The organism is Methylobacterium sp. GXF4 (assembly GCF_000272495.1).
GTDB classification, from domain to species: domain Bacteria; phylum Pseudomonadota; class Alphaproteobacteria; order Rhizobiales; family Beijerinckiaceae; genus Methylobacterium; species Methylobacterium brachiatum.
Map to the genome: position 1 here is coordinate 1 of NZ_AKFK01000022.1, position 53,884 is coordinate 53,884.

Genomic DNA, 53,884 nt, shown 5'->3' on the forward strand with positions numbered 1-53,884 from the left:
CAACAACCCTTTTGCCGGCATTGCGAAGACGGCTCCGGCTTGCACCGGGCGGCTGGCTCGCGATTCGGCTCGAGGAGATCGCCGACCTGCCATGCGCAGCGTCGGCAACGATCGCAGAGGTGGTGTCGGTCCTCCGGTTCCGCAAGGCCCAAACCAGGGAACCTGCCCATTATGGACGCGAGGGCGGCCGCCCTGCCCTTCCCGGAGGCGCCGATACATGAGCGCCCGCTCCGGCCGAGGCAACGCGAAGGCCGGTCGCGTCGTTGGTATCCCGATGTGAGGGCGCCCATGGCCACGATTGCGATCCTGATCGGCACGCAGGCGGGGGCGCGGCTCCTGGCCGCCACCTCGGAACGGGAGGCGGCCCTCTCGGCCGAAGCCTTCCTGCAGCGCCTGCCCGTGCGGGCATTGCCGGCGCCGCTCTGGGTCCAATGCGCCGATCCCGGCGTCACCGGTCGCCTGACCGGCTATCTCAGCGAGCTGCAGGCCGAGCGGGTGCGCGAGCGCGACGCCCGGGTCTGACCCGAGATCTAGTCGGGTCCACCGGATTCCCTTGTCCCGCATCCTGCTCTAACCCGGCGGCCATGAGTGACGCACCCGATTCAAGTCGGTCCGAGCCTCTGGCCGCCGGCGAGCCGGCCTCCCTGCGCAGGCTCCTGCGCCTGATGGCCGATCTGCGCGATCCCGAGCGCGGCTGCGCCTGGGACGTCCGGCAGACCTTCGCGACCATCGTGCCCTACACGATCGAGGAGGCCTACGAGGTCGCGGACGCGGTGGCGCGGGGCGACCGGGACGATCTGCGCGACGAGCTCGGCGACCTGCTCCTCCAGGTGGTGTTCCACGCCCGCATGGCCGAAGAGGAGGGCGCCTTCGGGTTCGACGACGTCGCCCGGGCGATCGGCGACAAGCTGGTCCGCCGCCACCCGCACGTGTTCGAGCCGGACGGGACCCCCCTCCCCGCGGGCTCGACCCTGCGCGACCCGGCGCAGGTCGAGGCGCAATGGGCGGCGATTAAGGCGCAGGAGCGGGCGGCCCGGGATCCCGGTGCCGCCGAACCGGATCCGCTGGGCGGCGTCGCCCGCGCCCTGCCGGCTCTGGCCCGGGCGGAGAAGATCTCCCGCCGGGCGGCGGCCTACGGGTTCGACTGGGGGAACGCCGCCCAGGTGATCGACAAGGTCCGGGAGGAGACCGACGAGGTCGCCGAGGCCCTGGCGGCCGGCGACCCGCAGGCCCTGTCGGAAGAGATCGGCGACCTGCTGTTCTCGGTGGCCAACCTCGCCCGGCATGCCGGGATCGATCCCGAGACCGCCCTGCGCGACGGCACCGCCAAGTTCGAGCGCCGCTTCGCCGCCATGGCGGCGCATCTGAAGGCCGCGGGCGGGGAACTCGGGCGCTCGGATCTCGCCGCCATGGAGGCGGCCTGGCAGGCGGCGAAGCGGGACGAGACGGCGTAGCGGGCGCGGCTTTCGCCCGCATGGCACGCCCGGACGTGAGGGGTCGACAGGTGGCGCGTCGCGCTTATCCTTCGGCCATGCGCATCCTCCTGCCCGCCCTCGCCGTCCTCGCCGCGACCCTCGCCCTCCCCGTCCGAGCCGAGACGATCGTCAAGGAACGGTTCGGCTGCCACACCCAGGAGGTCACCGACCGCCTGTTTAAGCTGGTCATGGCCGGCGATGAATCGGGCTTCGGCCAGCTCCTGAACGGCAGCTTGGCCAGCGGCGAGTGCCGGACGTGGAAGCCCGGCGAGCAGGTCCGGCTCGAGACCCGGACGATGACCTACGGGTGCCTCGCCCTGACGAGCGGGCAGGATCGCTGTTACTGGACGCCGCTCAGCGCCATCGAGGCGGCGAAGTAGGATCTCGGGGCTCCGCCCCGGACCCCGCCAAAGGGCTGCGCCCTCTGGGATCCCGGATCTCCGAGAGGGCGGAGGAGCGGGGCCCCTCCTCCGCCGCAGCCGTGCTCAGGCCGCCTTCTTGGGGCCCTTGGCCTTCGGGGCCTCGGCGTCGTCGTCCGCCGGGGTGCCCTCGGCGTTGATCGTCTCGGCGATCTTGGACAGCAGCGCGTCGGTCTTCTTCTCCTCCTGAAGGGTCTCGTCGAGGAGCTTGGCGGCCTCCTCGTGGCCGAGCTGGCGGGCCCAGGTCTTCAGGGTGCCGTAGCGGGCGATCTCGTAATGCTCCACCGCCTGGGCGCAGGCGGCCAGCACCGCGTCGGCGGCCGGGCTGTCGGCGAAATCCTCCAGATCCTCCTCCATCTCCGAGGTGATGCCCTGCATCGCCTCGCAGGTCTTGGCACGGGCGGGCTTGCCGATGATCTCGAACACCTGGGTCAGGCGCTCGACCTGTTGGGCGCTCTCCTCGGCATGGGTCTCGAAGGCCTGGCGCAGCTCCGGGTGCTCGGCCGCCTTGGCGGACTTCTTGAGCGCCTTCACGGATTGCTTCTCGGCATAATAGACGTCCTTCAGGGTCTCGTAGAAGGCGTCGTGCAGCGTCTTCGGCTTGGCCATGGCGGTCTATCTCCGATACGGGCCGCATTCGGGAACGCGGCTTCCGGACGGGGAACGCCGGTCGGGCCCGACGGGTCCGGGCGAAATCTTCGCCCTGTGGAGGAACCTTTCGGGCCGGCCGGGGCCGCTCAGTCGCCCTTCCGGCCCGGGCCCGATCCCCGCGGGCCCTCGGCCTTCGGTGCCCGCGATGCGGGCGCACCCGCCGGCTTGGGCCGCAGGCGGTCGAGGACGGCCTCGATGGCGCGCTCGACCTCGGCCTGCTCCGGCAGCGTGTCGGCGATCGGGGTCGTGCGGCCGGCCGCGCGGCGCTTCGTCATGTCCATCGCCCGTATCGGGGCCGGGCGACGCGTTGTTCCAGCGCGTGCGGCGGCCGCGCCACAGTCTATCCGCGGCGATCCCAGGATCAAAGCCTGCCGTGAGCCAGAGATCCCGGGATCCTGTGATCACGGTTTCTCAGGCATTGCTGGCCGGCGCGGCCGCCGTCCCGTCCGGGGCCGCGCGAATGCCGGATCGTCTGCGCGCTCGACCGACTGTCGCCTCAGCGGCGGCGGACCGGCCAGTCGATCACGCCGCCGGCCCAGAGCGCCGCCCAGACGAAGACCGGCTGAAACGCCAGCCTTGGGCCGTGGTACCACCAGGAATCCGGGATGCCGTCGACATGGACGGCGTCGAAGGCGTGCTTGAGGTTGGCCGGGTAGACGCAGACCGCGTAGAGGGCGAGCCCGATCGCGGCCGCCCGGCGCAGCGACCGGGTCAGGAGCCCGATCGCCCCGGCGATCTCGCACAGGCCGGTGGCCAGGATCACCAGGCGCGGCGCCGGCACCCAATCCGGCATCAGCGGCAGCATCGCGTCCGCGGCCACGAGGTGGACGATCCCGATGCCGGCATAGATGAGGGCCAGGGCGTAGCGCAGCCGGCGGCGCCAGGTCTCGGATGTCGGCCCGGTCATCCGACCCGGTCTTCCGCGACCCCGCAGGCGCGGGCGATTGCGCTTCGCAGCGCCGCACTCAGCCGGGCCACGGCCGGGTGGTTCGGGCTGGCGAAGGCGGTGGCGCCGATCGCCGTCACGGGGGCGAGGAGCCGCAGGGAGTTCGTGAGGAACACCGCCTCCGCGCCGAGGAACTCGGGCAGGGACAGGGACTCTTCCTCCGCGCGCAAGCCGCACGCCCCGGCGAGCCCCAGCACCTCCGCGCGCACGATCCCGGCGAGCACGCCGTCGGCGAGCGGCGGCGTGACCAGCCGGTCGCCGAACAGCGCGAAGACATTGCCGGTGCCCGCGCAGGCGACGCGGCCTCTCGTGTTGCAGAACAGGGATTCGTCGAAGCCCGACGCGGCGGCCTCCCCGGCGGCCAGCACCGCGTCGAGATAGCCGAGCGTCTTCAGCCGGACGGCGGGCGAGGTGTCGTTGCGGGCGATCCCGGTCGGCCACAGCCGCAGGGGCGCGAAGGCCGCGCCCTTGGCGCTCGGCGCCGCGGTGGCGAACAGGGTCGGCTGCGGATCCGCCGGGGGCTTCAGCCCGCGCGGACCGGAGCCCCGGGTGAGGGTGGTGCGGATCGCCAACCGGTCCGCCTCCCCCCTGCCCTGTCCAGCGAGCGCCCGCATGGCCGCACGGATTCTGTCCGCCTCGGCGGGGATCCCGAGGGTCTCCGCCCCGGCGACGAGCCGGGCGATATGGGCCTCCTCGAAGGCCACCCGGCCGCCCAGCGCCAGCGCCGTGTCGAACAGGCCGTCGCCCAGGGTCAGGCCGCGATCGGTGTGGTCCAGGGGCGCCCGTGTTCCCGGGACGATCGTCCCGTCACGCCACAGCATCGTCGCGCCCGTCCTGATGGCCGTGCTCGTCGCGCCAGGCGCGGGCGAGGCTCAAAAAGTTGGCGAACAGGGCGTGGCCGCCCTCGGTCAGCACCGATTCCGGGTGGAACTGGATGCCGTAGGTCGGGTGGGTCCGGTGCGAGAGCGCCATCACCTCGCCCTCCTGCGAGACCGCGTCGACCGAGAGATGCTTGTCCATGTCGGGGCCGGGGGTGACCACCAGGGAGTGGTAGCGGCCCACGGGCATCGGCGCCGGAAGTCCGGAGAACAGCCGCTCGCCCCGGTGCTCGATCGGGGTCGCCTGACCGTGCAGGGGGCGCTGCGCCCGCGCGACCGTGCCGCCGAAGGCCGCGCCGATCGCCTGGTGGCCGAGGCAGACGCCGAGGATCGGCACCTCGCCGGACAGGTCGCGGATCGCCGGCAGGGAGATGCCGGCCTCCGCGGGGGTGCAGGGGCCCGGCGACACCACCAGGGCGTCGGGGGCGAGCGCCCGGATGCCGGCGACGTCGAGCGCGTCGCTGCGCACGACCCGGACCGTCTCGCCCAGCTCCTCCAGGTAGCGGACGACGTTGAAGACGAAGGAATCGTAATTGTCGAGGACGAGGATCATGCGAAGGCCTCGAACACCCGGGCGGCCTTGGCCAGGGTCTCGTCGTATTCCGGGCCGGGCTCCGACAGCAGGGTCACGCCGCCGCCCGCCTGCAGGACGGCCTGGCTGTCGTCCATGAACACGGTGCGGATCGCGATCGAGGTGTCGAGCGCGCCGTCGAAGCCGATCCGCCCGATGGCGCCGCAATAGAGTTCCCGGGCATCGCCCTCGATCTCGGTGATGATGTCCATGGCGCGGATCTTCGGGGCCCCGGTGATCGAGCCCCCCGGGAAGGTGCCCTCCAGGAGGTCGAGGGCGTCGAGCCCGTCGCGCAGCGTCCCGGTCACCACCGAGACGAGGTGGTGGACGTTGGCGTAGGTCTCGAGGCCGCACAGGGTGGGCACGGCGACGCTGCCCGGCGCGCAGACCCGGGACAGGTCGTTGCGCAAGAGGTCGACGATCATGACGTTCTCGGCCCGCTCCTTGACCGAGGCCAGGAGCGCCTCGGCCGCCGCCCGGTCGGCTTCCGGATCGTCGAGCCGGCGGGCTGTGCCCTTGATCGGCCGGGTCTCGACGTGCCGGCCATCGAGCCGGATGAAACGCTCCGGCGAGGACGACGCGACGGTCAGCCCTTCGAGTTCCAGATAGGCCCCGAAGGTCGCTGGATTGGTGGCGCGCAGGCGTCGGTAGAGCGCGAACGGGTCGAAACCCGCCGGCAGGTCGGCGCTGAAGCGCTGGGCGATGTTGGCCTGGTAGATGTCGCCGGCCCGGATATAGGCGCGGACCTTTTCGACAGCCCGTTCATAGGTTTGCCGGTCGAAGTTCGAGCGCCACACGAGGTCTTTTGCGGCCCGGGGCGGGGCTTCTTCCGGCGGGATCTCGGTGCCGAGCCGGTCGGCGAAGGCGGCGAGCCGCGCCTCGGCCCGCGCCTGCCGGGCCGCCGGCTCGGTCTCGGGGAAGCCGGTGGCGACGAGCCGGCAGGTGCCGGCGGCGTGGTCGATCACCAGCACCGTGTCGTAGAGATTGACGGCGATGTCGTCGGTGAGCCCCGCCCGCCGGGCAGGGGCCGCGACCCGCTCGAGCTGCGCCCCGAGATCGTAGGCGAGATAGCCGATGGCGCCACCCGGGAACGGGTTTTTTGGATCGGGCTCGACCCGGTAGGGCGCCAGGCAGGCCCGCAAAGCCGCGAACGGCCCGCCCTCGACCGGGCGCCCGTCCAAGGTCGCGCGCCCGTCGCGAAACCGGAAGCGCGCGAACGGGTCGGCGGCCACGATCGAGTGCCGGCCGAGCGCGTCGTGCCGCATGGCGCTGTCGAGGAAGGCGAGATCCGGCAGGGACCGCAACTGGGCGGCCGCCGCGACGGGATCGATGACGGGGATCTCTCGGGTCCAGATCTCTTGGGTCCAGATCGCTTGGGTCCACATGACCGGGTTCGGGCTCATGTCCTGAGGGCACGCGCCCCGCGCGCTGCCGTTGCACAGGCGATGCCGCGGGGAAAGCGGCAGTTCCGCGCAAGGCCGCGCCCGTCGAGGGCGGTCGGGACCCGTCCCGGGCGTGGGAGAAGGCCGGCAGGACCTGATGTGGGATCTCAGGAGCCGCCGGCAAAGCCCTGCAAACAGCCAAGTTTCGATCGTGGCGCCAGCCTCCCGCACCGGGCCGGGCACCCCTGCGGCGGCCGGTCTCGCGCGAGCGCGTTAGAACCGCTATAGGGCGCGATCCCGAACGCCCATCCGCGCGCTCCGTGCGACCCGATCCACCGGCTGCACGCGAGGGTGGCGTCCGCCCCGTCTTCCGAATGCGACCATGACCGCAACCGCCACGCCCGCACCTCAGGGAGCTACCCCCGGGGCCGCCCCCAAAATCTCGTTCGTGTCGCTGGGCTGCCCCAAGGCGCTGGTCGATTCCGAGCGGATCCTCACGCATCTGCGCGCCGAGGGCTACGAGCTGGCCCGCCGCCACGACGGGGCGGATGTGGTGATCGTCAACACCTGCGGGTTCCTGGATTCGGCCAAGGCGGAATCGCTCTCGGCGATCGGCGAGGCCATGGCCGAGAACGGCCGGGTGATCGTCACCGGCTGCATGGGCGCGCAGCCCGAGGAGATCCGCGAAAAGTATCCCGATTTGCTCGCGGTCACCGGGCCGCAGGCCTACGAATCCGTGCTGGCGGCGGTCCACGAGGCGGTGCCCCCGGCCCACGACCCGTTCCTCGATCTGGTGCCGCCGCAGGGGATCAAGCTCACCCCGCGCCACTACGCCTACCTGAAGATCTCGGAAGGGTGCAGCAACCGCTGCAGCTTCTGCATCATCCCGTCCCTGCGCGGGAACCTCGTCAGCCGCCCGGCCGGCGACGTGCTGCGCGAGGCGGAAAAACTGGTCAAAGCCGGCGTCAAGGAGCTCCTGGTCGTCTCGCAGGACACCAGCGCCTACGGCGTCGATGTCCGCTACAGTGAGAGCCCGTGGCGCGACCGGAGCGTGCGGGCGAAGTTCTACGACCTGACCAAGGAGCTTGGCGAACTCGGGGCCTGGGTGCGGCTGCACTACGTCTATCCCTACCCGCACGTGGACGAGGTCATCCCGCTGATGGCCGAGGGCAAGGTCCTTCCCTATCTCGACATGCCGCTCCAGCACGCCAGCCCCTCCGTGCTCAAGCGGATGCGCCGGCCCGGCAACCAGGAGCGCCAGCTCGACCGGATCCGCAGCTGGCGGCAGACCTGCCCGGACCTCGCCATCCGCTCGACCTTCATCGTCGGCTTCCCCGGCGAGACCGAGGCCGAGTTCGAGGAACTGCTGTCCTGGCTGCAGGAGGCCAAGCTCGATCGCGTCGGCTGCTTCGAATACGAGCCGGTGGCCGGCGCCACCGCCAACGCGCTGGGCGACCTCGTGCCGCCGGAGCTGAAGGCCGAGCGCAAGCGCCGGTTCATGGAGACGCAGAACGCGATCTCGCTCCGGCTTCAGCGGGCCAAGGTCGGCAAGCGGCTGGCCATGATCGTCGATTCCGTCGAGGGCGGGATCGCCAAGGGCCGGTCGAAGGCCGACGCCCCCGAGATCGACGGCACCGTCCACGCCGCCTTCCGGCGCCCGGTGCGCCCCGGCGACATCGTCACGGTGAAGATCGACCGGGCCGACGCCTACGACCTCTACGGCAGCGTGACCTGAGGCGGCCCGCCGCCCGCGCGGGATCGGACGAGCCTCCGACCCACTCCCTCATCCTGAGGTGCCGCAGCGCAGCGGAGGCCTCGAAGGAGGCTCCAGCCGGCCGCGCGATCCCTGGAAGCCTCCTTCGAGGCCGCCGACGCGGCACCTCAGGATGAGGGGGGTGAGGCGGATATCCCTGTTGAGGTGCGCGCGACCCGCCTTGACCCCGCCGCCCCGCCGCGCTCTTTCGGAACAGACCAAGAACTCGAGCCGGACCCCGAGGCGGCGATGGATCCGGAGGTCGCCCTCCGCAAGATCATCCATATCGACATGGACGCGTTCTACGCCTCCGTGGAGCAGCGCGACGATCCCGCCCTGCGCGGGCTGCCGCTCGCCGTGGGCGGCTCCCGGGAGCGGGGCGTGGTGATGGCCGCGAGCTACGAGGCGCGCCGGTTCGGCGTGCGCTCGGCCATGCCGTCGGCCACCGCCCGGCGGCTCTGCCCGGACCTGCTGTTCGTGAAGCCGCGCTTCGAGGTCTACCGGGCGGTCTCGGAAGAGATCCGGGCGGTGTTCGCCCGGCACACGCCGGTGATCGAGCCCGTGGCCCTGGACGAGGCCTATCTCGACGTCACCGAGAATCTCCTGGGCCTTCCCACGGCGACGGCCGTCGCCAAGGCGATCCGGGCCGAGATCCTGGAGCGCACCGGCCTCGTCGCCTCCGCCGGGGTCTCGTACAACAAGTTCCTGGCCAAGGTCGCCTCCGACTACCGCAAGCCCGACGCCTTGTTCGTGATCACGCCGGCCATGGGGCCGGATTTCGTCGCCGCCCTGCCGATCGGCCGGTTCCACGGGGTCGGGCCGGTCACCGAGGCGAAGATGAAGCGGCTCGGCATCGAGACCGGGGCGGATCTGCGCGCCTGGGATCCGGACCGGCTGCGCGAGGCCTTCGGGTCGGCCGGGGCCTATTACCACGCGGTCGCCCGCGGGCTCGACATGCGGCCGGTGCGCGCACACCGGGTGCGCAAGTCGATCGGGGCGGAGACCACCTTCTCGGAGGATACGGCCGCCTTCGAAATCCTGGCGGCGCGGCTCGCGCCCCTGTTCGACAAGGTCTGGGCCGGGGCGGATGCCAAGGGGATGCGGGCCCGGACCGTGACCCTGAAGCTCAAATTCTCGGATTTCGCGCAGGTCACCCGGGCGAAGTCGCTCTCCGTCCCGGTGGCCGACCGGGCCGCCCTCGAGCGGATCGGCCTGGACCTGCTCGCCGGCCTGTTTCCCCTCAGGCGCAGCGCCCGGCTGATCGGGATCGCGCTCTCGGGCTTCGAGCAGGGGGAGAAAGAAGAGCCGCTGCAGCTCGGGCTGGGGCTCTAGGCGCGCGTCCGGGCGGCCGGGACCGGACCGATGCGCCGGGTTCCCGGTGTCGCATCCTCCTTTTTCCCGAGGGCCGGACACCACCTTTCGGAATGATGCTCCGATCCGTCGCAGGCGCACCATGGTGCGCTGCCGCGTCCATTGTGCGGTGCCACACGTCGGCTGCGGCTCGGCAACCACAGATGGGGGTCATCCCGTGCTGTCGAGGATCGCCCGAACCGCGCCCACATCAAAGGATCCGCCCCATGTCGAAGCCCTTCTCCCTGGCCCTGGCGGCCGCTCTGCTGCTGGGCGTGCCGGCGGGCGCCGCCCGCGCCGACAACACCGCGTCGTTCGGGGCCGCCAACGCCGCCCTCCTGCGGGGCTACACCGCGAGCCCTCCGCAGCTCTACGTTTCATCGGGCAGCCCGGGCTACGGCTTCCTCAGCGACGGGACCGCCCCCACCGATGCGATCACCGCGCCGCAGCGGTCGAGGGCGCCGGCCCGCGCCCGCTGACACGAAGCGGCCCGGGCCAAGCAGGCCCGGGCTTCCTGGATCAGGCGTTCTTGCGCGGGCGATGGTTCGGGTCGATGCCGCCGTCCGGCTTGGTCTCGTTCTCGACGTCGCCCTCGAAGGTCGAATCCGCCTCCAGGTCTTCCGGGTCGGCGCCGCTCATGCCCTTGGACGTGCCGATGCCGGGATTGCCCTTGAGGTCGGCGTCGGTCGGGGTCTCGGTCTTCGGGTGCTTGGATGACATCGCCTGACTCCTGTCGGGTTCCGGAGCCGGGCCAACGCGTCGGGCTCCGGGCGGTCGCCCGCCGCGCATGCGGCGGTTCGCCTCCCGCGGGCGTTCAGGCGATCGCGTCGGAGCCGATCCGGCGCACGCCGGCCGCCGTCATCCGGGCCCAGGCCGCTTCGACCGACCCGTCGAGGTCGATCCCGCGCACCGCATCCGCCACCACCCAGACGTCGAAACCCGCCGCGCGGGCATCGAGCGCGCTCCAGAGCACGCAGAAATCGGTGGCGAGGCCGCACAGGACGACGCGGGAGATGCCGCGCTCGGTGAGCGCGCCGGCCAGCCCGGTGTGGGTGGTGCGGTCGGCTTCGAGAAACGCCGAGTAGCTGTCGACGCGCGGGTCCAGGCCCTTGCGGACCACCAGGCTCGCCCGGTCGGTGGCCAGCCCCGGCGCGAAGCCCGCGCCCGGGCTGCCCTGGACGCAGTGCCGGGGCCACAGAACCTGCGGGCCGTAGGGCAGCGCCACCGTCTCGAACGGGGCCCGCCCGGGATGGGTGTCCGCGAAGGAGACGTGGTTGGCCGGATGCCAGTCCTGCATCAGCGCCACGTGCCGGAAACGGTGCTGGAGCGCGTTGACCGGCCCGATCACCGCGTCCCCGTCCGGGACGGGGAGGGCCCCGCCCGGCAGGAAATCGACCTGCACGTCGATGACGAGGAGCAGGTCGGCAGCGCCGGGTGTCACGGCAGCATCACGATCGAGCCGGTGGTCTCCCGGCCGGCCAGGTCCCGGTGCACCTGCTGCGCCTCGGCGAGCGGGTAGGTCGCGTTGACGGCGATCTTCACGGCGCCGTCGCCGACCACCTTGAACAGGCGGGCGGCCGCCTCCTCCAGGGTGGCGCGGTTGGACGAGAAGGTCGCCAGCGTCGGCCGGGTCACGTAGAGCGAGCCGCGCGGGGCGAGCAGGCCGAGATCGAGCCCGGTGATCGGCCCGGAGGCCGAGCCGAAGCTCGCCAGCAGGCCGAGCGGCGCAAGGCTGTCGAGCGAGCCCATCAGGGTCGCCTGGCCGACGCCGTCATAGACCACGGGCACGCCCTTGCCGTCGGTCAGCTCGCGCACCCGCTTGGCGACGTCCTCCTGGCGGTACAGGATGACGTGGTCGCAGCCGTTCTGCTTGGCCAGCTCCGCCTTCTCGGGGCTGCCGGCGGTGCCGATCACCGTGGCGCCGAGATGCTTGGCCCATTGGCAGGCGATCAGGCCGACGCCGCCGGCGGCGGCGTGCCACAGGATCGTGTCGCCGGGCTTCACCGCGTAGGTCCGGTGCAGCAGGTACTCGGCGGTCAGGCCCTTGAGCATCATCGCGGCGGCGGTCTTCTCGTCGACGCCGTCGGGGATCGGCACCGCGGCGGCGGCCGGGATCACCGCCTCCTCGGCGTAGCAGCCATCCGGCACCGAGCCGTAGGCCACCCGGTCGCCGGGCTTGATGTTCGAGACCCCCTCGCCCACCGCCGAGACGGTGCCGGCGCCCTCCTTGCCGGGGGTGTAGGGCATGTGCGGCGACTTGTAGGCGCCGGTGCGGAAGTAGATGTCGATGAAGTTGACGCCGATCGCGGCTTGGCGGACCCGGATCTGCCCGGGGCCGGGCTCGGCCAGGGGCACGTCCTCGAACTTCATCACCTCGGGGCCGCCGTACTCGTAGACCCGGATCGCCTTCGGCATCGTCGTACTCCGCTCGAGCCCCGTTGCGCCGGGACGTCGCGGACTCGAGATAACGGAGCACCCGCCGGAGGCAATTGCTTTTTGCCGTTCGCCCTGCGGTTGCGGCCCGATCTGAAACCCGAATCCTGGATCCGGCGGCCCGCGCCGCCTATCTTGGTCCCGCCTATCCTCCGACCGGAAGTCGCGAACCAATGTCCGGCACCACCCGCACCAGCGCCGACCTCGATCCGCGCCGCCGCCGCCTCCTGTACCGGTCCTGGCACCGGGGCATCCGGGAGATGGACCTGATCATGGGCCGCTTCGCCGATGCCGAGATCGGGACCCTGTCGGAGGCGGAGCTCGACCAGTTCGAGGCGCTGATCGAGGTGCCCGACCGCGACCTGTTCAAGTGGCTCACCGGCGAGGCCGAGACGCCGTCGAACTACGACACGTCGGTCTGGCGCCGCGTGCGCGCGTTCCACCGGCACGACGCGCCGATTCATTCCTGAGAGCGAAAGCCCGCGATGGACGAACCCAAGCCGACCTACGACCATCCCGCCCGCTCGATCGCCACCGAGCTCGTGGTCCGCATCATGCTGGAGATGATGGAGCGCAGCGACCCGGCGCTGCGCGCCGAGATCCTGCGCCAGGCCACCGGCCGCGCCGCCGCGATGACCGAGGGCATGCCCAATGCCGACTTCTTTCGCGGCCGGGTCGAGGCCGCGCTGGCGGAGATCGTCGGGCCCGACGCGTAGGGGCGGGGCTCAGTGCCCCTTCCCGGCCGCCTGCAACGGATTCTGTCCAATCAGGTTTTCGCCTTTGAACAGGCCAGGATGTGACTCCTTGCGGGCGCGGGGGCGCGTCGCAGTCTGCAAGAGCGACAGTGCCTCAAACCTGTGTCGCTTGCTCCCAGAAGGCAACGTCGAGGCTGGCGGCCGGAACGCGCCATCGCGATGACGTTGCAGCAGCGTTCCATCCGCCAGGCGCGTGAACAAGATCGCGTCGTCCTGCGCCATGGCGGATTCCCCTGTGATCGTCCGGCGCGGTGAAAGTGCCGCGCCCCGGCAGGCGCGCGCCTCCCCGAATCGCACCGGGACACACGTTCCCCGCTGGAGCGCCGCCGCCATATAGGACATCGTCAGCCACCCCAACGCCGCCGCCGGGATGCTTTATCACGACGGCTCAATGGGCTAACGCCGGCCCGCGTCAGCCCTCCCTGTGCCCGGCGGGACTCCCCGCGAAAGACCCGATGGCCAAGCCCCAGCCGAAATCCGCCCCGAAGCCCCCTGCCCCGGCTGCAAAGCCCCAGGTCGCGCGCTTCGCGCTGCCGAAGTCGTCGGCGCTCGCGCAGGCGCTCGAGGCCCTGAAGCGCGGCGACAGCCCGGTCCTGGCGAACGCTCCGGAGGGATTCGATGCCCTGGCGGTGGCCGACCTCGCCCGGGCCCTGGCGCCCACCGTCGATGCCCCCGCGGTGCTGGTGCATGTGGCGCGCGATTCCGGGCGCTCGGCGGCGTTCCAGTCGGCGCTCGGCTTCGTCGCGCCCGAGATGGACGTGATGAACCTGCCGGCCTGGGACTGCCAGCCCTACGACCGGGTCTCGCCGACCACGGCCACGGCCGCCGCCCGGATGACCGCCTTGGCCCGCCTGGCCCGGACCCGCTCCGCCGAGGACCGCCCGCGCATCCTGTGCACCACGGTCAACGCCCTGGTGCAGCGGGTGCCGCCCCGGGGCCACATCGCCAAGGAGGCGTTCTCGGCCGCGATCGGCAACGTCGTGGCGATGGACGACGTGGTCGCCTGGGTCGAGGCCAACGGCTTCATGCGCACGGGCACGGTGCGAGATACGGGCGAGTACGCGGTGCGCGGCGGCATCCTCGACCTGTCGCCCCCCGGCCTGCCGGCGCCGATCCGCCTCGACTTCTTCGGCGACACCCTCGAATCGATCCGCGCCTTCGACCCGGAGACCCAGCGCACCACCGGGCAGCTGCGCTCCCTCGACCTGATGCCGATGAGCGAGGTCCAGCTCACCACCGAGACGATCCGGCGCTTCCGCCAGGGCTACATTCAGAGCTTCGGCGCCGCGACCCGGGACGACCGGCTCTACGAGACCGTGAGCGAGGGCCGCCGCTATGCCGGCCTCGAGCACTGGATGCCGCTGTTCTACGATCGCCTCGACACGCTGTTCGACTATCTCGGCGGCGTGCCGCTGGTGTTCGACCCGCAGGTCGAGGATGCCGCCGCCGAGCGGATCAGCCTCGTGCAGGATTACTACCAGGCCCGCGAGGGGGCGATGAAGACGCCGCAGGCCGGCGTCGCCCCCTACAAGCCGCTGCCGCCCCGCGCCCTCTACCTGACCCCGAACGAGCTGAAGGAGCGGATCGCCGCCGCCACCGTGGCGCGGCTGACCCCGTTCGCCCAGCCGGATTCGCCCGAGCGTGCCGTCATCGATTGCGGCGCCAAGGCCGGGCGCAGCTTCGCCCCGGAGCGGGCGAACGAGAGCGCCAGCGTGTTCGACGCGGCGGTGGCCCATATCCGCGACCTCCAGGGATCCGGGCATCACGTGATCCTGGGATCCTGGTCCGACGGCTCCCGCGACCGGCTCTGCGGCGTGCTAACCGACCACGGCCTGAAGAAGCCCGTGGCGATCACCCGCCTGTCGGATGTCTACGCGCTCAAGCGCGGCTCGGACGCCGCCGTGGCGGTCTGGGGCCTGGAAGCCGGCTTCACGGTGGGCGAGCTCGCCGTCGTCTCCGAGGGCGACATCCTGGGCGACCGGCTGGTGCGCCAGAAGCGCAAGGCCAAGCGGCCCCAGGACGTGATCCTGGAGGTGCAGGCGCTCCAGCCCGGCGACCTCGTGGTCCATGCCGACCACGGCATCGGCCGGTTCTCCGGCCTGAAGACGATCCACGCCGCCGGCGCCCCGCACGATTGCCTGGAGCTGAGCTACACCGGCGGCCTGCTGCTGCTGCCGGTGGAGAATATTGAGCTCCTGACCCGCTACGGCTCGGAGGATTCCGAGGTCGCCCTCGACCGGCTCGGCGGCGGCGCCTGGCAGGCCCGCAAGGCCAAGATGAAGCGCCGCATCCTCGAGATGGCGGGCGAATTGATCAAGGTCGCGGCCCAGCGCTTCGTCCGGAAGGCCCCGGTGCTCAAGGCGCCCGAGGGGCTCTACGGCGAGTTCGCCGCCCGCTTCCCGTTCGAGGAGACCGAGGACCAGGCCAACGCCATCGACGCGGTGCTGGACGACCTCAATGCCGGCCGGCCGATGGACCGGCTGGTCTGCGGCGATGTCGGCTTCGGCAAGACCGAGGTGGCTCTGCGCGCCGCCTTCGCGGCGGCCATCGCCGGCAAGCAGGTGGCGGTGATCGTGCCGACCACCCTGCTCGCCCGCCAGCATTTCCGCACCTTCGCGGAGCGCTTCAAGGGGCTGCCGGTCCAGGTCGCCCAGCTCTCCCGGTTCGTGTCGGCCGCCGACATGAAGCAGGCCCGGGCCGGGCTCGCCGACGGCACCGTCGACATCGTGGTCGGCACCCATGCGCTGCTCGCCAAGAACATCGCGTTCAAGGATCTCGGCCTGATCATCGTCGACGAGGAGCAGCATTTCGGCGTCGCCCACAAGGAGCGGCTGAAGGCACTCCAGGCGGATGTCCACGTGCTGACGCTCTCGGCGACCCCGATCCCGCGCACGCTCCAGCTCGCCATGACCGGCGTGCGCGAGCTCTCGATCATCGCCACGCCCCCGGTGGACCGGCTGGTGGTGCGCACCTTCGTGACGCCGTTCGACCCGCTGACCATCCGGGAGGCGCTGCTGCGCGAGCGCTACCGCGGCGGCCAGTCCTTCTACGTCGTGCCGCGCATCGAGGACCTGGCGGAGGTCAAGAAATTCCTCGACGCCGAGATGCCGGAGATCAAGGTCGCGATCGCCCACGGCCAGATGGCGGCGGGCCAGCTCGAGGACGTGATGACCGCCTTCTACGAGGGCAAGTTCGACGTGCTGCTCTCGACCACCATCGTGGAATCGGGCCTCGACATCCCCACCGCCAACACGCTGATCGTGCACCGGGCCGACATGTTCGGCCTGGCCCAGCTCTACCAGCTGCGCGGCCGGGTCGGCCGCTCGAAGGCGCGCGCCTACGCGCTGTTCACGACCCCGGCCAACCGCCAGCTCACCACCCAGGCCGAGCAGCGGCTCAAGGTGCTGCAGAGCCTCGACACATTGGGCGCGGGCTTCCAGCTCGCCAGCCACGACCTCGACATCCGCGGCGCCGGCAACCTTCTGGGCGACGCCCAGTCCGGCCACATCAAGGAGGTCGGCTACGAGCTCTACCAGCAGATGCTGGAGGACGCGGTCACGGCGCTCAAGGCCGGCATCGAGGACGTGCCCGAGGAGGCGTGGTCGCCGACCATCGCGCTCGGCGCCCCTGTGACCATCCCGGAGACCTACGTGGAGGATCTCGGCGCGCGGCTGGCCCTCTACCGGCGGCTCGCAACCCTCCAGGACGATGCCGAGATGGAGAGCTTCGGGGCCGAGATGATCGACCGGTTCGGGCCGCTGCCGCCGGAGGTGGAGCAGCTCCTCAAGATCGGCACGATCAAGATCCTGTGCCTCAAGGCCAATGTCGAGAAGGTCGAGGCCGGCCCGAAGGGCGTGGTCGTCCACTTCCGCGACAAGTCCTACGCCAACCCGCAGGGGCTGGTGGCGTTCGTGGCCGAGCAGGCCTCCTTCGCCAAGGTGCGGCCCGACATGAGCGTCGTGTTCGTGCGCGAGCTGACCACGATCCCGGCCCGGCTCAAGACCGCCACGGAGGTGCTGCGCAGCCTGGTGAAGATCGCCGAGCGGGTGAAGAAGGCGGCGTAAAGAACCCTCGAGAGCTCAGCCGGATCGTGAGCGCCAGGGCGTGCTTACACCGGCTTGAGCAACTCGATCGCGTCTTCAGTGAACTCGATTTGCCCGTTCCAGTAGCTGATGAGCACGTCGCGATTCAGGTCCACCCAGGCCTGCAAGCGGGCCTCGTCGGCGGGATCGAGGCGAGGGCCGTCCGTATGCCGGAAGGGCCGCACTTGATACGATCCCATCTGATCGGGCTGGACGCGCGGTCCGTCCGATACTTTCACGCGTGCGTCGTGCCGAGCGCCGGCCTTCTGCGAGATGAACACGACGAACGGTAACCCGGTGGTCTTCGAGCGCAGGTTCGCCATGCCATACGTGGCCTGTCCTTGGACCTCGGTGGCCGTGAGGAGTGTGGGGGCGTCCATGTCGACCTCCGTCGCCATCCTCTCATTGAGCCGATCATACAGCGCCTCACGCGCTCTGTCGTAAAGGGCGATCGCGGGGCGCGACCGTTGCACACGCGGCCGATCTCTGCTCCTTCCCCCAGCAGCCCAGGAGACGCGCAGATGGCAGACCCGGCGCAGGCCACCGGTGCGTCAGACGCGGCAGGATCCGAGAAAAACGCCTTCCTGACGCCCCTGTTCACCGACCGCCGGGTCGTGGCGGTGCTGGGCTTAGGCTTCGCGCAGGGCATCCCGTTCCTGCTCGTCTACGCGACGCAATCGGCTTGGCTGGTCCAGGCCAAGGTGCCGCTGGCGACGATCGGGCTGATGAGCGAGCTGACCATCGCGTACAAGCTCAAGTTCCTCTGGGCGCCGTTCCTCGACCGGCACGACGCGCCCCTGCTCGGGCGCTGGCTCGGGCGGCGGCGGGGCTGGATCGTCGCCGCGCAGATCCTGGTGGCGCTGGCGCTGGCCGGGGTGGCCTTCGGCGACCCGGCGCATTGGCTCGCCTGGACGGTGGCGTTCTCGCTGGCGCTCGGGGTGGCGGGGGCGACCCAGGACGTGGTGATCGACGGCTGGCGCATCACCGTCGCGCCGCCCGAGCGGCAGGCGCTGATGTCGTCCTGGGCCGAGATCGGCTACCGGGTCGGCAACCTCGCGGCCGGGGCCGGCGCCCTCTACCTGTCGGACGCCTATGGCTGGCGCGCCGCCTATCTGTGCATGGCTCTGCTGCTCGCCCCCGGCACGATCGCCGCGCTGCTGGCGCCGGAGCCCCCGGCCGCGCCGCTGCCGCCCGGCGGCTTCGTCGAGACGGTCTGGGCGCCGATCCGCGACCTGCTCGCCCGGCTCGGCCCCCTGGCGGTGCCGGTGCTCGCGCTGGTCGCGGGCTTCCGGATGCCCGGCTACGTGTCGAGCACCATGGCGATCCCGCTGTTCAAGACGCTGGGCTACACCAACACCGACATCGCCACGGTGACCAAGCTGTTCGGCTTCTGGATCGCGCTCGGCGGCACCTTCCTGGCGAGCGCCATCATCCCGCGGATCGGCATGATGGCGAGCCTCCTGATCGGCACCGTGGCGGCCTCGGCCTCGCATCTGGCGCTCGCCTATCTCGCCTGGCACGGCGGCCATGGCGGGGCGGCGTTCTGGACCTTCGCGGTCACGGTCGGGATCGACGGCTTCGCCTACGCCTTCGCGTCGATCGTGCTGATCACCTACATGTCGCGCCTCGCGGCCACCGAGCACGCGGCGAGCCAATACGCCCTGCTGACCTCGCTCTGCGCCCTGCCGGGCAGCCTGCTCGCCGGGCTCTCGGGCTTCGTCATCGAGCAGACCGGGTTCACGTGGTTCTTCGTCGGCACCGCCCTGATCGGCGTGCCGGTGGCCCTGCTCTGCCTCCTGGTCGCCCGGCGGCACGGACCCATGGAGGCGCCGGCCGCGTGAGCGCGCCGGTCCTGCTCAGTCTTCGCAGGCCGCCGACGGGTGTTCGGTCGGTTGTTCTGGAGTTCCCGGCGGCGTCGACGGGTGTTCCAGGCCGGCCCGCCGCGCCGCGTCGGGTCTTTAGCCAAGATTAACCATGGGGATGCCTAATGGGCTGGACGGTTGATGTCCTCCCCAGACGGGCAACCCAGGCCACGTGCGCGGAAAAAGCCTCCGCGGGCGAACGGCGACGGCTGCCGGGTGGGGAAGCGCGTACGCGAGTTCCCGCATGGCCCAGGTTGCGTATTCCCGACCCGCGTACCGCGACGCGGCCCCGATGCCGGCCTTTGCCCCGGCGCCCTACCCGCGCCTGGCCTACGAGGCGCCCGACGCGCCGCCGACCCGGGCTCCCTACCCGAGCGCCATGCGGCGCGCCCGCCGCCGCGCCCGGCTGACGGCGCTGATCTCCCTGGCCGCCCTGTCCATGGCCGGCTGGACCGTGCTGACCCTGCCGCACGGGCTGCCGATCAGCTGGAACCCGCCCGCCCCAATGGCCGAGGCGCAGCCTGCCCCCGAATCCCGGCCCGCGCCGCGGCCGAGCATCGCCTGGATGCTCGATCCGAGCCCGGCGCTCGGCTCCGGTGCCGCCACGGCCTTCGGGGCGCCGCCCCCGGCCGCATCCTTCCAGGTCGCGATGGCCGAGCCGTCCCCGGCCGTCCGGGAGATTGCCCAGCGGGTCGCCCGGAAGGTGGTCCAGGCCCGGATGGCGTCGGTCGAGCCGGCCCCGGCTCCCGCCGTGCAGGCCCCCATCATCCAAGCCCCTGTCGTGCAGGCCGCCGCCGTGCCGCCCAGGGCGGCCGCGCCGGTCCGGGTCGCCGCCGCCGAGCCGACGCCCGCGGCCCTCGCGCCGAGCCTCGTCCCGCTGCCGGTCGCCCGCCCGTCCGAGCTGCGGCGCCCGGCCATGGCCCCGGCGCCCCGGGTCGCGGCCCGCGCCCTGCCCCGCACCCGCGACGTGTTCCGCGCCGCCATGGCGGAGGAGCCGTCCTTCCTCGAGAAGCTGTTCGGCGTCGGCGCCGCCGCGCCCCGGGCCGAGTCGCGCCAGGCGCTGGCCTATGCCAGCCCGGACGCCCTGCCCCAGGAGGCGCCGCGCACCCGGATCAGCGCGGCCCCGGAATCCGTGGCCGGAACCGCCGTCTACGACATCACCGCCCGCACCGTGACCCTGCCCTCCGGCGAGGTGCTGGAGGCCCATTCCGGCCTCGGCGAGGCCATGGACGACCCGCGCTACGTCCACCTGCGCATGCGCGGCTCGACGCCCCCCGGCACCTACGACCTGACCGAGCGCGAGCGCCTGTTCCACGGGGTCCGGGCGATCCGCCTCAACCCGGTGGGCGGCAGCCGCGCGATCCACGGCCGCGACGGCCTGCTCGCCCACACCTACATGCTGCGCCAGCCCGGCGCCTCGAACGGCTGCGTCTCGTTCCGCGACTACAACCGCTTCCTGCAGGCGTTCCTGCGGGGCGATGTCCGGCGCCTGGTGGTGGTGGCCGGCAGCCGGGGCGACTTCTTCGGCAGCCGGGTCGGCATGGTCGACCGCCCGGGCCGGCGGGGTTGATCTGACGTAGGCCGGATAGAGCGGAGCGCGTATCGGCACGCCCGCACGGCGCTTGAGCGGAGCTCAACGCCGCCGCCCCGAAAGGAACGTGCGGAGTTCGGTTGAGGCGGGGCTGCCCCGAAAGTCCGAGGCTGCCCGCACGGCCCGCGCCTTTACGCGCCCGCCCAAGCCTGCCTTAACGGGGCCAGACGCCAGCCCTGACAAGAGGCACCCGATGAAACTGCCCCGCCGCTTCTTCCAGCCCCTCGCCACCGGCGCGCCGGCCCCGTTCCGCGAGCTGCCGGTGCGGCTGGAGCGGATGATCCACTTTGTCCCGCCCCACAACGACAAGGTCCGCGCCCGGGTGCCCGAGCTTGCTGGCACCGTCGACGTGGTGCTGGGCAACCTGGAGGACGCGGTCCCGGCCGACCAGAAGGAGGCGGCCCGCAAGGGCTTCGTCGCCATGGCGCAGGCGACCGACTTCGCCGCCACCGGCACCGGCCTCTGGACCCGGATCAACGCCCTCAACTCGCCCTGGATCTTGGACGACCTGTTCACGATCGTGGCCGAGGTCGGCAGCAAGCTCGACGTCGTGATGGTGCCCAAGGTCGAGGGGCCCTGGGACATCCACTACGTCGACCAGCTGCTCGCCCAGCTCGAGGCCCGGCACGGGGTGACCAAGCCGATCCTGATCCACGCGATCCTGGAGACCGCCGAGGGTGTCGCCAATGTCGACGCCATCGCGTCGGCCTCGCCGCGGATGCACGGCATGAGCCTTGGGCCGGCGGATCTCGCGGCGTCGCGCGGCATGAAGACCACCCGGGTCGGCGGCGGCCACCCGGATTACCGGGTGCTCAGCGACCCCGCGGGCGACGCCCCCCGGGCCACGGCCCAGCAGGACCTCTGGCACTACACCATCGCCAAGATGGTCGATGCCTGCATGGCCAACGGCCTCAAGGCGTTCTACGGCCCGTTCGGCGACTTCTCCGACGGCGATGCCTGCGAGGCGCAGTTCCGCAACGCCTTCCTCATGGGCTGCGCCGGCGCCTGGACGCTGCATCCGAGCCAGGTGGCGATCGCCAAGCGGGTTTTTGCGCCCGACCCCGCCGAGGTCGCCTTCGCGGCCCGCATCGTCGCGGCGATGCCCGACGGCACCGGCGCCGTGATGCTCGACGGCAAGATGCAGGACGACGCCACCTGGAAGCAGGCCAAGGTCATCGTGGACCTGGCGAAGCTCGTTGCCGCGAAGGATCCGGAGCTGGCGGCGGTGTATCAGCTGGGGTAGCGCGGGGGGGCGACGCGCGCCATCCGGAATCCAAGGCCGGCACGGCCCGGCGATACTCGTTCAGAAGGAGGCGCAGGTCCCCTCTCCCGTGCGGGAGAGGGACAGGGTGAGGGGACAGGTCTTTCCGGATAGGGCAGGTCCCTCACCCCAACCCTCTCCCGCACGGGAGAGGGGGCGCCTCGCGGTTTTCAGACATGAATGCGCCTCCAATCCGTCTATGGAGGCGAGAGCACCCGCGCGCGTGAGAGCGCGGTATCATCCGGTCGATTCGGTGCCGTGCCGTTGAGACGACCCGGTGAGCAAGTCGATCCCGCGTGCCCGCCATCTCCGCCGAAACCAGACCACTGCCGAGGCCAAGCTCTGGCGCGTCCTGCGGAACCGTGCGCTCAACGGCTGGAAGTTCCGCCGCCAGTATCCGATCGACCGCTTCATCGTCGATTTCGCCTGTGTCGAGGCGAGGCTCGTGGTGGAAGTCGACGGCGCAACGCATTCGACCGAGCGAGAGCGTCTCTACGACGCGGCACGGGCGCGGATCATCGAGGCCTGCGGTTTTGCCCTGCTGCGCATCCTGAATGCCGACATCCACCAGGATCTCGACGGTGTGCGCGAGACTATCTGGGCTGCCCTCCCGTCCGGCGATCCGGTGTGACGCCCCTCACCCCCCGAACCGCGCCCGATAATCCTGCGGCGTCGCCGCGACGTGCCGCAAAAAGCTGCGCCGCAGGGTCTCCTCGGAGCCGAAGCCGCAGGTCCGGGCGATGCGTTTTACCGGCTGCGCGGTCTCGGCCAGCGCCCGCCGCGCCGCCTCGATCCGCAGGCGCTCCACGGCCCTGGCCGGGGTGAGGCCGGTCGCCTCCCGGTAGTGCCGGCTGAGGCTGCGCGCGCTCATCCCGGCGGCCTCCGCCAGGACCGGGAGCGAGAGATCCCCCGCCAGGTTGTCGGCGATGAAGGCGTGGAGCGCCCCGAAGCGGTCCTCCCCGGCCTGCAGGGCCAGAGCCGCACTGAACTGCGCCTGCCCGCCGGGGCGCTTCAGGAACATCACGAGGTGGCGCGCCACCGCCAGGGCGAGGTCGCGGCCGAGATCGGCCTCGACCAAAGCGAGCGCCAGGTCGATCCCCGCGGTGACGCCCGCGGAGGTCCAGACCGGGCCGTCCTGCACGAAGATCGGGTCGGGCTCGACCCGGGCCAGCGGGTAGCGCCGGGCCAGGGCGCCGCAATGCTTCCAGTGGGTCACGGCCCGCCGTCCGTCCAAAAGCCCGGCGGCCCCGAGCAGGAAGGCCCCGGTGCAGACCGAGGCGACCCGGCGCGCCCGCCCGGCCCGGTCCCGCGCCCAGGCCACCAGCGCCGGGTCGGCGCAGGCCGCCGTGACCCCGGGGCCGCCGGCGACGATCAGGGTGTCCACCGGCGCGTCGCGACCCGGCAGCGGATCGGCCACCAGGCGCAGCCCGGCCGAGGCGGTGAGCGTCCGGTCGCCGGCCGCGATCACCCGCGGCGTGTACGGCGCCGCCCCGCCGCTCAGGTCGTTCGCCGTGGCGAAGACCTGAAGCGGCCCGGCCACGTCGAGGAGCTGCACCGCCGGGAAGGCCAGCAGCTCCACGGGACGCGGCGCCTGTGGCGAGAAACGAGGGGTCTTTGGCATCTCGGCCAGAACGTGCCGCGGTAAGGTCTCTCTGTCCAGCACGGAGGCTCCGCATGATTCCCCCCGAGACCCATCTGCAGATCGGCTCGCTCCTGTTCGAGGGGCTCGACCAGATCGACCTGACCGGCCCGTTCGAGGTGCTGTCGCGGATCCCGAACGCGACCTACCGGATCTATGGGCCGAACGCGGCGCCGGTGCGCGACGTGCGCGGCCTGCGGATCACCCCCGACGCCACCCTGGCGGAGGCGCCGCGCCTCGACGTGCTGCACATCCCCGGCGGCCAGGGCCAGGAGGCGCTGATGCGGGACGCGGCCGTGCTCGGCTGGATCCGCAGCCAGGCCGCGGGGGCTTCGCACGTCTTCTCGGTCTGCACCGGCGCGCTCCTGCTCGGGGCGGCCGGGCTGCTGGTCGGGCGCCGGGCCACGACCTACTGGAACGCGGTCCACCTGCTGCCCTGGTTCGGGGCGGAGGCGGTCGATGCGCGGGTGGTGATCGACCGCGCCGAGGACGGCCGCACCTGGCTGTTCGCCGCCGGCGTCACCGCCGGGATCGACGGCGCGCTCCGGCTCGCGGCCGAGCTGCGCGGCGACGATGCCGCGCGGGCGATCCAGCTCGGTATGCAATACGCCCCGGAGCCGCCCTTCGACAGCGGCACCCCGCGCAGCGCCCCGCCGGCGATCGTGGCGCAGGTCCGGGCGGCGACGGCCGGCCTCACCGCCCGGCGCGAGGCCACCGCCCGGGCGATCGCGGCCGAGCTCGGCATCCCGGCCCCGTGACCGGCCGAATCACAGTTCGGTCACCGGGAGATGACGACGGCCCGGTGACACGCCCCGGCATCGGGCCTATCTGTCCGCTCTGGACGGACAGAGTCATGACGGACGTAACCCTGAGAACCGCAAAATTCGCGATCGGTGCGGTGGTGCGCCACCGGATCTACCCGTTCCGGGGCATCGTGTTCGACGTCGATCCGGTCTTCGACAACACCGAGGAATGGTGGCTGGCGATCCCCGAGGAGGTCCGGCCGCGCAAGGACCAGCCGTTCTACCACCTGCTCGCCGAGAACGCCGAGACCGAGTACGTCGCCTACGTCTCCGAGCAGAACCTCCTGCCCGACACGTCCGGCGAGGCCCTGCGCCATGCCGGCATCGCCGAGATGTTCGAGCGCGACGCGGCCGGCGGCTACCGCATGCGCGACCGCGTCCGGAACTGACTCGTCGAAGCGACGGCTCTGACCCGGGCCGGTCTGCGCAGAGCGCGCGACGGGGGCCGCGGCCCGTCTTCGAAGGCAAGCGGTGATCCCCCGCCTTCCCGGCTCAGGCTTCCGTGATCCTGTGCGCCCCCGCGCAGCCTGCCAACGCCCAGTCCCGGGTTCCCGAAGGGCGAGCCCTTCGGCGGGGATCGGGGCGGAGCCCCGAGGCGAGCGCCCACGAAAAAGGGGCCGAACCTCCCGGTCCGACCCCCCGATCGCATTCTGGTGAGGCCTTACTTGCTGGTGACGCCTTACTTGGCCGCCGGAGCCGGCGTGGCAGCGCCGTTCGCCGGGGCCGCGCCGCCCTGCTGCTCGAGCTTCTTGCGCATGTCCTCGCTGCGCTTCTCCAGCTCGGCCTGGAGCTTCTTCTGCTGCTCCTCGAGCACCTTCGGGTCGATGGCCGGGCCGTCGAAGGCCTTGCCGAAGCCGGCCAGCGGCACCGCGAAGGTGACCTCGCGCTGGGTCTGGTTCTGGACCGAGACGTTGAGGGTCGTGCCCTTCTTCATGGCGGCGATGACGCCGGCATCGACGCCGCCGGCCTCGGCGAAGCAGCCGTTCGGGAAGCAGACCGCGAAGCGGCCCGGGGTGGCGGCCTGGCCGTCGACGTTGAAGCGGATGCCCGGCTGCAGCAGCAGGCCGAGCGGCAGCAGGTAGCGCACCACGCGCACCTCCTGCTTCTGGGCGGCGTTCTTCATCTCGTAGACGGCCACGGCCAGCACGGGCTGGCCTTGGTCGGACACGAAGTCGCGCGTGGTGTAGCAGATGTCGGTGCCGGAGCCCTGGTCCTTGCCGCAGACCTTGGTCCAGTCGGCCTGGCTCGGCTCGGACTTCACGGCCACGATCTGCGGGCCGGTCTGGGCGGCGGCGCCGGCGGGCGTGTTGGCGGCCGGGGTGTTCGGCGCGGCGGGGGCGGGAGCGGTCGGCGCGGGGGCGGCGGGCTTCTTCGCCTGGGCGAGCACCGGGGCGGCTGCGAGGCCGAGGCCCGCGAGGCCGAGGAGGGCGGCGCGTGCCAGCGTCGCGGGGCGGGTGAAGGACATCGGCTCTGACCCCTTTGGAGAAACGTGGTGTGGCTTGCGGAATGCGGAGCCGGCCTGACGGGCTGGTCCGCCGGACCACCGGATGCGCAGCGCCGTGGCGTGCCTCCCGGGGCTCCGGATGAATCGGTCCGACCATCGGGCGGGGATGGGCGCCGGTTGCGCGCATCCCTCGCCCCGGCGACCGGGCGGCCTGCCTGTCCCCTCCGAATGAGGCGAAGGCATGACACCGCGGCACCGAGCGCCCCTCGGGGAACCCCGTGCCGCAGCCGGCCCCCGATAGGCCTGCGCCTCTCCGGCTGCAAGCGCGACGTCGCCCGGCCGCGCCATCGAACCAAGCGGTCGGCCATCCGCGGCGACGACAGCCTCGCTCAAGTGAACGGGTCTTAGCTGGGGGTTAACCATAGTCGGCCGACCATGCGGGTGGATCTGCAGTGTGGGAGGGGGGCGGATTGAGCGCGTTCGCGGTGGCGGAGAGGACGGCCGACGCCGCGCCGGATGCGTCCGCGCGGTCCGGCGGCCTGTCGGCCAGCCTGTTCGCGGCGGCCCGGACCGGCCCGCAGCGCACGGCGCTGCGTGATTCGGGGGACCGGGTGGCCTGGTGCGGGCGCCCGCCGATCACCTGGACCTACGCGGCCGCGGCCGAGATCGTCGGCCGCCTCGCCCGCGGGATCGGCGCGTGGCGGCTGCCCGCCGGCAGCCGGGTCGGCCTGTGGTTCTCCGGCGGCGCCGAATCGGCCCTCGCCCACCTGGCCGTCGAGGCGGCCGGCCACCTCCCCTGCCCGATGCCCGCCCTCTGGGATGCCGACCAGCTCTCGGCCGGGATCGCGTCCGCCGGCCTGGTCGCGGTGCTGACGGAGGGCCGCCGCGGCGCCCGCCGCCCGGCCGAGGATCTCGCCCGCGCGGCCATGGGCCATTTCGGCCTGCGCTACCTCGCGGCCTTCGGTCCGGGCATTCCGGACGGCGTGATCAGCCTCGACGCGATGGCCCTGGAGCGCGGAATCGTCGAGCCCGTGGCGAGCCTCGGCCTCGTCACCTTCGCGGCGGGCGATCCGGCCCGGCCGGTCTACCGCAGTGCGGCGGCGCTCGCTGCGGCGATCGAGGCCCATCTCGACACCCTCCCGGTGACGGCGGACGAGCGGATCCTGACGCTCCTGCCGGCCCACGACCTGCGCGGCCTGGTGACCGGCCTCGGGGCGGCGCTCGCGGTCGGCGCCAGCCTCGAGACCGTGATTCCCTTCGACGAGGCCGGCTTCCGGGCCGGCCTGATGCGGCCGGTTCCGACCCGGCTTGTGGTCCCGTCCCTGATCGAGGCGGCGCTCGCGGCCATGCCTCTCCCCTGGACCGTGCGGGCCCTCAACGTGATCCACCGGGCGCCCGCGCGCGCGATCGTGAGCGCGGCCCCCGAATCGCCCGGGGCGCGCCGCCTCGATTCGCTGGTCTTCGACGAGGATGTGGTCCTCACGCGACCGGGCGGGCGCGACCTCGCCGCGACCCTGGCCCACCCTGACCGGGCGCCCCTGCCCCGGGCGCTCCTCGATCTCGCGATCCTGGATCCCGGCGACGGGCTGGAGGGCCCGCTGGTCTATCGCGGCCTGGCCTGCGCCACGGCGGCACTCCCCCGCGGCGGCATCCCGGAGCTGGAGGTCGAGGCGTGGCGGGACTCGGGCTGTCGGCCGATCCTGTCCGACGGGGTCGTGACCGGGGTGGAGACAGCCTGAACGGCGGCCTTTCGTCGGTTCATCCGGCGCTCAGGCGTGGCAGATAATCTCGCAAGCGCACATGACGGGACGGATCCGATCCGCGCCTTCGTGGGTTTCGCTTCGGATTGTGGTTCTGGCTATCTTCCCAAGCCACGCTTCATGAGGTACCGCTCAAGCCTATGGGTGCGCTGCAACAAGTGCTCGTGGTCGATGACGGCGTCCGCGCCGTGGACCGGTCCCTTTCGGGCGAGCTGGCCAACCTCGGCTACGCAAGTGTCACCGCCTCGATGGAGGCGGCGGACGATGTCCTGGCCGTGATCGCCCGCCCGGCGGCGGTGCTGCTCCAGGCCCCGACCCGTCGCGATCCCGCCTATGCCCGCCGCGCCGCACGCCTGCGCGGCCAGCTGCGCGACCGCGGTATCCCGGTCATCCTGATCGGCGACGCCGCCGAGGGCCGGGCCGGCGGCCCGGTGGACCTCGCCACCCGCCTCGGCGCCTACGTGGCGGCCCAGCCAGACCTTTAGAAACGCGTTCCTCAACCGACGCCGCGCTACGTCATCGCGAGCGCAGCGAAGCGACCCAGGGCCGCGCGCGGTTGCCCGAATCGTGGCGCATCACCGGGTCGCTTCGCTGCGCTCGCGATGACAATCCAGGATGGCACGCCCGGACGATCGGGTCCGATGCGGCCAAGGCCAGTCTAGCGCCAACCGAGAGAACGCGTTCAGCGCGCCCCGCGCATCAGTTCCGGCGCGCCGAGTCGCGGCAGCACGCCCTCGCGCATCACCACCCGCCGGAGCGGGCCGAGATACGACATCGCCAGCAGCCCGAGGCCCCGGAGCGCGTCGACCGGGACGAGATCCGTGAGCAGGCTGCGGTTCAGGAGATCGACCGCTGCGGTGCGGGCGGCGGCATCGAGGCGCCGGCTGCGGGCGTAGCCGTCGAGCACCGGCCGGGTACCGGGATCGCGGCCGTCCCGGGCCGCGGCCACCAGCGCGTCGCGCAGGGCGGCGGCGTCGCGCAGGCCGAGATTGAGCCCCTGCGCGCCGATCGGCGGGAAGACGTGGGCCGCCTCGCCGACCAGGGCCAGGCGCTGCGCCACCGGGCTCGACACCGAGAGGCCGCGCATCGGCACGAGGCCCCGGGGGCCGTCGACCCGCATCGCGCCCAGCATCGCCCGGGCCTGCCGCTCCACCGCCTGGCCCAGAGCCGCGTCGTCGAGCGCCGCCAGCCGCCGCGCCGCGCCCTCCCCGGTGACCCAGACCAGGCTGGACCGGTATCCGCCCGGCAGCGGCACCAGGGTGAACGGGCCGGAGCGGGTGTGGAACTCGGTCGAGACGTCCCGGTGCGGACGGTCATGGGCCAGGATCGTGGTGATGGCGCTCTGCGGGTAGGTCCAGTCGCGCACGCGCACGCCGCTGGCGGCCCGCAGCGGTGAGCGCGCGCCGTCGGCGCCAACCACCAGCTTGGCCGCGACCGTGCCGCCATCCGCCAGGGTCAGGCGCGCGACCGCCTCGCCGGGGGCGGCCCCGGCGGCATCCGCCTCGACCAGGGTGAGATTTTTTTGGGCGCGGGCGCGGACCCGCAGGCTCTCCACCAGGCGGGCGCTCTCGACGTTCCAGCCGAAGGCATCGAGGCCGATCTCGGCGGCCTGGAAGCGCACCGGCGGCGGCCGGAACAGGCTGCCGGTGTCGTCGATGATCTGCAGGGTGCAGAGCGGGCTCGCATGCGGGGCCACGGCCTCCCAGGCGCCCAGGGCCCCCAGGAAGCGCACCGACCCGTCGAGCAGGGCGACCGTGCGCCCGTCCGCCACGGGGGCGTGGCGGCCGACCAGGGCCGTCCGGATGCCGGCCTGGGCGCTCGCCAGGGCGGCGGCCAGCCCCGCGGCCCCCGCGCCCACCACGGCGACGTCGAATGCTGCCCCTTCGGCCCTGCTGCCCTGCACGATTGCTCACCCGTTCCCGTGCCGATTCCGCTGCCCGGCCCGTGTTTCCTATCTGAGCTTTCCGGTATCCCTGCCAAGCCCGATCCGCGAAGGCCACAGCGCCGCAGCCCGGAGCAACGCATGCCGACACGATTTGGACTGGCCTCCAGCTTTTCCACGGTCGCCCCGCACTACGACGCCACGCGCCATATCCCGGCTGCCAGCCTGCACGCCTGCTACGACCGGCTGATCGCGGCGGGGCTGTTCCCGGGGCATGGCCGGATCTGCGATGCCGGATGCGGCACCGGGCAGATTTCCCTACCCCTGGCCGAACGCGGCTACATGGTGGCAGGCTACGATATCGCCGCCGAGATGGTGCGACTCGCGCAAGCGAAGTGCCGGTCGGGTTGGCAGGCCAGCTACGCGGTGGCCGATGTCCGGGCGCTGCCTGAAGCGGATGCCGCCTTCGACGCCATCGTCGTCTCCAAGCTGTTCATGCACATCGCCGATTGGGAGCTGGCCTGCCGGGAGCTGATTCGGGTGGCGCGTCCCGGCGCTCCGCTCGTGCACATTCGCGATCGGGATGCTTACGGCCAAGCCGTCCGCCGGCATTTCACGAACCGGATCCGGGCGGCGGGCATCGACACGCTGTTTCTCGGACCGGACCCGGGATCGAGCGCGGAACTCGTCGCCTTCATGGCCGCGCAGGGCTGGACCCGGATCCCGGTGGCGATGTCCGACATCGCCTGGCGCTTCGAGACCTCTGCGGGCGACACCCTGCGGGGCCTGCGCGAGCGCATCTTCGCCGAGTTCTGGTACGTACCGGAGGCCGTCTACGCGCAGGCCCTCGCCGACACGGAGGCTTGGGCCGAGGCTGAGCCCGGCGGCCTCGACCGGACCGAGATTATGACGCCGCACCTCGCGGTCGAGGTGTTCCGGCCGGAAGGCTGACAGGCGCCTCACCCGAGGAACGCCGACAACTCGCGAAAAACCTCGTCCGGCCGCTCCTCCTGCAGGGTGTGACCGCAATCGAGTGCCCGGCCCGAGACGTCGGTGGCCTTCTCGCGCCAGGTCTCCAGCACGTCGTAGGTCTGGCCGACCGTGCCCTTCGCGCCCCAGAGCGCGAGCACCGGCGCCGTGATCCGCGCGTCCGAATCGGCCGCGTCGTGCTCCAGGTCGATGCCCGCCGCCGCCCGGTAATCCTCGCAGATCGCGTGGCGGCAGGCCGGGTCGCTGTAGCAGCGCAGGTACTCGGCGAAGAGGTCCGGCGGCGTCGAGCCCGGGGTCTTGGACTGGCCCTCGATGTGGTGGCGCAGGAAATATTCCGGATCCGCCCCGATCAGCCGCTCCGGCAGGGGATGGGGCTGGATGAAGAAGAACCACCAGAAATACCGGGTGGCGAAGGCCTTGTCGGTGCGGGCGTACATCGTCGCCGTGGGGGCGATGTCGAACAGGGCGAGGCGCTCGACCCGCTCCGGATGGTCCAGGGCCAGGCGGTGGGCGACGCGGCCGCCGCGGTCGTGGCCGACGAGCGCGAACCGGTCGTGGCCCAGCGCCCGCATCACCGCCACCGCATCCGCCGCCATGGCGCGCTTGGCGTAGGCCGCGTGGCGCTCGCCGCCCGGGGGCTTGTCCGAATCGCCGTAGCCGCGCAGGTCCATCGCCACGACCGTGCGGCGTTCGGCCAGGCGCGGGGCGACGTGCAGCCAGGTGGACAGGGTCTGCGGGTGGCCGTGCAGCAGCAGGACCGGCGGCCCGGAGCCGCCGGAGCGCGCATGGATCGTCACACCCGGCGCGGTCTCGATCCGGTGCCGGTCGAAGCCCGGCAGGAAATCCGTCGTCATGCGGTCGGTCGCCTCCGTGCCCTGCGCCCGTGTACCTTGCGCCGCACTGGCGCGCCGGGATGCACCGGATGATAAGGCGCCTCCGGCAGGATGTCCGCCGAGCCACCATGACAGATGCACGCGCGACTCAGGACGCCGCCCTCCGGGACGCGGCCGTGAACGACCCGGACGCGGAGGCGCCGGAGGGCGAGGCCGTCCGCGCGCCGCTGCTGCGCCCGAGCATCCTCGACCCGCTGTTCGCCCCGGTCCGGGCCCTGCCGGGCGTCGGCCCCAAGATGGCGCCGCTGATCGAGAAGCTGCTCGGCACCCCGGAGCGGGAGGCCCGGGTGGTGGACCTGCTGTTCCACCTGCCCCAGGGCGGCGTCCCGCGCCGGCTGATGGGCTCGGTCAGCGAGGCGCCCGTGGGCGAGCCGGTGACCGTCGGGGTCACCGTGGTGGCGCACCGCCCGGCCCAGATCGGATCGGGCAAGCGTCCGCACCGGGTGCTGGTGGAGGATTCCACCGGCGACATCTCCCTGGTGTTCTTCGGCATGCCCCGGGCCCGGGTGGAGAAGATGCTGCCGCTGGGGGCGCATCGCTACATCACCGGCCGGATCGACCTGTGGGACGGCACCCGCCAGATGGTCCACCCGTCCCGGATCGTGGACGAGGCGGGGCTCGCCGAGCTGCCCGCCGTCGAGCCGATCTACGGCGCCACCGAGGGGCTAACCTCCCGGGCGATCAACAAGCTCGCCGTGGCGGCCCTGGAGCGCCTGCCGATCCTGCCCGAATGGCAGGACCCGGCCTGGCTGGAGAGGAACCGCCTGCCCGCCTTCGCGGATGCCCTGCGCGTCGAGCACCGCCCCGAGGAGCCCCTCCCGAAGGCCGAGGACCCGCTCCAGCCGCCCCCCGCCACCCCGGCAAGGCGGCGCCTGTCCTACGACGAGCTGCTGGCTTCGCAGCTGGCGCTGGCCCTGATGCGCGCCCGCCAGCGGCGCAAGGCCGGCCGGGTCAATGCCGGCGACGGCGCCTTGAGCAGCCGGATCCAGGCCGCCCTGCCCTTCGCGCTCACCGGCGCCCAGGCCCGGGCGGTGGCGGAGATCCGCGCGGATCTCGCGGCGCCGCGTCGGATGCTGCGCCTGCTCCAGGGCGATGTCGGCTCGGGCAAGACCGCGGTGGCCTTGCTGGCCATGGCCTCGGCCGTGGAGGCCGGGCGGCAGGCCGCCCTGATGGCCCCCACCGAGATCCTGGCCCGGCAGCATTTCGAGCGGCTGCAGCCGCTGGCCGGCGGTCTGCGTCTGCGCCTGATGACCGGCCGCGACCGGGCCGCGGAGCGCAAGAGCACGCTGGCCGCCCTCGCGGCGGGCGAGATCGACATCCTGGTCGGCACCCACGCCCTGTTCCAGGAGGCCGTGACGTTCCGGGACCTCGGCCTCGCCGTCGTGGACGAGCAGCACCGGTTCGGGGTCCACCAGCGCCTGGCGCTCGGCGCCAAGGGCGAGGCGGTCGACTTCCTGGTCATGACCGCGACGCCGATCCCGCGCACTCTGGCGCTGACCTTCTTCGGCGACATGGACGTCTCGGTCCTCGACGAGAAGCCTGCCGGCCGCCAGCCGATCCGCACCATCACCCTGCCGACCGAGCGGATCGACGAGGTGGTGGCCGGTCTCGCCCGGGCAATCGCCACGGGCGAGCGGGTCTACTGGATCTGCCCGCTGGTCGAGGAATCCGAGTTCATCGACCTCGCTGCCGCGGCCGAGCGGTTCGACGACCTGAAGCAGCATTTCGGCGACGCGGTCGGGCTGATCCACGGCAAGATGCCGGGCCCCGAGAAGGACGCCGCCATGGCCCGCTTCGCCGCCGGGGAGACCAAGGTCCTGGTCTCGACCACGGTGGTCGAGGTCGGGGTCGACGTGCCCGAGGCGACCATCATGGTGATCGAGCATGCCGAGCGGTTCGGGCTGGCGCAGCTGCACCAGCTCCGCGGCCGGGTCGGGCGCGGCTCCAAGGCGTCCTCGTGCCTGCTGCTCTACCGGGGTCCGCTCGGCCAGGTGGCCCGGGCGCGGCTCGAGATGATGCGCGACAGCGAGGACGGCTTCCGCATCGCCGAGGCCGACCTGAAGCTGCGCGGCGAGGGCGAGGTGCTGGGCACCCGCCAGTCGGGCCTCGCGGCCTTCCGGCTGGCACGCCTCGAGAGCGACGGCGACCTGCTGGAGGCCGCCCGGGACGACGCCCGGATGATCGTCGAGCGCGATCCCGGCCTGAAGAGCCCGCGCGGGCAGGCGCTTCGGGTGCTGCTCTACCTGTTCGAGCGCGACGCCGCGATCCGGCTGATCGGGGCCGGCTGACCGGGCCTTTCCTGAACGGCGCCGTTCAGGAAAGCGCGCCGTTCAGGAAAGCACCTCCCGTCCATGTGCGCTGGAGAACATGCCGGACAAAACCGCCGCCTGATGCACGGCAGGCACGACCTGCCAAGAAAGGCCATATTTGTCAGGTGCTTGCATGTGGGGCCGCGCGCTTCAGGGCCGGCTCGGAGGGGGCGGGAAAGCGCGTAGGCAAGGGCCTTGACCTTGCATCAGCCACAATCTTCCCTTAACTGCAGATGAACGAATGGCCCGGTAAGCCGGGACATCACGGACGAATCTGGAGGACGGACATGTCGAACGGACTGTTCCAAAACCTGCCGGGCTCCCACGAGATGGCCGGTATCCAAGCCCTACCGACCGAGCCCTGGCTGCTGCCGATCTCGGATGGCGCCGCCGCGGCGGTGACGAAGACGTCGGAGGATCTGCAGGCCGCCGTCCGGCGGGCCGCGCGTCCCTTCTGGCTGGCCGCCAACGGGCTCTGCATCGCGCTGGGCCTGGCCCTGACGATCCAGTGCACCACCGGTTGGAGCCCGACCCCGACCCGCAGCGCCGTGACGGTCGCCCAGGCGACGCCGCCGACCATCGCGCCGCAGACGGCGTCGCTGCAGCGCTGACACGCGGATCACGCGACCGAGGTTTCAGGGCCGTCCCGCGCATGCGGGGCGGCCCTTTCCTTTGGCGGTCACGCGTCCTGCGGCTCCCGCTGGGCCGCCGGGTCGCCCGCCTGCTGCGCAGCCCGGAGGGACGCCGCCATGGCGTGCAGGCGGCCCTGCGGGTCCTCCGGCTGGATCACGCCCGCCGACATCACCAGCTTGGCCGCGTCGTCGACGCTGATATGCACCTCCACCACTGCGGAGCGCGGCAGGTAGAAGAAGAAGCCCGTGGTCGGGTTGGGGGCGCAGGGCAGGAACACCCCGACCATCTCGTCCGCCCCGGCCGCGTTGCGGGCCTGGAGCGCGCCCTCGACCTCCGGGGATGCGGGGGCCGACAGGAACACCACCGACCACGTGCCCTTCACCGGGAACTCGACCAGGCCGACCGTGCGGAACGAGGTGCCGTTGGCCGAGAACAGGGTCTCGAAGATCTGGCGCAGGCCCTTGTACAGGCCGGAGATCACCGGGGTCCGGGCCAGCAGCACCTCGCCGAACTCGATCACCGAGCGGCCGACCAGGTTGGCCGTCAGGAAGCCCAGCAGCGTCACCGCCAGGAACGCGATGACCAGGCCCAGCCCCGGGATCGAGAACGGCAGGTAATGGTCCGGCAGGTAGCTCGCCGGCACCAGCGGCTTCACGAAGGAATCGATCAGCGCGATGAACCACCACGTGATGTAGGCGGTGATCGCCAGCGGGCCGGCCACGATGATGCCGGTGAGGAAATAGGTGCGCAGCCGCCCCCGCGCGCTGACCCGCGTCTTCGGGGTGGCGGGGCCGGGCGCGGATGCGTCGGGCTCGGGAGCCTGAATCGGCGGGGAACTCGGCGCCACGGGTGCCCTCTCGGCCGCTCGATGCGCGGCGATCCTGCCCGGGGGCGATCGAGCCCCCGAGGGCACAGGTAGCGGCTGCGCTTGCCCGCCTCAAGGGCGGCCCGATCGATGGATGTTCTCGGGGGCTCCGCCCCCGAACCCCGCCAAAGGGCTGAGCCCTTCGGGAACCCGGGATTCAGAACGCCAGGGCCGGCATCGCCTCGCGAGGGATGACGGCGCCGCGATGCCCGATCACGGCGCCCGCCAGGCGGTGCGCCTCGGCGGCGGCGGATTCCGGGGCCAGCCCGGCGATGCGGGCCGCGATGTAGCCCGCCGCGAAGCTGTCACCGGCGGCCGTGGTGTCGACCACCCGCTCCACCGGGCCGGCCGGAACGGCGGTCTCGCTCGCCCCGTGCAGCACCCGCGCGACCGGGTTGGGGCCGTCCGAGGTCTTCAGCACGATCTCGGCGCGGCCGCGATGGCGCAGCACCTCGTCCTCGCCCGCCGCGCCGAACAGCCAGTCCATGTCCTCCACCGAGGCGAAGATCAGATCCGCCTGCGCCAGGGCTGCGCGGAACGCGGTGCGGGCCACCTCCCAGTCCGGCCAGCCGCGGGGCCGGTAATTGGTGTCGAACGCGACCAGCCCGCCCCGGGCGCGCTGGGCCGCCAGGGTCTCGGCCAGGGCGGCGCGGCCCGCCTCGCCGTAGAGCGACAGGCTGATGCCGGAGACGTAGACGAGGTCGTCGGTCTCCAGGGCGGCGCGGGTTTCGGGAGCGCCCGGCTCGGCGAACAGGTCCCGGGCGGCGGCGCTGTCGCGCCAGTAATGGAAGCTGCGCTCCCCGGCTTCGTCGGTGCGGATGATGTAGAGGCCCGGCATCCGGCCCGGCAATCGCCGGATCCGGCCGAGGCCGATACCCTCACGGCTCCAGGCCTCCACCATCGCGTCGCTCCAGGGATCGTCCCCGAGGGCGGTCACGTAATCGACCGTCACGCCGAGGCGGGCGAGGTAGAGGGCGGTGTTGAGCGTATCGCCGCCGAAGCCGCGGACGAGGCTCCCGTCCGGCCGCTCCGACAACTCGACCATGCACTCGCCGACGCAGGCGACCCTCATGCGGCTTCTCCCTGTGCGGCGCCGTCCGCCGGCCTCGCAACGGATCGGCACCGTTCGGCGCGCCCTGTCAATCGCAGGGCCGCTCGAGGCCCCGGAGCTCCCGGCGCATAACCGCCGCACCGCGCGGCGGCACTGCGTTCCGGGCGCACTCGCAAGGCGCACTTGCAAAATGAGCAGGCTCCCGTGCCGCTAGTGCTTGCCGTAATCCGCACTCTTCCTGTCCGAAAGGAGGCATTCGCTGCCAATCAAGGCAGGAATGACAGGAGATTCAGGCTTGGGCATACGATATTTCAGCCGAACTGAATCTTTCATTTTAGCGTGACATTAAATTTATTCTGTCATGCATTGTCGGATATGCGGTTCGGGCCTACTTCACGACATTCTTTCCGACGGTAAGCAAGATCATGCGGTTTTTATCGATCTGGAACGATCGATGCAGAGGTCGATGCATATCCGATCTACCTGAAGAACGGGGTGAGGCGAAAAGCCGATACGTATACGGTATTGGGATCGATGCGTCGGGGACATCGGAATGTATCGTTTTATACGAAATACGCGTCCGGTCCTCGTGCGGGACAGGACGTGCCGGGTCCGTGCCTCGACTGACGGGGCCTGTGCCCAGGGATCGGCGCCAGCTGACAGCCAGCCGGGTCCGACCAATCCCGGTGCCCGAGATTAGATCCGAGATGATGTGAGATGTTTCATTCCGCCCTGAGTGCCTTGACGTTCTCATCCGGAGAATTTCTGACGATCACTGAGAGCCGGGGGTTGAGCGGCGCCTGGAGCTGGGTGCTCGCGGGTGGCGAGCAGATCTGGTCGCCGGGATTTTTTCGCCTTCTCGGGCTCGTCCCGAATGCCGCCAAGGCGGATTACGACCTCCTCTTGAGCCTGGTCCATCCGGAGGATCGGCACCGGCTGCCTTCGCTCGGCGAGGTCCGGCAGGGCCATGTCCCGCCCGAGACGACCGTCCGGGTCATCCGCCCGAACGGCACGGTGCGTGTGCTCTCGCTGATGATGGAGGCGCGCTTTTCCGGAGAGGGGCGGCCCGTCGCCATCAATGGGTCGGCGCTCGACGTCACCGACCGGGAACAGCTGTCGCTGATGCGCAAGGAGGAGCGGCGGCGGCGGGGGGCGCTCTACCTCACCGAGCACATCGCGGCCTTCTCGGTCGGCCTCGATCTCCGGCACGAGTTTCCCTTCGAGATGGCGCAGGTTCACGGGTTGCCGCACGAGGAGATCTGCCTCAACCCCTACGCCATGATCGTTCCTGAGGAGCGCCAGGCCTTCCAGGATGCGGCCTTGACGCAGATCGAGCGGCAGGAGTTCTTTCAGGGCACGGCTCATGAGCGCCTGGCCAACGGCGAACTCTGGCATTTCAAGATCATCACGGTGCCGGTCCGGGATCCGGACGGCATCTATCTCGGACGCTGCGGGCTGAAATGCCCGGTCCAGAGTCCGATACCCGCGTCGCTGGCTCTGGGCGAGGCGCTCGACCAGGCCGTAACCGGCCACCATCTGCGCGCCGCCCGCGCCCTACTCGACTGGTCGATGATGGACCTGGCCCGGGCCAGCGGCATGTCGCATTCCACCGTCCGGCGCCTGGAGGAGGACAGCGAGCATCGCGGGAGCCGCTCCCGCCTCCAGGCTGTCGCCGCGTTGCGTCGCGCCGGTATCCGCTTCATCCCGATGGATGACGGCACGCTGGCGGTGGCCAGAGGCTGAGCCGGGTCGACCGACCGCGGCGATGGCCGCGAGCGGTCGGCGGAGCGTGCGGGTGACGCGCTCCGGGATCGTCTCGAAACGCATGGGTTCGGGTCCCGGGGCGCGGGACCCTCAAGGCGCGCGTCCCGCGCGGTCGGTCCGGTTGGCCCAAAACCGGGATCCGGCCCGCGCAGGGACGCGCACGCTCATTCAGCCGACCTTGTGGCCGAGCTGGATCGCCTTGGCGATCTGCGAGCGCCGCTCGGCGTAGCTCGGGGCGACCATCGGGTAGTCGGCGGGCAGGCCGAACTTGGCGCGGTAACGCTCAGGTGTGAGACCATGGGCGGTGAGGTGCCGCTTGAGCGTCTTGTAGGGCCGGCCGTCGATGAAGCTGATCAGGCCATCCTGGCCGATCGAGGCTTCGATCTGCGCGGCCGTCGGACCGGTCCAGGCCGAGGTCGAGCCGGGGGTGGCGCCCTGCAGCACCGAGATGGCCGTGTGAACCTGGTCGATCAGAACCGGCAACTCGCCGACGCCGACGGCGTTTCGCGATACATAAGCAGCGACCAATGAAGCCGTGCATTTGATCAAGTCATAATTCGGTTCTTGCGGCTTTTCGTGCAATTCAATCGTGTTCATAGTCCCCTCGCTTCAGGTTTTCGGCGCTTTAAAAGTTTTGTTGCAGAATATACCGATAATTTTACCGGCGGGTGCTGCTCAAACTTCAGCCCGACTGCTGATGCTCCGCCAAAATTGGCGACTAACAATACGAAATGTGTGCGAATTGTCTAGGGTTTACCTTGGATAGTCTTTGAACGCTTTTTGTCCTACAAATCCAACACGAGGTTGCCAAGCCTGCGGGCGGTGACAATTATTGCTCATTTGCAAAGATCGGTGTCGCGCTCATCCTGGGTCGACCGCAGCGAGTTGCGGCCCGGAGACCGCGCATCTTCATTGGCGGTGCGTGATCGAGGCAACAGTTCAAAGAAATGGTCAGATGTCGCCTGGATTCCGGAAGGTATTCATTTCACAGTGCGTTCATAACGATCACTTTGATATCGTGTATTCTGTAATATTTGGACAAATTATATCCTAGTTAATTATATACATTTTGCTTAGCGGCGTAATTCGTCTTCGTTCCTGAGGTTGTCCGACACAAAACAGGATGTTAAGCCTTGCCTAGGTCAATTTGTGTCAAATAAATTGTCATCTATAGGATTATGATATGAAAAGATTGATCTTTACAGTTATTATCGAGGCGATCTTTCTAAGTCACTCGTATTCAGCAGATCTTACCAAGAAACCAATCGTCGAATCAGGTGGCGGGCCCGCACCGGTTTGGACCGGATTCTACGGCGGCCTCTTCGCCGGATACGGAGCCCTGGACAGCGCGACGCGGTTCGATTGCATTGGGCCGAACGGGGTGCTCGGCGCAGTCGGTTGCCCGATCATCGCGACCCGCAAGGGAACCGATGATGCTTTCATCGCGGGTGGCGAGATCGGCTACAACCGGCTTTTCGGGGCGCACCTGCTCGTCGGCGGCGCGGCGGATTACCAATTCACCCGCCTCTGGGATTACGGGGCCCGCGAGGGGACTTTCCAGGCCGTCGGCGGGGGCGATTATCCGCTGAGCACTGCGCATGCTGGGCAGCGGCTGGACAACCTTGCGACGCTGCGGGGCAAGGTTGGTCTCGCCACCGGCCCGACGCTGGTCTACGCGACCGGCGGGCTCGCGGTCGGCAACGTCCGTATCGACTCGACACAGGCCCTGCTGGGCCAATTTGGTCCGAGTTTTGATGCCCGCCATGGGGAGGTTCGTCTCGGCTATGTAGTCGGTGCTGGCCTCGAATATGCCTTCAGCGAGCATCTCTCGGCCAAGGTCGAAGGCCTGTATTACAATCTCGGCAGTCATGCGGTCTTCGACGACACTACTGACTATCGTATTGGTGCGCGCGCTTCCACGGACGGGTTCCTGGCCCGGGTCGGTCTGAACTACCGGTTTGGCGATGGGGTGCACGTTCCGCCAGCAGGCGTCGCTCCGGGTGGCGGAGTCTGGGATTTCGAGGGTGGCGTACGCTACTTCTATAGTTCGGGCGGCCCCCGCTACACACTCGGATCTGACCGGCGACCTGGACAAGTCAATTCCCGGCTGACCTATCAGGATACGGATGGCCATGCGGGCGAAGGCTTCGCCCGGATCGATCACAACCCGACGGGCTTGTTCGCCAAGGGCTTCCTCGGTTCGGGCGGCGTCACCTCCGGCCGTCTGTACGACGAAGACTTCCCGCCCGCCATACGCCCCTACTCGAAGACCCTCTCGCAGATCAAAGACGGCGACATCAGCTACGGCGTCGTCGATCTTGGCTACACAGCACTCCGCCGGGACGGCTTCAGCCTGGGCGGATTTATCGGATACCAGTACGACGCCGAACTGGCCAATGGGTACGGTTGCACCCAGGTCGCTGGAGGCACCATTTGCGCGCGCCGCAATGCCGTGGCGAGCGACATCAACGTCCTGAGCGAGAACCTGCGATGGGATGCGCTGCGGATCGGCCTCATTGGTGCTGCACGGTTCGATCGGTTCAAGATCAGCCTGGAAGGCGCCTACCTGCCCGTCGTGACCGCGACCGGCGTTGACCGGCACTGGCTCCGGCCGAACATCAACCCGCTCCCACAAACGGGCGATGGGGATGGCTATTTCGCCGAGGGCATCGTCTCGTACGACCTAACGCCCGCCGTCAGCATCGGCTTCGGCGGCCGCTACTGGCGGATGCAGACCGGTTCGGGCCGTATCAAGTTCCCGTTCTCCCCCGGCAGCCCGACCAAGTTCGAGACCGATCGCTACGGCGTCTTCGCCCAGATCTCCTACAAGCTGTCGGATCTGGGGCTTGGCGGATCGGACGCTCAACCGGTTCTCGCACGCAAGGACTGATCCGGGTCGAGTCGAGGCTCGGGAGCGGTGCTCGGTTCGTGTGAAACCAGCACCGTATCCCGGTCCTCGACTGATCGGGTGGTCCGCCAGAACCGAATGGGCCCGGTGGATACCATCCTCGGAAGCGCTCCGGCCGCGCATGCTTTAACAAAGTCATCAGGCGATTCGTGAAAGGTGCGGGTCGCACGCGCGCTTCCGAAGACGACCTGTCATGGCCCATCTCCCCTCCCTGCCCCACCGGCATGACGGACTCGATCCGGATCGTCCGCCGCGCGAGGGCAATGCCCGGATGGCGCCGCTCTGGCAGGTGCTGGTCGGCGGCGAGGCGGTCCGCCGGCATGCGCATCTGATCCTGGGCGCGGGCGTGGCGCTGGCCCTGCTGGGCGTCGCGGTCATGATCGATGCCCTCGCGGGGGCGGTCCATATCCCGGAGCGCTGGTTCGGCCTGCTCCTGCTGGTGGACGCCGTCGGTTCGCTCGGTGCCGGCCTGATCGCCGCGGGAGCGGCCCGGCGGCTGCGGATCTTCAAGGGCCTGTTCCTGGCCTTGGCCGCGATCCTGATCATGATGGCCTCGGCTTCGAGCTTCTTCCTGCTCGCGATGCTGTTCGGCACCGTCTTCCTGGTCGACGGCACGATCCGGATCGTCCTCGCCTACCTGCTGAAGTTTCCCGAATGGCGGACCTCGGTGGCGCTGGGCGCGCTGGGCGTCGCCTTCGGCGTGTTCCACCTGCAGCCCTGGCCGACCTGGTATGTCGGCACCGTCGGCTACTGCATCGGGATGTTCCTCGTCATCAACGGCTTGCGGCTGACCCTGGCGGGCCTGCGCACCCGGCGGACGGCGCCGGAGCCCCTGCCGGAAGGCGCGCCGGGGTCCGACAGCCTGACCGTCTATGTCTGGACGCCGACCGGGCAGGCCACGACGCCCGCCACGCAGCGGCTGGTCCGGCGCTACGTCGCCTCCGTCGATGTGGCGGGGCGGTACTCCACCGGCCACGCGGCCCTGGAGCAGGGCGGCGACCTCTATATCAGCCACTACCCCGCGGTGGAGATCGATCGCTCCCCGGCCAACCTCCGGTCGAGCCTGCGCGCCGGTCCCGAGAACGATGTCGCCGGCCGGTTCCTGCCATCGCATCGCGCGGAGGTTGAGGATTGGTGCGAGGCCACCGTCGCGGTCACGCTCAACGGCGTCGACGGCGCCCGGCTGCGGGCGTTCTGGGAGGCCTATCGCCGCGATACCACCTACAACTTCATCAGCCGCAACTGCTCGACCACGGTCGCCCGCGCCCTGGACGTGGCGGTCGAGGGCGCGTTCAGCCGCGACGGTCATCCCTGGCGCAACCTCGCCCAGGCGCTGACGAGCCCGGAATTCTGGGCGGCGGCCCTACTGCGGAACGGCGCCCGGTCGATGACCTGGACCCCCGGCCTCGTGCTCGATTACGCCCGCGCGCTCAGCGCCCTGGTCGATCCCGCCTCGCCGGTGACGTCCATCGCTTGGACCAATGTCGGCCGGCGGTTTATCCGCAACGGGCGGGTCGGGTCGCTGACCCGGTTGGTTCAGCTGGCCCGGCGGCGGCCTGCACCGGACGCGGGCCCGACCGAGGCCTGAGCAGCCTCCCTGCCCTCACCGCCGTCGTTTGCGGTGGTCGCAGGTCGTTTCCGCCGAAGCGCGACCGGGTCCCTCTCCCACACGGGCTACACAGGTTCGAGGTGCAGGCCTTGTTGCAGGCCGCGACGCGCCCCCTCTGCCGCACGGGAGAGGTCTGGGGTGAGGGATCCGGCTTTTCCGGAGGTGTCGCGCCCGGGTCAGCGGGCGGAGCGGCGGGCGGCGAGGTCGCCGGCGATGGCCTGCATCACCGACAGGGTGTCGACCTCGTCCTGCTCGGCGCCGTGGTCGCTGAGCTTCACGATCACGGTGCCGGTCTCGCGGTTCACGTAGACGTACTGGCCGTAGACGCCGATCGCCGAGATGTCGCTCTCGTCGCCCCCGGGGGCGTGCCACCACTGCGCCGAATACTGCCAGCCATCGACCTCCCGGCGGGCCGGCGTCTCGATCCGGTCAATCCAGCGGGCCGGGATGATGCGGTTCTGCCCCGCCAGGCCCTGGTCGGCCACCAGCAGCCCCAGACGGGCGAAGTCGCGGGGCGTGGCGTTGATGCAGCAGAACGCCTTCTCGATGCCGCCGGCCCGGTCGAGGTTCCAGGTGGCGTCCGCCTGGGCGCCCATCGGCTTCCAGATCCGTTCCGAGAGCAGGTCCGCCAGCGGCTTGCCCTCGATCCGCGCCAGGATGAGGCCGAGCAGCTCGGTGTCGATGCTGCGGTAGCGGCCCTTGCTGCCGGGCTTGAACGCCAGATGGGCGTTGTCGCGCACGAAGGCGGTGATGTCCCGGGTCAGGTACATCCCGGCGGTGCCGGTGAGCGGATGCTGGGGGTCGTAATTCTCCGGCACGGCGATCCCGCTCGTCATGTCGAGCAGGTCGCGCACGGTGATCTGGCTGAATACCGCGCCGTGGCGCAGCTCGGGCAGCAGGGCCGAGACCCGGTCGGTCTCCGCGAGCTTGCCGCTCGCCACCGCGGCGCCGACCAGGAGCGACACGATCGACTTCGCCACCGACCAGGACGGGAACAAAGTCGCCGGACCGGTGCCGGGGCGCTGCCATTCGTGGATCAGGACCCCGTCCTGCACCACCAGGAAGGCGTTGGTATGCGTCTCCGCCAGCATCGTGGCGAGCGGGACGGTCTTCCCCTTCCAGGGGACGCGCTCCAGGATCGGGGCCGGCCGGAACGGCAGGTCGCGGGCCTGTTCGGGCGCCTGCACCACCCGGCTGGGGAACCAGGGGCCGATCGCGGACGGCTCGATGACAGCCAGGGCCGCCAGCGTCACCGGATTCGGAACGTTGATCAGCGCGGTCGCGGTCCAGGCGCAACCGGCCGCCACGACGCCGCCGGCCGCGGCGATCACGCCCCAGCGCGCGCCCCGCCGGCGCCCCGGACGGGGACGGACCGAGGGTTGCGGGATCGCGGGCGACGAGGTCATGGTGGATCAGTATCGCTGTGGATCGTCACGGTCGTGGCGCCGTCGACCGGGGCCACGGCACGCGCGGCGACCATGATGAGGAGGCGTTAACGAAGGGCCAACCCGGCCGAAGGTTGAATTCAGGGAACAGCCGTGCGGTCCCGGCCCCGATGATTCGAAAATGTTCACCGATTCGACGGACAAGGGGCATCGAAATCTGGCCGCATCCTAGGGCCGGCCGAGGCTGCGCACAAACGCCTGCCTGCACTGGCTGTCCGATCGCCGCTGCAAGGCCGGGGAAACCGGGTTCCTCTTGAAACCGTCTTCACCTCTCGAACGAAAGTCTTCCGCGCGATGAACCCTTTCCTGATCCTCGGGCTCGCGATCGGCGCGGAGGTCACCGCCACCCTGGCGCTGAAAGCCGCCGACGGCCTGACGAAGCCGGGGCCGACCCTGATCGTGGCCGTCGGCTACGGCACAGCTCTGTGGCTGATGTCGAGCAGCATGGACATGCTGCCGATCGGGATCGTCTACGCGATCTGGTCCGGGGTCGGCATGATCGGCGCGGCGCTCGGCGGCGCCTGGCTCTACGGCGAGCCGATCAGCCCGACCATGCTGGTCGGGATCGCGATCATCGCGGTGGGCGTGGCCATCCTGGCGGCCGGGCAGGGTCAGCACTGAGGCCCCCGCCCCGGCTGCCCAGGCCCCGCTCGGAAGCGGCCTGCCGAGGCCGGTGGTGATGCCGGCATAGCCCGCGCTCGCGACACCGCCCGGCGGTGCGGCGGTGACCGAGATCCCGTTCCGGACCGCCGCAGCGCCGTCCCGCGACCGATCGGCGGCCTGTGTGTCGCCGAGGTAACGCCGGGCCTTTCGCCCAATCCTCTCCCCGCCGCGACAGTTTCCCGGCACGGTCGCCGAATCCCGTGCCGCGCGGATTCCCGCGCGGCCGTTATGGCGCTGGCGGAAAACAGGTTTTCGCATCGGACGGGCCTGCCCGCCGCCGCAGCCGTCCAGGCCCGAAGGGAACGGGCTCCGGGCCTTCCCGGCCGGCTGGAGAGGCCTGCGGGGGGCCGCCCTGCGCGAGGCACGGGCGAAAGCCCGCCACATCCTCGCCGCGAACGTGAACTCAAGCTTGGCGCGTACAACGGCGGCGTGAGGCGAGACCGCGATAGGGCGGCCGTCTCGCACCGAAACGAGGCTGCAGGAGGATGGAGCGCTGATGCATGCGAGGTAGCGAGAGGACTCAGATCGTTTCCCGATTGGCCGTGCTGGCCCTCGCCGGCGGCCTGGGCGCGTGCAACACCGCGTCCCCCTTGACCACGGGATCGATCCCCGACCGCAAGCCGACGATGGTCGTCAGCGATGCCGAGCGCGACTGCCTCGGCCGGGCCATGTATTTCGAATCGAATCGCAGCGACGAGGGCGGCCTGATCGCCGTCGGCACCGTGGTCATGAACCGGCTCGAGGCCGCGATCTTCCCCGGCGGCATCTGCGCGGTGGTCGGACAGCCCGGCCAGTTCGCCCCCGGCGTCCTCACGAAGCCGATGCAGGAGCGCGATCTTCAGAAGGTCGCCGAGGCGGCCGACGCGGTTCTGGCCGGCGAGCGTCACCCGAAGGTTGGGAAGGCGATGTATTTCCACACCGCCGGCCATCACTTCCCCTACAAGAACATGCACTACGTCGCCGTGGCCGGCGGCAACGCCTTCTACGAGAAGCGCGATACCCGCGCCGCCAAGAAGGAGATGCCGGCTTCCGCCGCGCTGCCTCCGGCGGTCTCGAGCTATGCGGCGGGCCCGGTTCCGCCGGCGCAGTAGCGCTCGTCACGGGAGGGCCGGATCGGCCGGCCCGATCCGCGCGTGGGCTGGCGGGGCTGCACGCGCCCTGCCCCGCCGCCCGCCCGCCCCCGCACCCGCGCGGCTTTGTCCGGACATGACGCTATCGGCCGTCGAAGGCCGATGCTCGGGACGCATCGCGGAGGCCGCCGCCGCCCGAGCGTGCTCCCGCCGAATCCGTGCGCCCGCCCGGAAGGCGCCGGCCGGTTTTCGGAACCCGTCAGGCCATCCGGCATTCCCGTGCCGCGGTCTCGATCCTGTCGAACCCGATCCGGCCGCGCGGACATCCCGGGACGCGTGGCGACGCTCCGGTACGGCGGCCGCGGATGTTGTCGAACGGATTGGCGTGACCCGTAATGGCAGATGAACTGCCATCATGCCCGGCGGTAAATCTGTCGATCTGTCTCGCCGCCGCCGGGAGCGACGTTTACATCGACGGATGACGCTTTAGCTTGCTGGCTGAAACTACCCACGAATCACGGAATGCCGACCGATGATCGCCCATAGGGTAGCGCTCGCTGGCACGGTCCTGATGCTGGGCATCGCGCCGGCGGCCTCTCAGTTGCGCCGCCCCATGACCTGTACGGAGGAGGTGTCGGTAGGGCTGGACGCGGTCCCCCTCCCCGAGGGTGCGAAGCCGCAGCCGCAACGGGCGCGGACCTTCTCGCTGGTCTCCAGCGGCGGCTTGCTGACCGTCATCTCCGCCGGGCGCTCCGACTATTACGAATGCCAGGTGGCGTCGCCGCGCTTGAACGAGCGCACGCCGCGCAATGCGATCAAATGCCAGAACGGCGTCTATTTTCTGCTGATCGACCTCAACAAGCTGAACTTCGTCGAGGCACAGCTGAACCCAGAGGATCGCACCGAGATCAAGATGAGCTACGGCAGTTGCCGGAACCTCTGACGTCTCGGTTCGCGGGCGGCTTCGGGAGCGCGATGCCGCGAGACCGGAGCCGCGGCGCCTATCAATCCATCCGGATCAGGATGTAGGCCGAGACCGCGATGACCACGACGGTGACGGCAAACAGCAGGAGCGTCTTCGTGAACGGGCCGTCGGGTGGGTCTGGCGCGTCGTTCATAATGCTCCCCAGCCCCGGAAGGATGGTGGCGTCTGCCGTCTTGCTCAACGTCTGAGCGGCCGATAGGCGGCATCCGCATAGCGTGCCGAGTCATCTGCGCTGTCGGCGCTGAAGAATCCGTTTCGTGCGGGTGCTTCTGCCCCTATTCCGACGGGCGGTCGGCTCAGATACCGGCCGCCAAAAGCGTGATTCTGCGCATCCGAGGCATCTCGGCCGCGCACGGTGCATCACCGGCAGAATTGCGTCGCCGCCGGGGTCCATTGACCGAATCCTGTCGCGACCATGTTGGCGCCGACCCGGCAGATATACTGCTTCTGTGCCGCATTGTTGTTCGGCTCGGCATGGTAGCGGGCCACCGCCATGGTCCAGCTGCCCTCCCGCTTCTTAAGTTCCTGCAGGAATTGCGTGGCATATCGCACGTCCGTGTGCGGGTCGATCATGATCCCGACCGAGCTGAACTTGCTGTCGTGAAAATGGTGATTGATCTGAATGCAGCGGAGATCGATCAGGCGCACGCCGTTGCTGCGCGCTTCCGTGAAGCAGGCCACGACGTCCCGCGGCCCCGTGCCGAGATAGGCGGTCCCGGCGATGTTCACGCCCTAGATGTTTGGTCCCAGGATTTGGTGGTGCGGGTTCTGAGTGAACCTAGAGGGCTCGTCCACCCAGGCTTTGCAGATAGCTTCGTAGGGTGTGAGGCCGCGTAGCGTCTTGAGGCGGCGGCCGAAGTTGTAGGCGGCCACGAAGTCTTCGAGGTGCTGCCGGAGCTGATCGTGGCTGTCGTAGTGGAAGCGTTTGACGGTGGCGTCCTTGATCGTGCGGTTCATCCGCTCAACTTGACCGTTCGTCCAGGGATGGCGCGGCTTCGTGAGACGGTGCTCGATGTCGAGGTCGGTGCAGGCACCCTCGAAGGAGTGGCAGCGGAACAGCACCTTCTCGGCGCGCATCGCTCTGATCTCCTCCGGCGTCCACGTGTTGCCGGACGGCTCGGTGAAATGCGTGCCGTTATCGGTGAGCACGGTGTGGATCTTGTAGGGAACGGCGGCAGCAAGGGCCCGCAGGAAATTGCCGGCGACCCGGCGCGTGACCTTCTCGTGCAACTCGGCGAAGGCGAACTTGGAGGTCCGATCGATCGCCACGAGCAGGTAAAGCCGGCCTTCTTCGGTGTGCACCTCAGCAATATCGATGTGGAAGTAGCCGATCGGGTACCGCTTGAACTTTGCACGGAACGGCTTGTCGCCCCCCACCTCGGGGAGCCGCGAGATGCCATGGCGCTGCAGGCAACGGTGCAGGCTTGAGCGCGTGAGGTGCGGGATCGTCGGCTGGAGGGCGTAGAGGCAGTCGTCGAGTGGCAGGAGGGTATGTCGGCGGAAGGCGACGATCACCGCCTCGTTCTCCGCCGACAGCACCGTGGATCGGGGTTCTGTGGGGCCCGTCTTCCGGTCAGCCACAGAGGACCGCTTCTTCCACTTCGCGACGGTCTTTGGGTCGACGCCGTAACGGGCCGCCAGCGCCCTCAGACTCGCTTGACTATGCTGTATCGCTCGACGGACTGCCGCTGTCGTCGTGGCGCTCCCGTGCTGAACCTGGCCCATAGCGCGTCCTTCCACTCACGTGAGAAAACTGCACCATCAAACCCTGGGATCAAACATCTAGGGCTCAGCGAGCCGCGCCGACCAGCCTCCGCGAGGCCGACGCCGTAGAACACGCCCAGCGGCACGCCGTAGCGGGCGGAGGCGCGCGTCATCTCCTCCTCGCAAACATTCGCTGCGGCCGGGACAGCGCTGGAGATAAATGCTGCTGTCACGAGGACGTACTGCTTCATCCGTCCGTTCTCCTTCGCGTCTGTTGCTGGTGGCCCGGCACTGGATGCACGAGCAACATTCCTAAGGCGCGATCGGCCGCACTGTATCCGAGGATTGAAACTTTCCATTTCTTCCCACCGTAGATCGTCCTCCATCCCGATGGAGTGGCGGTGCGTTGACCATGATCAGTTTGATCTGCTTGATAACTGGTACAATTTCAGCCGGGGCGTCTTTGGTTTGCGAGCGGTTCAAGGTCATTCTAGAGGCTGCCAGCGGCGCACTGTTTCTAGCAGGACTCTGTACTCTCGGCGCGGAATTGCCGCTGTTCAGGTAGCTCTCGGCGATCTGAGCCCTCATGAGATTTGGCGGCTTGGTACATTCCATACGATTGAAGTACGGGCCCGTCGGAGGCTAAGCGTGGCTGTCGAGCCTACACTCGGCAGCCCACGTCCGCGGTGATCGCTCTCCGCCCCCGATAGCGATAGGTCAGCGGGCGTGGGCATCGCGAATTTTGCGTTCCACAGATCGGGAGCGGCGTTCGCGACGTTGAGCAAGTATCTCTGCATTCAGTCTGAGGTCGGATTCGTCTCCGATCTCCACGCTCGCCTCGTTGGGCTTTACTCCTCAGACTGCTCGAAGGGCCGGCGTGGATGCCTTGCGGTCTGACTCGGTAAATTGGATTGGTTTCCGTTCCTCAAGCTTCAACATAAGTGGTCATGTCGGCACGCCTTGAGGGGGCGGTTCGTCGGCCTTCCACGCTCGTCTCAAGCTCGCCCCACACTTGCCGAGGGGCGGGCGTGGATGCCTGCTTCCGATTGGCGAGCAGATATGGGGCCTAAGCTAGACAGTAACATCGGCTCATGTCGATCGCGACCACCTTTGGGAAACCCATTCTCCTTCAGAGCCAACGAGAGGGCACGGATGCTTTCTGACGCCCTAATTTTGACCTAACCGGTATTTTGGACCGTTCGGATGAGAGGCTACTGCATGGTAGCGGCCATGGGTCGCCGGAAGGCCGGATCCGGGAAGCTGATAGGCGCGGGCGGCCGATAGCCGAGTGAGGAATGCGGTTGCATGCGTTCTGCCATAGGCCGATCACGATCTGCGCCTCCTTCGGCGCTGGGAAGATCACCCGGCGCAGGCACTCGTGGCCCAGCTTGCCCTTGGAGCTCTTATCCCCGATGCCGTCCACCGCGTGCCGGCGTCGCTCGGGGGCCGCAAATTTTCCGAGGCGACGTCCGCCAGCACCTGACTCACCAGAAATAGATCGACCACCAAACGACGAAGGCGGGCGTTCTCGCGCTCCAGATCCTTCATCTTCTTCGCTTGATCGATTTTCAGACCTCCGTACGCGTTGCGCCAGCATCGGTAGCTCTGCTCGAAGACGTCCGCCTTCTTGCACGCGAGGGCGATGCTCTTGCCTTGTGCCGCCTGTACCTCGGTCTGGCGCAGCAGCACCACGACCTGCTCCGAGCTCGGCTTCTGTCCTCGCTTCATCCCCACCTCCGCCGGTCCAGGACGATCCTCTCAATCAGTCCGGTCCAAAGCCAGTCGGTCAGGTCACCGGCGGCCGGCGCGTGGTTCTGCACGATGTCGCGGAAGAGGTAGCGAATGCCGGGCCGACGATCTCACGAAAGGCGACGCGCCCCGCCAGGAGCGCGCCGCAAGTTCGCTCGCGGTCTCCTTGACGAGCTAGCACCCATTGGCAAGGCCCGGGCCATTCTACCTCGTCACACCGGCCCCGCAGCTCCCTGTGACAACGCTCGCCGTTCGTGGTTCATCGATCGGCGAAAAATTGTCCGATCCCCTTTGCCAGAAGGAGGGCAACCAACTTGGCACGCCGACATTAGGGCTGCAGTCTGTGGTTGAGATCTGGAGAGGCCTCACACAATGGCGAGCGAGCGCAAGGGCAAGGAGCCCGCTATCAAGCGCGAGGTCGGGCTTTTGGCAATAAGCCTCTTGACCTCCGCAGCAACGCTTTTTGAGATCTTGGTGATCTCGCCTGATGATCCGGTCACAGCGTTCGCAAGCGTTCTGCTGGCCAGCCTCGCAGCTACGGCAGTCACGGCTTACTTCTGGCGGAAATGAGCCGGCCTAGGCTGGGCTGTATCCTATCACCCATCCGTCGCCGGTATCCGGCTCTGCACCATGTCGCTGATTAGGGCGTCACAGGTGATGAAATGTTGCCTGCGACGGTGGAGCGTCGCCTATCAAAGACGAGTGTTCCGGAGCACCTCTCGTAGTGAGGTGAGGGGGTTAACTATGTCTCGCACCGTCATCGCCATCGTTACTTCTCAGGCGTGGGTGCTGGAGGGTCTCTACTATGTTGACTCGCGCCGCTACGAGTGTCGCTACCCCGATTTTTCTCGTGGCCTTGTGGGCTACGCCGTCCCTGGCACAGCCCGCCGCAAATGGCGGACCCAAGTTCCTTATTCACGGCAACTATTGCGGTCCGGGCAACAATGCCCCTCTGCCGCCGATCGACGCTCTCGACGCAGCATGTGCCCGTCACGATGCCTGCACACCGGATGTCGGGCTGCCCTCGAAGGCTTGTAACATTCGGCTGGAGCGTGAAGCAGAGGCAGTCGCCCGTGATCCGCGGCAACCCGATGGTGCGCGCTCCCTGGCGGGCTTCGTAGCCTCCTTTGCCGCCTCGAATGCGTCGAGCACGGCCCCGACGGTACTCCCGGCAAAGTTGGGCAGATGAAGGTTGGCGCTTCAGGTGCCCCCGGCCGGCGCCATCGTCCGCCCTCGCTGCGGCAGGACATCCTTGAATAGGTTGCCGGAGGCAGAGGCGCAGACGTTGGTCTCAGGCCCAGACAACTGAAGGAGGACCGACACGCTGCCGTTCACTTCAACCTTCGTACCGCTCACGACACTGGCGCGGCCGGCGGAAGCATCAAGGCGACGCTCACCCTTATGCATCGCCTCGAACGCCATTCTCGCCTTCTCCCGGGCTGTACAGCCCTCACCGTCGTCCTGGCCGACCGCGGGACGCGGTAGACCCTGGACGCGGGCGCCCTTCGAGGCTGCTGGAACCGCCACCCTTCAGGATGCTGCATGTCTTTAGGTTGCGTCTCAACAGGGGTTGTGCGCCATGTTCCGCATTTGTCCTCCGCTGAGTTGCGGGCATAGCCGTGCTCTTCAAGCCGGCGCACCAAGTCGCTGAGACGAGCCCGCAAGAGTTGCCGCAGCCCTTCGTATCGCGGGCGCCTTAGCTGGCGTAGCCGGTGCCGCCGTCGTGGACCTTGTTCGGATTCAGGCCGGACTTCAAAGTTGCGCGCCCGACGAGGTGTGCTGCTGACTCCCACAACTGGTCCTCCGGCACACCCTTCCAACGAAGCTGATCGATCGCGTTTGCCATCAGCTGGCTCGTGCGGGCCGCGCCTGCGCTCCCGCTGCCATCGCCTTTGGATTAGAGCCGCCGCCGAGCCCAGAAATGCGCCCGTCCGGCCCGTTGGGCACGATGGCGCTGCCGTCGTCGCCCGTGATCTTCCTCATCAGGTAGCGCCGGAATACCCCTCGCGCGCCGCGTCGCGCTGGGACTCCCGGGAAGGAGCCACGACCTGGTTCTGCGACTGCAGGAAGCCCATGATCTTGCCAACCCCATTCCGGATGGCTCTCATATTTTGATAGAACACCTGAGTGGCCGCCCTGGAAGCATCGTTGCGGAACCCGAAATTGCCGGCCACGCTCTGTAGCACCCGAAGCTGATCCGCGGCCATGCCGCTCTTGCGGCCGAGCTGCCCGTGGCTAGACAGGTCGCCGGACAGGCTGCTCAAGCCTGTTGACGATGCCGGCCACCGCTACGCCCGTCCCGAGTCCCGTGACGCCGACCCTCGACTTCCACCTCGCTTGGAAGGATCGAGGAACTGCGTGGACCTGACACCCTCCCTTGGGGAAGTGCCGCCTAGGCCCGCCTAAGTACTTCCACTTGTTGATTGCGGGATCCATCGTTGCACGCTACGGTTGTGTAGCGTGAAGGGATATCCCAATGCAGGCATCCGAATGCTGCATCTTCCGAGTGACGATCGCAGCGAGCCTCGGCTGGCTCATCGCACTCGCCATGATGTGGAAGCACGGCGTATTAGCTGCGCTGATCGTCAGCCCTCTGTTCGGAACTGCTGCAGCGGTCGCGGCTATGACGCTGTTCTGGTTCGTGAGCCTGTTCGTCCCGTGTGAGCCGAGGGCTCAGCAGGAAGGTGAGATTGCTCAGCGGCAAGCCTGAGCGCTTAAGGCTCAGTCTCACCGCATCCGTACCCAAAGACAAGCCGTGGCACGGGTTGCCACCTCGTCAGCTGTCTCGTGCAGGAAATCCGGTCTAGTCGGAGCGCGTTCTACGTTCTCGGTCGCATGAGCTGGTCAAGGTCGTCACCCGTGTTGCTGATGATGGCGAGCTTGTAGCGTTCACGTAACCGGTTGAGTGCAGCGGGCACCTCAAGATGCGGTTCAATACGTCGGAGGATCGAAAGAAGGGTTTCGTGATCATCCGTAGTTGCTCGGTAACCGAGTTCCGACAGCACTTCCATCAGAGCCAGCCGGAGGACAATCTTGTACTCCTGGTAAGGAGGACGGTCTTGGTGAAATATTGCTGCGCTCCGAAACCGATCGGCAAGGGCGATTGACCGCTCGTCCAGGTCGTCCTCGGGTGCGTGTTTGGTTAAGATTGCCTTCGCTGTCTCACTCACAGCTCGGTGCCATTGGACGAGGGTGCCATAGCAATCGAAAGTGATAACCTTCGGGATAGGATCAAGCTTGAGCATGAGCCTCGGATACCTTCATTCGAACGCCTTGCACCACGTAGCCGTGTAATTGAGTCAGCGCATATGCCGTCGTACAACCCAACCATCGATCGGCAGGTCAGTTCAAGGCGTATCCCAACAGCCCTTCGATCTTGTGGCCTTCGCAACGAGCGTCAGTGGAGACGAAGTGGTCATGCCCACCTGCATTGCAGCGGTAGATCGGTAGAGTACCCGTCTGCCGAGTGTCATAGACGTAGCCAGTCTGGCCTAGAGGGGTCTGGCCCTCGCAGTTCGGATCACGGCTAAGGAAGTGATCCGAGCCTGCTACGCAGCTCATGAGCTTGGAGGTCCCGGGTCTCGGAAGAAGAAATAGGGAGCCGACATTCGCTTCGAAGGCGTAGCCGGGATCGAAGTAGCCCGTAGTGACCCAATGACCATTCGGTCCAAGGGTTCGCTTGAGGGTAGCACGGTCGGACGTGTTTGTCTTGGTAGCGGTAGTGATCTGCCAGGTGCCAGGATACGGGTCACCGCCCGAGAAGAAGACGGTGATGTTTGGTAGGAATGGCGTGAGATTGCCGTAGGGGTCACGTTGGAAGCCCGGGCTGTGGTTCAAATAGAAGCCTGTGACGTCGGAATTAAGATAGCCAACGGGTGACCACTTCGCTGGCGTCCCACTCAGGAGGGTTTTCAGCGGCATCTTGAAAAGACCAAGCTGGTAAGTCTCTCTGTCTGGGTTGCGAGCTGGGTCTTTGCAGACCACCTGCTGACAGTTGCGACCCGGGAGGCCGGTAATGACATAGACATTGCCGGTGGCTTGATCATAGGCAAAATCCGAATTCGGGTTGACGGTAGTGCCATCAGTTGCCTCGATCGGTATCCGTATCGGCGAGTCGAAATTCACTCCGTCTGCAGTGTGGCGAACGTAAAGATCTCCGAAGCCAACGACACCTTGAGGTCCACTTAAATCCGTTGTGAAAATCAGTAGGCTGGATCGACCATCAGTGTTGATCGTTGCCGGCTGCCCGTTGCCATAATTGTCTTGGGCAACCGCTGGATTGAGCGGTGATATGACCGGATCGGGATAA

The 53,884-nt window shown here is 69.5% G+C and carries 57 protein-coding genes and 1 pseudogene (1 of these 58 cut by a window edge); 30 read left to right on the plus strand and 28 right to left on the minus strand.

Annotation, left to right across the window (positions count from 1 at the left end):
- From WYO_RS32015 to WYO_RS03425, 4 genes are all read left to right on the plus strand, one after another.
- A partial coding sequence (locus WYO_RS32015) for a hypothetical protein (protein ID WP_210160729.1) occupies positions 1–221 on the plus strand: 221 nt, incomplete at its 5' end.
- 67 nt (positions 222–288) lie between these two features.
- Positions 289–522 carry a hypothetical protein gene (locus WYO_RS03415; protein ID WP_007559087.1) on the plus strand — a complete coding sequence of 78 codons (234 nt, stop codon included), beginning with the start codon at positions 289–291 and terminating at the stop codon, positions 520–522.
- A 62-nt stretch (positions 523–584) separates the two neighbouring features.
- On the plus strand, positions 585–1,454 hold the full coding sequence (gene mazG, locus WYO_RS03420) for a nucleoside triphosphate pyrophosphohydrolase (RefSeq protein ID WP_007559089.1): 870 nt from the start codon (positions 585–587) through the stop codon (positions 1,452–1,454).
- Between the two features lie 77 nt (positions 1,455–1,531).
- Positions 1,532–1,855 (plus strand): hypothetical protein, encoded by a 324-nt coding sequence (locus WYO_RS03425; protein ID WP_007559091.1) that lies wholly within the window; start codon positions 1,532–1,534, stop codon positions 1,853–1,855.
- 105 nt (positions 1,856–1,960) lie between these two features.
- Here the strand turns inward: WYO_RS03425 and WYO_RS03430 are convergent, their stop codons facing one another.
- The 6 genes from WYO_RS03430 to pabB all read right to left on the minus strand — a co-directional run bounded on the left by WYO_RS03430 (position 1,961) and on the right by pabB (position 6,325).
- Entirely contained in the window at positions 1,961–2,503 is a 543-nt protein-coding gene (locus tag WYO_RS03430) for a ferritin-like domain-containing protein (protein ID WP_007559093.1), read from the minus strand.
- Positions 2,504–2,631: 128 nt separating this feature from the next.
- Positions 2,632–2,826 carry a hypothetical protein gene (locus tag WYO_RS03435; RefSeq protein WP_007559095.1) on the minus strand — a complete coding sequence of 65 codons (195 nt, stop codon included), beginning with the start codon at positions 2,824–2,826 and terminating at the stop codon, positions 2,632–2,634.
- Positions 2,827–3,041: 215 nt separating this feature from the next.
- Positions 3,042–3,452, minus strand: coding sequence for a DoxX family protein (locus WYO_RS03440; protein WP_007559097.1), 411 nt, complete (start codon positions 3,450–3,452; stop codon positions 3,042–3,044).
- On the minus strand, positions 3,449–4,312 hold the full coding sequence (locus WYO_RS03445) for an aminotransferase class IV (protein WP_007559099.1): 864 nt from the start codon (positions 4,310–4,312) through the stop codon (positions 3,449–3,451). The genes WYO_RS03440 and WYO_RS03445 overlap by 4 nt, the downstream gene beginning before the upstream one ends.
- Complete coding sequence (locus WYO_RS03450) at positions 4,299–4,922, minus strand: aminodeoxychorismate/anthranilate synthase component II (RefSeq protein ID WP_007559100.1); 624 nt, start codon at positions 4,920–4,922, stop codon at positions 4,299–4,301. The genes WYO_RS03445 and WYO_RS03450 overlap by 14 nt, the downstream gene beginning before the upstream one ends.
- Positions 4,919–6,325 (minus strand): aminodeoxychorismate synthase component I, encoded by a 1,407-nt coding sequence (gene pabB, locus WYO_RS03455; protein ID WP_244424038.1) that lies wholly within the window; start codon positions 6,323–6,325, stop codon positions 4,919–4,921. Before pabB ends, WYO_RS03450 begins: the two co-directional genes overlap by 4 nt.
- Before the next feature lie 379 nt (positions 6,326–6,704).
- Here pabB and rimO point away from each other — a divergent pair, with 379 nt between their 5' ends.
- The 3 genes from rimO to WYO_RS03470 all read left to right on the plus strand — a co-directional run bounded on the left by rimO (position 6,705) and on the right by WYO_RS03470 (position 9,904).
- The gene (gene rimO / locus WYO_RS03460; RefSeq protein WP_007559104.1) at positions 6,705–8,057 is read left to right on the plus strand and encodes a 30S ribosomal protein S12 methylthiotransferase RimO; all 1,353 of its coding nucleotides are present in this window, start codon (positions 6,705–6,707) and stop codon (positions 8,055–8,057) included.
- A gap of 267 nt (positions 8,058–8,324) precedes the next feature.
- Entirely contained in the window at positions 8,325–9,407 is a 1,083-nt protein-coding gene (gene dinB, locus WYO_RS03465; protein ID WP_007559106.1) for a DNA polymerase IV, read from the plus strand.
- A 245-nt stretch (positions 9,408–9,652) separates the two neighbouring features.
- On the plus strand, positions 9,653–9,904 hold the full coding sequence (locus tag WYO_RS03470) for a hypothetical protein (RefSeq protein ID WP_007559108.1): 252 nt from the start codon (positions 9,653–9,655) through the stop codon (positions 9,902–9,904).
- A gap of 40 nt (positions 9,905–9,944) precedes the next feature.
- Here the strand turns inward: WYO_RS03470 and WYO_RS03475 are convergent, their stop codons facing one another.
- The 3 genes from WYO_RS03475 to WYO_RS03485 all read right to left on the minus strand — a co-directional run bounded on the left by WYO_RS03475 (position 9,945) and on the right by WYO_RS03485 (position 11,840).
- Positions 9,945–10,145 carry a hypothetical protein gene (locus WYO_RS03475; protein ID WP_007559109.1) on the minus strand — a complete coding sequence of 67 codons (201 nt, stop codon included), beginning with the start codon at positions 10,143–10,145 and terminating at the stop codon, positions 9,945–9,947.
- Positions 10,146–10,239: 94 nt separating this feature from the next.
- On the minus strand, positions 10,240–10,866 hold the full coding sequence (gene pncA / locus WYO_RS03480; RefSeq protein ID WP_007559110.1) for a bifunctional nicotinamidase/pyrazinamidase: 627 nt from the start codon (positions 10,864–10,866) through the stop codon (positions 10,240–10,242).
- On the minus strand, positions 10,863–11,840 hold the full coding sequence (locus WYO_RS03485; protein WP_007559112.1) for a quinone oxidoreductase: 978 nt from the start codon (positions 11,838–11,840) through the stop codon (positions 10,863–10,865). Before WYO_RS03485 ends, pncA begins: the two co-directional genes overlap by 4 nt.
- 191 nt (positions 11,841–12,031) lie before the next feature.
- On the opposite strand from WYO_RS03485, the gene WYO_RS03490 reads away from it, so the two are divergent.
- On the plus strand, positions 12,032–12,328 hold the full coding sequence (locus WYO_RS03490) for a succinate dehydrogenase assembly factor 2 (RefSeq protein WP_007559114.1): 297 nt from the start codon (positions 12,032–12,034) through the stop codon (positions 12,326–12,328).
- A 15-nt stretch (positions 12,329–12,343) separates the two neighbouring features.
- Complete coding sequence (locus tag WYO_RS03495; protein WP_007559116.1) at positions 12,344–12,574, plus strand: hypothetical protein; 231 nt, start codon at positions 12,344–12,346, stop codon at positions 12,572–12,574.
- A 9-nt stretch (positions 12,575–12,583) separates the two neighbouring features.
- Here the strand turns inward: WYO_RS03495 and WYO_RS30695 are convergent, their stop codons facing one another.
- A complete protein-coding gene (locus WYO_RS30695; RefSeq protein WP_007559117.1) occupies positions 12,584–12,835 on the minus strand; it encodes a hypothetical protein in 252 nt (83 codons plus the stop codon).
- Positions 12,836–13,068: 233 nt separating this feature from the next.
- Here WYO_RS30695 and mfd point away from each other — a divergent pair, with 233 nt between their 5' ends.
- A complete protein-coding gene (gene mfd, locus WYO_RS03500; protein WP_007559118.1) occupies positions 13,069–16,677 on the plus strand; it encodes a transcription-repair coupling factor in 3,609 nt (1,202 codons plus the stop codon).
- Between the two features lie 44 nt (positions 16,678–16,721).
- On the opposite strand, the gene WYO_RS03505 is transcribed toward mfd, so the two are convergent.
- Positions 16,722–17,075 (minus strand): hypothetical protein, encoded by a 354-nt coding sequence (locus tag WYO_RS03505; protein WP_007559120.1) that lies wholly within the window; start codon positions 17,073–17,075, stop codon positions 16,722–16,724.
- A 141-nt stretch (positions 17,076–17,216) separates the two neighbouring features.
- Between WYO_RS03505 and WYO_RS03510 the strand changes: the two genes are divergently transcribed.
- The 4 genes from WYO_RS03510 to WYO_RS03525 all read left to right on the plus strand — a co-directional run bounded on the left by WYO_RS03510 (position 17,217) and on the right by WYO_RS03525 (position 22,040).
- Entirely contained in the window at positions 17,217–18,536 is a 1,320-nt protein-coding gene (locus WYO_RS03510) for an MFS transporter (protein WP_007559122.1), read from the plus strand.
- 265 nt (positions 18,537–18,801) lie between these two features.
- Positions 18,802–20,127 carry a DUF2778 domain-containing protein gene (locus WYO_RS03515; protein WP_007559123.1) on the plus strand — a complete coding sequence of 442 codons (1,326 nt, stop codon included), beginning with the start codon at positions 18,802–18,804 and terminating at the stop codon, positions 20,125–20,127.
- 214 nt (positions 20,128–20,341) lie between these two features.
- A complete protein-coding gene (locus WYO_RS03520) occupies positions 20,342–21,391 on the plus strand; it encodes a CoA ester lyase (RefSeq protein ID WP_007559124.1) in 1,050 nt (349 codons plus the stop codon).
- A gap of 295 nt (positions 21,392–21,686) precedes the next feature.
- The gene (locus WYO_RS03525; protein ID WP_007559126.1) at positions 21,687–22,040 is read left to right on the plus strand and encodes a DUF559 domain-containing protein; all 354 of its coding nucleotides are present in this window, start codon (positions 21,687–21,689) and stop codon (positions 22,038–22,040) included.
- 6 nt (positions 22,041–22,046) lie between these two features.
- Here the strand turns inward: WYO_RS03525 and WYO_RS03530 are convergent, their stop codons facing one another.
- The gene (locus tag WYO_RS03530; RefSeq protein ID WP_039902119.1) at positions 22,047–23,030 is read right to left on the minus strand and encodes a GlxA family transcriptional regulator; all 984 of its coding nucleotides are present in this window, start codon (positions 23,028–23,030) and stop codon (positions 22,047–22,049) included.
- 53 nt (positions 23,031–23,083) lie between these two features.
- On the opposite strand from WYO_RS03530, the gene WYO_RS03535 reads away from it, so the two are divergent.
- Positions 23,084–23,806: a DJ-1/PfpI family protein gene (locus tag WYO_RS03535; RefSeq protein WP_007559129.1), complete on the plus strand. Its 723-nt coding sequence runs from the start codon at positions 23,084–23,086 to the stop codon at positions 23,804–23,806.
- Between the two features lie 95 nt (positions 23,807–23,901).
- Positions 23,902–24,240, plus strand: a complete 339-nt coding sequence (gene hspQ / locus WYO_RS03540; RefSeq protein WP_007559130.1) for a heat shock protein HspQ — start codon at positions 23,902–23,904, stop codon at positions 24,238–24,240.
- Positions 24,241–24,530: 290 nt separating this feature from the next.
- On the opposite strand, the gene WYO_RS03545 is transcribed toward hspQ, so the two are convergent.
- Positions 24,531–25,316: an invasion associated locus B family protein gene (locus tag WYO_RS03545; RefSeq protein ID WP_007559131.1), complete on the minus strand. Its 786-nt coding sequence runs from the start codon at positions 25,314–25,316 to the stop codon at positions 24,531–24,533.
- A 449-nt stretch (positions 25,317–25,765) separates the two neighbouring features.
- On the opposite strand from WYO_RS03545, the gene WYO_RS03550 reads away from it, so the two are divergent.
- Positions 25,766–27,034 (plus strand): AMP-binding protein, encoded by a 1,269-nt coding sequence (locus WYO_RS03550; RefSeq protein ID WP_007559133.1) that lies wholly within the window; start codon positions 25,766–25,768, stop codon positions 27,032–27,034.
- A 161-nt stretch (positions 27,035–27,195) separates the two neighbouring features.
- Positions 27,196–27,540, plus strand: coding sequence for a hypothetical protein (locus WYO_RS03555; RefSeq protein ID WP_007559136.1), 345 nt, complete (start codon positions 27,196–27,198; stop codon positions 27,538–27,540).
- 197 nt (positions 27,541–27,737) lie between these two features.
- Here WYO_RS03555 and WYO_RS03560 read toward each other — a convergent pair whose 3' ends face one another.
- Positions 27,738–28,961 carry a UbiH/UbiF family hydroxylase gene (locus WYO_RS03560; protein WP_128754937.1) on the minus strand — a complete coding sequence of 408 codons (1,224 nt, stop codon included), beginning with the start codon at positions 28,959–28,961 and terminating at the stop codon, positions 27,738–27,740.
- Between the two features lie 117 nt (positions 28,962–29,078).
- On the opposite strand from WYO_RS03560, the gene WYO_RS03565 reads away from it, so the two are divergent.
- Positions 29,079–29,888: a class I SAM-dependent methyltransferase gene (locus tag WYO_RS03565; RefSeq protein WP_007559139.1), complete on the plus strand. Its 810-nt coding sequence runs from the start codon at positions 29,079–29,081 to the stop codon at positions 29,886–29,888.
- Positions 29,889–29,896: 8 nt separating this feature from the next.
- Here the strand turns inward: WYO_RS03565 and WYO_RS03570 are convergent, their stop codons facing one another.
- Positions 29,897–30,781, minus strand: a complete 885-nt coding sequence (locus tag WYO_RS03570) for an alpha/beta hydrolase (RefSeq protein WP_007559141.1) — start codon at positions 30,779–30,781, stop codon at positions 29,897–29,899.
- A gap of 107 nt (positions 30,782–30,888) precedes the next feature.
- On the opposite strand from WYO_RS03570, the gene recG reads away from it, so the two are divergent.
- Positions 30,889–33,108, plus strand: a complete 2,220-nt coding sequence (recG, locus tag WYO_RS03575) for an ATP-dependent DNA helicase RecG (RefSeq protein ID WP_007559142.1) — start codon at positions 30,889–30,891, stop codon at positions 33,106–33,108.
- Between the two features lie 308 nt (positions 33,109–33,416).
- The gene (locus tag WYO_RS03580; protein WP_007559143.1) at positions 33,417–33,740 is read left to right on the plus strand and encodes a hypothetical protein; all 324 of its coding nucleotides are present in this window, start codon (positions 33,417–33,419) and stop codon (positions 33,738–33,740) included.
- A gap of 68 nt (positions 33,741–33,808) precedes the next feature.
- On the opposite strand, the gene WYO_RS03585 is transcribed toward WYO_RS03580, so the two are convergent.
- Together WYO_RS03585 and WYO_RS03590 are read right to left on the minus strand one after the other, a co-directional pair.
- Positions 33,809–34,609: a DUF502 domain-containing protein gene (locus tag WYO_RS03585; protein WP_007559144.1), complete on the minus strand. Its 801-nt coding sequence runs from the start codon at positions 34,607–34,609 to the stop codon at positions 33,809–33,811.
- Between the two features lie 175 nt (positions 34,610–34,784).
- Positions 34,785–35,699, minus strand: a complete 915-nt coding sequence (locus WYO_RS03590; protein ID WP_007559146.1) for a sugar kinase — start codon at positions 35,697–35,699, stop codon at positions 34,785–34,787.
- A 768-nt stretch (positions 35,700–36,467) separates the two neighbouring features.
- Here WYO_RS03590 and WYO_RS03595 point away from each other — a divergent pair.
- Positions 36,468–37,421, plus strand: a complete 954-nt coding sequence (locus tag WYO_RS03595; RefSeq protein WP_244424040.1) for a helix-turn-helix transcriptional regulator — start codon at positions 36,468–36,470, stop codon at positions 37,419–37,421.
- A 189-nt stretch (positions 37,422–37,610) separates the two neighbouring features.
- Here WYO_RS03595 and WYO_RS03600 read toward each other — a convergent pair whose 3' ends face one another.
- A complete protein-coding gene (locus WYO_RS03600; RefSeq protein WP_007559150.1) occupies positions 37,611–38,039 on the minus strand; it encodes a MucR family transcriptional regulator in 429 nt (142 codons plus the stop codon).
- A 586-nt stretch (positions 38,040–38,625) separates the two neighbouring features.
- On the opposite strand from WYO_RS03600, the gene WYO_RS03605 reads away from it, so the two are divergent.
- Complete coding sequence (locus tag WYO_RS03605) at positions 38,626–40,332, plus strand: outer membrane beta-barrel protein (RefSeq protein ID WP_007559151.1); 1,707 nt, start codon at positions 38,626–38,628, stop codon at positions 40,330–40,332.
- 211 nt (positions 40,333–40,543) lie between these two features.
- Positions 40,544–41,938, plus strand: a complete 1,395-nt coding sequence (locus tag WYO_RS03610) for a DUF4105 domain-containing protein (protein WP_007559153.1) — start codon at positions 40,544–40,546, stop codon at positions 41,936–41,938.
- A gap of 197 nt (positions 41,939–42,135) precedes the next feature.
- Here the strand turns inward: WYO_RS03610 and WYO_RS03615 are convergent, their stop codons facing one another.
- The gene (locus tag WYO_RS03615; protein WP_007559155.1) at positions 42,136–43,365 is read right to left on the minus strand and encodes a serine hydrolase; all 1,230 of its coding nucleotides are present in this window, start codon (positions 43,363–43,365) and stop codon (positions 42,136–42,138) included.
- A 333-nt stretch (positions 43,366–43,698) separates the two neighbouring features.
- Here WYO_RS03615 and WYO_RS03620 point away from each other — a divergent pair, with 333 nt between their 5' ends.
- From WYO_RS03620 to WYO_RS03630, 3 genes are all read left to right on the plus strand, one after another.
- Positions 43,699–44,025, plus strand: a complete 327-nt coding sequence (locus tag WYO_RS03620) for a multidrug efflux SMR transporter (RefSeq protein ID WP_007559157.1) — start codon at positions 43,699–43,701, stop codon at positions 44,023–44,025.
- A gap of 584 nt (positions 44,026–44,609) precedes the next feature.
- Complete coding sequence (locus WYO_RS03625; protein ID WP_244424042.1) at positions 44,610–45,158, plus strand: cell wall hydrolase; 549 nt, start codon at positions 44,610–44,612, stop codon at positions 45,156–45,158.
- A gap of 511 nt (positions 45,159–45,669) precedes the next feature.
- Positions 45,670–46,080 carry a hypothetical protein gene (locus WYO_RS03630; protein ID WP_007559160.1) on the plus strand — a complete coding sequence of 137 codons (411 nt, stop codon included), beginning with the start codon at positions 45,670–45,672 and terminating at the stop codon, positions 46,078–46,080.
- Positions 46,081–46,482: 402 nt separating this feature from the next.
- Here the strand turns inward: WYO_RS03630 and WYO_RS03635 are convergent, their stop codons facing one another.
- The 4 genes and pseudogenes from WYO_RS03635 to WYO_RS03645 form a co-directional block, all read right to left on the minus strand.
- A complete protein-coding gene (locus WYO_RS03635) occupies positions 46,483–46,851 on the minus strand; it encodes a lytic transglycosylase domain-containing protein (RefSeq protein WP_007559163.1) in 369 nt (122 codons plus the stop codon).
- Between the two features lie 3 nt (positions 46,852–46,854).
- The gene (locus tag WYO_RS03640; RefSeq protein WP_007559165.1) at positions 46,855–47,847 is read right to left on the minus strand and encodes an IS481 family transposase; all 993 of its coding nucleotides are present in this window, start codon (positions 47,845–47,847) and stop codon (positions 46,855–46,857) included.
- Positions 47,769–48,077, minus strand: a complete 309-nt coding sequence (locus WYO_RS31430; protein WP_165486540.1) for a hypothetical protein — start codon at positions 48,075–48,077, stop codon at positions 47,769–47,771. The genes WYO_RS03640 and WYO_RS31430 overlap by 79 nt, the downstream gene beginning before the upstream one ends.
- 1,160 nt (positions 48,078–49,237) lie before the next feature.
- Positions 49,238–49,554 (minus strand): annotated as a pseudogene (locus tag WYO_RS03645) (transposase); the annotation flags it as partial.
- A 393-nt stretch (positions 49,555–49,947) separates the two neighbouring features.
- On the opposite strand from WYO_RS03645, the gene WYO_RS03650 reads away from it, so the two are divergent.
- Both WYO_RS03650 and WYO_RS32080 read left to right on the plus strand, forming a co-directional pair.
- Complete coding sequence (locus tag WYO_RS03650; protein WP_007559168.1) at positions 49,948–50,145, plus strand: hypothetical protein; 198 nt, start codon at positions 49,948–49,950, stop codon at positions 50,143–50,145.
- A gap of 235 nt (positions 50,146–50,380) precedes the next feature.
- Positions 50,381–50,764 carry a hypothetical protein gene (locus WYO_RS32080; RefSeq protein ID WP_081496923.1) on the plus strand — a complete coding sequence of 128 codons (384 nt, stop codon included), beginning with the start codon at positions 50,381–50,383 and terminating at the stop codon, positions 50,762–50,764.
- A gap of 11 nt (positions 50,765–50,775) precedes the next feature.
- Here the strand turns inward: WYO_RS32080 and WYO_RS03655 are convergent, their stop codons facing one another.
- From WYO_RS03655 to WYO_RS03660, 3 genes are all read right to left on the minus strand, one after another.
- Entirely contained in the window at positions 50,776–50,997 is a 222-nt protein-coding gene (locus WYO_RS03655) for a hypothetical protein (protein ID WP_007559170.1), read from the minus strand.
- Positions 50,998–51,271: 274 nt separating this feature from the next.
- Complete coding sequence (locus tag WYO_RS31435; RefSeq protein WP_007559171.1) at positions 51,272–51,421, minus strand: hypothetical protein; 150 nt, start codon at positions 51,419–51,421, stop codon at positions 51,272–51,274.
- Between the two features lie 136 nt (positions 51,422–51,557).
- Positions 51,558–51,839 carry a hypothetical protein gene (locus WYO_RS03660; RefSeq protein WP_007559173.1) on the minus strand — a complete coding sequence of 94 codons (282 nt, stop codon included), beginning with the start codon at positions 51,837–51,839 and terminating at the stop codon, positions 51,558–51,560.
- Between the two features lie 212 nt (positions 51,840–52,051).
- Between WYO_RS03660 and WYO_RS03665 the strand changes: the two genes are divergently transcribed.
- Entirely contained in the window at positions 52,052–52,285 is a 234-nt protein-coding gene (locus WYO_RS03665) for a hypothetical protein (protein WP_007559175.1), read from the plus strand.
- Positions 52,286–52,394: 109 nt separating this feature from the next.
- Here WYO_RS03665 and WYO_RS30700 read toward each other — a convergent pair whose 3' ends face one another.
- Together WYO_RS30700 and WYO_RS29650 are read right to left on the minus strand one after the other, a co-directional pair.
- Positions 52,395–52,820: an HAD family hydrolase gene (locus WYO_RS30700; protein WP_128754938.1), complete on the minus strand. Its 426-nt coding sequence runs from the start codon at positions 52,818–52,820 to the stop codon at positions 52,395–52,397.
- 97 nt (positions 52,821–52,917) lie between these two features.
- On the minus strand, positions 52,918–53,884 hold the 3' portion of the coding sequence (locus WYO_RS29650) for a hypothetical protein (RefSeq protein ID WP_244424044.1). Its footprint extends 434 nt past the window's final position; only the last 967 of its 1,401 coding nucleotides appear in the window; its start codon lies beyond the right edge, outside the window — the gene reads right to left on this strand; the stop codon is at positions 52,918–52,920.

What these genes read in the sequence shown, in the direction of transcription:
- WYO_RS03545 (WP_007559131.1), bottom strand. Translation starts at nt 25,316, where the DNA reads ATGTCCTTCACCCGCCCCGCGACGCTGGCACGCGCCGCCCTCCTCGGC.
- dinB (WP_007559106.1), top strand. Translation starts at nt 8,325, where the DNA reads ATGGATCCGGAGGTCGCCCTCCGCAAGATCATCCATATCGACATGGAC.
- WYO_RS03570 (WP_007559141.1), bottom strand. Translation starts at nt 30,781, where the DNA reads ATGACGACGGATTTCCTGCCGGGCTTCGACCGGCACCGGATCGAGACC.
- WYO_RS03620 (WP_007559157.1), top strand. Translation starts at nt 43,699, where the DNA reads ATGAACCCTTTCCTGATCCTCGGGCTCGCGATCGGCGCGGAGGTCACC.
- WYO_RS03640 (WP_007559165.1), bottom strand. Translation starts at nt 47,847, where the DNA reads ATGGGCCAGGTTCAGCACGGGAGCGCCACGACGACAGCGGCAGTCCGT.
- mfd (WP_007559118.1), top strand. Translation starts at nt 13,069, where the DNA reads ATGGCCAAGCCCCAGCCGAAATCCGCCCCGAAGCCCCCTGCCCCGGCT.
- WYO_RS03510 (WP_007559122.1), top strand. Translation starts at nt 17,217, where the DNA reads ATGGCAGACCCGGCGCAGGCCACCGGTGCGTCAGACGCGGCAGGATCC.
- WYO_RS03490 (WP_007559114.1), top strand. Translation starts at nt 12,032, where the DNA reads ATGTCCGGCACCACCCGCACCAGCGCCGACCTCGATCCGCGCCGCCGC.
- WYO_RS03610 (WP_007559153.1), top strand. Translation starts at nt 40,544, where the DNA reads ATGGCCCATCTCCCCTCCCTGCCCCACCGGCATGACGGACTCGATCCG.
- WYO_RS03615 (WP_007559155.1), bottom strand. Translation starts at nt 43,365, where the DNA reads ATGACCTCGTCGCCCGCGATCCCGCAACCCTCGGTCCGTCCCCGTCCG.
- WYO_RS03445 (WP_007559099.1), bottom strand. Translation starts at nt 4,312, where the DNA reads ATGCTGTGGCGTGACGGGACGATCGTCCCGGGAACACGGGCGCCCCTG.
- WYO_RS03630 (WP_007559160.1), top strand. Translation starts at nt 45,670, where the DNA reads ATGATCGCCCATAGGGTAGCGCTCGCTGGCACGGTCCTGATGCTGGGC.
- WYO_RS03530 (WP_039902119.1), bottom strand. Translation starts at nt 23,030, where the DNA reads ATGCCAAAGACCCCTCGTTTCTCGCCACAGGCGCCGCGTCCCGTGGAG.
- WYO_RS03475 (WP_007559109.1), bottom strand. Translation starts at nt 10,145, where the DNA reads ATGTCATCCAAGCACCCGAAGACCGAGACCCCGACCGACGCCGACCTC.
- WYO_RS03430 (WP_007559093.1), bottom strand. Translation starts at nt 2,503, where the DNA reads ATGGCCAAGCCGAAGACGCTGCACGACGCCTTCTACGAGACCCTGAAG.
- WYO_RS03515 (WP_007559123.1), top strand. Translation starts at nt 18,802, where the DNA reads ATGGCCCAGGTTGCGTATTCCCGACCCGCGTACCGCGACGCGGCCCCG.
- hspQ (WP_007559130.1), top strand. Translation starts at nt 23,902, where the DNA reads ATGACGGACGTAACCCTGAGAACCGCAAAATTCGCGATCGGTGCGGTG.
- WYO_RS03485 (WP_007559112.1), bottom strand. Translation starts at nt 11,840, where the DNA reads ATGCCGAAGGCGATCCGGGTCTACGAGTACGGCGGCCCCGAGGTGATG.
- rimO (WP_007559104.1), top strand. Translation starts at nt 6,705, where the DNA reads ATGACCGCAACCGCCACGCCCGCACCTCAGGGAGCTACCCCCGGGGCC.
- WYO_RS31435 (WP_007559171.1), bottom strand. Translation starts at nt 51,421, where the DNA reads ATGGCAAACGCGATCGATCAGCTTCGTTGGAAGGGTGTGCCGGAGGAC.
- WYO_RS03665 (WP_007559175.1), top strand. Translation starts at nt 52,052, where the DNA reads ATGCAGGCATCCGAATGCTGCATCTTCCGAGTGACGATCGCAGCGAGC.
- WYO_RS03520 (WP_007559124.1), top strand. Translation starts at nt 20,342, where the DNA reads ATGAAACTGCCCCGCCGCTTCTTCCAGCCCCTCGCCACCGGCGCGCCG.
- WYO_RS03450 (WP_007559100.1), bottom strand. Translation starts at nt 4,922, where the DNA reads ATGATCCTCGTCCTCGACAATTACGATTCCTTCGTCTTCAACGTCGTC.
- WYO_RS03555 (WP_007559136.1), top strand. Translation starts at nt 27,196, where the DNA reads ATGGGTGCGCTGCAACAAGTGCTCGTGGTCGATGACGGCGTCCGCGCC.
- WYO_RS03415 (WP_007559087.1), top strand. Translation starts at nt 289, where the DNA reads ATGGCCACGATTGCGATCCTGATCGGCACGCAGGCGGGGGCGCGGCTC.
- recG (WP_007559142.1), top strand. Translation starts at nt 30,889, where the DNA reads ATGACAGATGCACGCGCGACTCAGGACGCCGCCCTCCGGGACGCGGCC.
- WYO_RS03495 (WP_007559116.1), top strand. Translation starts at nt 12,344, where the DNA reads ATGGACGAACCCAAGCCGACCTACGACCATCCCGCCCGCTCGATCGCC.
- WYO_RS03435 (WP_007559095.1), bottom strand. Translation starts at nt 2,826, where the DNA reads ATGGACATGACGAAGCGCCGCGCGGCCGGCCGCACGACCCCGATCGCC.
- WYO_RS03505 (WP_007559120.1), bottom strand. Translation starts at nt 17,075, where the DNA reads ATGGACGCCCCCACACTCCTCACGGCCACCGAGGTCCAAGGACAGGCC.
- WYO_RS03470 (WP_007559108.1), top strand. Translation starts at nt 9,653, where the DNA reads ATGTCGAAGCCCTTCTCCCTGGCCCTGGCGGCCGCTCTGCTGCTGGGC.
- mazG (WP_007559089.1), top strand. Translation starts at nt 585, where the DNA reads ATGAGTGACGCACCCGATTCAAGTCGGTCCGAGCCTCTGGCCGCCGGC.
- WYO_RS30700 (WP_128754938.1), bottom strand. Translation starts at nt 52,820, where the DNA reads ATGCTCAAGCTTGATCCTATCCCGAAGGTTATCACTTTCGATTGCTAT.
- WYO_RS03655 (WP_007559170.1), bottom strand. Translation starts at nt 50,997, where the DNA reads ATGGCGTTCGAGGCGATGCATAAGGGTGAGCGTCGCCTTGATGCTTCC.
- WYO_RS03440 (WP_007559097.1), bottom strand. Translation starts at nt 3,452, where the DNA reads ATGACCGGGCCGACATCCGAGACCTGGCGCCGCCGGCTGCGCTACGCC.
- WYO_RS30695 (WP_007559117.1), bottom strand. Translation starts at nt 12,835, where the DNA reads ATGGCGCAGGACGACGCGATCTTGTTCACGCGCCTGGCGGATGGAACG.
- WYO_RS03535 (WP_007559129.1), top strand. Translation starts at nt 23,084, where the DNA reads ATGATTCCCCCCGAGACCCATCTGCAGATCGGCTCGCTCCTGTTCGAG.
- WYO_RS03650 (WP_007559168.1), top strand. Translation starts at nt 49,948, where the DNA reads ATGGCGAGCGAGCGCAAGGGCAAGGAGCCCGCTATCAAGCGCGAGGTC.
- WYO_RS03580 (WP_007559143.1), top strand. Translation starts at nt 33,417, where the DNA reads ATGTCGAACGGACTGTTCCAAAACCTGCCGGGCTCCCACGAGATGGCC.
- WYO_RS03565 (WP_007559139.1), top strand. Translation starts at nt 29,079, where the DNA reads ATGCCGACACGATTTGGACTGGCCTCCAGCTTTTCCACGGTCGCCCCG.
- WYO_RS03605 (WP_007559151.1), top strand. Translation starts at nt 38,626, where the DNA reads ATGAAAAGATTGATCTTTACAGTTATTATCGAGGCGATCTTTCTAAGT.
- WYO_RS03600 (WP_007559150.1), bottom strand. Translation starts at nt 38,039, where the DNA reads ATGAACACGATTGAATTGCACGAAAAGCCGCAAGAACCGAATTATGAC.
- WYO_RS03590 (WP_007559146.1), bottom strand. Translation starts at nt 35,699, where the DNA reads ATGAGGGTCGCCTGCGTCGGCGAGTGCATGGTCGAGTTGTCGGAGCGG.
- WYO_RS31430 (WP_165486540.1), bottom strand. Translation starts at nt 48,077, where the DNA reads ATGAAGCAGTACGTCCTCGTGACAGCAGCATTTATCTCCAGCGCTGTC.
- WYO_RS03425 (WP_007559091.1), top strand. Translation starts at nt 1,532, where the DNA reads ATGCGCATCCTCCTGCCCGCCCTCGCCGTCCTCGCCGCGACCCTCGCC.
- pabB (WP_244424038.1), bottom strand. Translation starts at nt 6,325, where the DNA reads ATGTGGACCCAAGCGATCTGGACCCAAGAGATCTGGACCCGAGAGATC.
- WYO_RS32080 (WP_081496923.1), top strand. Translation starts at nt 50,381, where the DNA reads ATGTTGACTCGCGCCGCTACGAGTGTCGCTACCCCGATTTTTCTCGTG.